This is a genomic window from Bacteroides sp. 224, from assembly GCF_010500995.1.
In the GTDB taxonomy this organism is placed as follows: Bacteria; Bacteroidota; Bacteroidia; order Bacteroidales; family Bacteroidaceae; genus Bacteroides.
Map to the genome: position 1 here is coordinate 1 of NZ_QVMK01000028.1, position 53,467 is coordinate 53,467.

The 53,467-nt window shown below is 39.3% G+C and carries 33 protein-coding genes and 1 pseudogene; 12 read left to right on the top strand and 22 right to left on the bottom strand.

Annotated elements, in window-relative coordinates; all coding sequences use genetic code 11:
* The 3 genes and pseudogenes from D0T60_RS12720 to D0T60_RS12730 form a co-directional block, all read right to left on the bottom strand.
* Window positions 1-228 (bottom strand): annotated as a pseudogene (locus D0T60_RS12720) (hypothetical protein); the annotation flags it as partial.
* Between the two features lie 97 nt (window positions 229-325).
* On the bottom strand, window positions 326-916 hold the full coding sequence (locus D0T60_RS12725) for a DUF3575 domain-containing protein (protein WP_163218489.1): 591 nt from the start codon (window positions 914-916) through the stop codon (window positions 326-328).
* Between the two features lie 575 nt (window positions 917-1,491).
* Window positions 1,492-2,472: a phage integrase SAM-like domain-containing protein gene (locus D0T60_RS12730; RefSeq protein ID WP_163218490.1), complete on the bottom strand. Its 981-nt coding sequence runs from the start codon at window positions 2,470-2,472 to the stop codon at window positions 1,492-1,494.
* Between the two features lie 296 nt (window positions 2,473-2,768).
* On the opposite strand from D0T60_RS12730, the gene purL reads away from it, so the two are divergent.
* The 4 genes from purL (at window position 2,769) to D0T60_RS12750 (ending at window position 11,643) form a co-directional block, all read left to right on the top strand.
* Complete coding sequence (gene purL, locus D0T60_RS12735; protein ID WP_163218491.1) at window positions 2,769-6,470, top strand: phosphoribosylformylglycinamidine synthase; 3,702 nt, start codon at window positions 2,769-2,771, stop codon at window positions 6,468-6,470.
* 87 nt (window positions 6,471-6,557) lie between these two features.
* A complete protein-coding gene (locus D0T60_RS12740) occupies window positions 6,558-10,523 on the top strand; it encodes a two-component regulator propeller domain-containing protein (protein ID WP_163218492.1) in 3,966 nt (1,321 codons plus the stop codon).
* 2 nt (window positions 10,524-10,525) lie between these two features.
* On the top strand, window positions 10,526-11,074 hold the full coding sequence (locus D0T60_RS12745; protein ID WP_163218493.1) for a chromate transporter: 549 nt from the start codon (window positions 10,526-10,528) through the stop codon (window positions 11,072-11,074).
* 20 nt (window positions 11,075-11,094) lie between these two features.
* Entirely contained in the window at window positions 11,095-11,643 is a 549-nt protein-coding gene (locus D0T60_RS12750) for a chromate transporter (protein WP_163218494.1), read from the top strand.
* Window positions 11,644-11,646: 3 nt separating this feature from the next.
* Here the strand turns inward: D0T60_RS12750 and D0T60_RS12755 are convergent, their stop codons facing one another.
* The gene (locus D0T60_RS12755; RefSeq protein ID WP_203558338.1) at window positions 11,647-13,149 is read right to left on the bottom strand and encodes a glycoside hydrolase family 10 protein; all 1,503 of its coding nucleotides are present in this window, start codon (window positions 13,147-13,149) and stop codon (window positions 11,647-11,649) included.
* 422 nt (window positions 13,150-13,571) lie between these two features.
* Between D0T60_RS12755 and uvrA the strand changes: the two genes are divergently transcribed.
* On the top strand, window positions 13,572-16,340 hold the full coding sequence (uvrA, locus tag D0T60_RS12760; RefSeq protein WP_163218496.1) for an excinuclease ABC subunit UvrA: 2,769 nt from the start codon (window positions 13,572-13,574) through the stop codon (window positions 16,338-16,340).
* A gap of 111 nt (window positions 16,341-16,451) precedes the next feature.
* Here uvrA and D0T60_RS12765 read toward each other — a convergent pair whose 3' ends face one another.
* The 3 genes from D0T60_RS12765 to D0T60_RS12775 form a co-directional block, all read right to left on the bottom strand.
* Complete coding sequence (locus D0T60_RS12765) at window positions 16,452-18,272, bottom strand: VWA domain-containing protein (RefSeq protein ID WP_163218497.1); 1,821 nt, start codon at window positions 18,270-18,272, stop codon at window positions 16,452-16,454.
* Between the two features lie 219 nt (window positions 18,273-18,491).
* Window positions 18,492-18,977 (bottom strand): outer membrane beta-barrel protein, encoded by a 486-nt coding sequence (locus D0T60_RS12770; RefSeq protein WP_163218498.1) that lies wholly within the window; start codon window positions 18,975-18,977, stop codon window positions 18,492-18,494.
* Between the two features lies 1 nt (window position 18,978).
* Window positions 18,979-19,212: a hypothetical protein gene (locus D0T60_RS12775; RefSeq protein WP_163218499.1), complete on the bottom strand. Its 234-nt coding sequence runs from the start codon at window positions 19,210-19,212 to the stop codon at window positions 18,979-18,981.
* Window positions 19,213-19,565: 353 nt separating this feature from the next.
* Between D0T60_RS12775 and D0T60_RS12780 the strand changes: the two genes are divergently transcribed.
* Entirely contained in the window at window positions 19,566-21,023 is a 1,458-nt protein-coding gene (locus D0T60_RS12780) for a glycoside hydrolase family 10 protein (RefSeq protein WP_163218500.1), read from the top strand.
* 6 nt (window positions 21,024-21,029) lie between these two features.
* Here D0T60_RS12780 and D0T60_RS12785 read toward each other — a convergent pair whose 3' ends face one another.
* Window positions 21,030-22,205: a hypothetical protein gene (locus tag D0T60_RS12785; protein ID WP_163218501.1), complete on the bottom strand. Its 1,176-nt coding sequence runs from the start codon at window positions 22,203-22,205 to the stop codon at window positions 21,030-21,032.
* A gap of 126 nt (window positions 22,206-22,331) precedes the next feature.
* On the opposite strand from D0T60_RS12785, the gene D0T60_RS12790 reads away from it, so the two are divergent.
* Both D0T60_RS12790 and nifJ read left to right on the top strand, forming a co-directional pair.
* Window positions 22,332-23,513 (top strand): ATP-binding protein, encoded by a 1,182-nt coding sequence (locus tag D0T60_RS12790; RefSeq protein ID WP_163218502.1) that lies wholly within the window; start codon window positions 22,332-22,334, stop codon window positions 23,511-23,513.
* A 101-nt stretch (window positions 23,514-23,614) separates the two neighbouring features.
* Window positions 23,615-27,172: a pyruvate:ferredoxin (flavodoxin) oxidoreductase gene (gene nifJ / locus D0T60_RS12795; RefSeq protein ID WP_163218503.1), complete on the top strand. Its 3,558-nt coding sequence runs from the start codon at window positions 23,615-23,617 to the stop codon at window positions 27,170-27,172.
* A 106-nt stretch (window positions 27,173-27,278) separates the two neighbouring features.
* Here the strand turns inward: nifJ and D0T60_RS12800 are convergent, their stop codons facing one another.
* Window positions 27,279-29,024 (bottom strand): ATP-binding protein, encoded by a 1,746-nt coding sequence (locus D0T60_RS12800; RefSeq protein ID WP_163218504.1) that lies wholly within the window; start codon window positions 29,022-29,024, stop codon window positions 27,279-27,281.
* A gap of 497 nt (window positions 29,025-29,521) precedes the next feature.
* Between D0T60_RS12800 and D0T60_RS12805 the strand changes: the two genes are divergently transcribed.
* The gene (locus D0T60_RS12805) at window positions 29,522-30,040 is read left to right on the top strand and encodes an HU family DNA-binding protein (protein WP_163218505.1); all 519 of its coding nucleotides are present in this window, start codon (window positions 29,522-29,524) and stop codon (window positions 30,038-30,040) included.
* Window positions 30,041-30,231: 191 nt separating this feature from the next.
* On the opposite strand, the gene D0T60_RS12810 is transcribed toward D0T60_RS12805, so the two are convergent.
* Window positions 30,232-30,825 (bottom strand): hypothetical protein, encoded by a 594-nt coding sequence (locus tag D0T60_RS12810; protein WP_163218506.1) that lies wholly within the window; start codon window positions 30,823-30,825, stop codon window positions 30,232-30,234.
* A 490-nt stretch (window positions 30,826-31,315) separates the two neighbouring features.
* Here D0T60_RS12810 and D0T60_RS12815 point away from each other — a divergent pair, with 490 nt between their 5' ends.
* On the top strand, window positions 31,316-32,404 hold the full coding sequence (locus tag D0T60_RS12815) for a DUF6348 family protein (protein ID WP_163218507.1): 1,089 nt from the start codon (window positions 31,316-31,318) through the stop codon (window positions 32,402-32,404).
* Here the strand turns inward: D0T60_RS12815 and D0T60_RS12820 are convergent.
* From D0T60_RS12820 to D0T60_RS12875, 12 genes are all read right to left on the bottom strand, one after another.
* Window positions 32,401-33,360: an NAD(P)-dependent oxidoreductase gene (locus D0T60_RS12820; protein WP_239059561.1), complete on the bottom strand. Its 960-nt coding sequence runs from the start codon at window positions 33,358-33,360 to the stop codon at window positions 32,401-32,403. The genes D0T60_RS12815 and D0T60_RS12820 overlap by 4 nt on opposite strands.
* Window positions 33,361-33,365: 5 nt before the next feature.
* Window positions 33,366-36,053 (bottom strand): DUF6493 family protein, encoded by a 2,688-nt coding sequence (locus tag D0T60_RS12825; protein WP_163218508.1) that lies wholly within the window; start codon window positions 36,051-36,053, stop codon window positions 33,366-33,368.
* Between the two features lie 264 nt (window positions 36,054-36,317).
* Window positions 36,318-39,020, bottom strand: a complete 2,703-nt coding sequence (locus tag D0T60_RS12830) for a DUF6493 family protein (RefSeq protein ID WP_163218509.1) — start codon at window positions 39,018-39,020, stop codon at window positions 36,318-36,320.
* Window positions 39,021-39,028: 8 nt separating this feature from the next.
* On the bottom strand, window positions 39,029-43,417 hold the full coding sequence (locus D0T60_RS12835; RefSeq protein ID WP_163218510.1) for a hybrid sensor histidine kinase/response regulator transcription factor: 4,389 nt from the start codon (window positions 43,415-43,417) through the stop codon (window positions 39,029-39,031).
* 121 nt (window positions 43,418-43,538) lie between these two features.
* A complete protein-coding gene (locus tag D0T60_RS12840; protein ID WP_163218511.1) occupies window positions 43,539-44,975 on the bottom strand; it encodes a Gfo/Idh/MocA family protein in 1,437 nt (478 codons plus the stop codon).
* A gap of 49 nt (window positions 44,976-45,024) precedes the next feature.
* A complete protein-coding gene (queF, locus tag D0T60_RS12845) occupies window positions 45,025-45,486 on the bottom strand; it encodes a preQ(1) synthase (protein ID WP_163218512.1) in 462 nt (153 codons plus the stop codon).
* A gap of 152 nt (window positions 45,487-45,638) precedes the next feature.
* Entirely contained in the window at window positions 45,639-46,295 is a 657-nt protein-coding gene (gene queC / locus D0T60_RS12850) for a 7-cyano-7-deazaguanine synthase QueC (RefSeq protein ID WP_163218521.1), read from the bottom strand.
* A 2-nt stretch (window positions 46,296-46,297) separates the two neighbouring features.
* Window positions 46,298-46,978, bottom strand: a complete 681-nt coding sequence (locus D0T60_RS12855; protein ID WP_163218513.1) for a queuosine precursor transporter — start codon at window positions 46,976-46,978, stop codon at window positions 46,298-46,300.
* Between the two features lie 87 nt (window positions 46,979-47,065).
* Entirely contained in the window at window positions 47,066-47,608 is a 543-nt protein-coding gene (locus tag D0T60_RS12860; protein ID WP_163218514.1) for a TlpA disulfide reductase family protein, read from the bottom strand.
* Window positions 47,605-48,312 (bottom strand): MjaI family restriction endonuclease, encoded by a 708-nt coding sequence (locus tag D0T60_RS12865; RefSeq protein ID WP_163218515.1) that lies wholly within the window; start codon window positions 48,310-48,312, stop codon window positions 47,605-47,607. The genes D0T60_RS12860 and D0T60_RS12865 overlap by 4 nt, the downstream gene beginning before the upstream one ends.
* A complete protein-coding gene (locus D0T60_RS12870) occupies window positions 48,305-49,603 on the bottom strand; it encodes a DNA methyltransferase (protein WP_163218516.1) in 1,299 nt (432 codons plus the stop codon). The genes D0T60_RS12865 and D0T60_RS12870 overlap by 8 nt, the downstream gene beginning before the upstream one ends.
* A 120-nt stretch (window positions 49,604-49,723) precedes the next feature.
* Window positions 49,724-51,040, bottom strand: coding sequence for an OmpP1/FadL family transporter (locus tag D0T60_RS12875; protein WP_163218517.1), 1,317 nt, complete (start codon window positions 51,038-51,040; stop codon window positions 49,724-49,726).
* Between the two features lie 237 nt (window positions 51,041-51,277).
* On the opposite strand from D0T60_RS12875, the gene D0T60_RS12880 reads away from it, so the two are divergent.
* A complete protein-coding gene (locus tag D0T60_RS12880) occupies window positions 51,278-51,985 on the top strand; it encodes a pirin family protein (RefSeq protein ID WP_163218518.1) in 708 nt (235 codons plus the stop codon).
* A 121-nt stretch (window positions 51,986-52,106) separates the two neighbouring features.
* On the top strand, window positions 52,107-53,315 hold the full coding sequence (locus D0T60_RS12885) for a DUF4468 domain-containing protein (RefSeq protein ID WP_163218519.1): 1,209 nt from the start codon (window positions 52,107-52,109) through the stop codon (window positions 53,313-53,315).
* The last annotated feature ends 152 nt before the right edge of the window (window positions 53,316-53,467 follow it).

Sequence of the window (53,467 nt, forward strand, 5' to 3'; positions counted from 1 at the left end):
GATCATGGCGGAACACGAGGGTACTACACGAGCATCGATAGTTATATTAAAGGAGATATGTAAGCTGTCATTCTGTTCGCGAAACTCTTTCTGTACGATGTGGAAAGCGCCGCGGAAGTCTTGGGCAAGAGCCTCTCCCCAGCCCTCTCCCAAGGAGAGGAAGAAAAGAAAGAGAAAGGTAAATAGGAGCCTCACTCCGATTGAAGATATATGATTTATTGTTGCCATAATTAGTACATATTAATATTGAAAAAAAGAAATCTTAATTATTAGTCAAATCTACCTTCCCTTCCCCCTCTCCTTTGGAGAGGGCCGGGGAGAGGCTTTATTTTATAATATATATCAGCGAAATAGCTGCCTTCGTTATCCCCACATAATGTTTGTTGTTTTTATTAAGAAGTTCGCCACACTTACGACAGGGGTATTTATCATAGCTGAGATAAGCGTAACCTACACCAATACCTGCTTCTAAAGACCAGCGATTGGAAAGCATCCAATGATATCCGTAGGAAAAGCCTCCACCGGCCAGCCATCCTTCATAACGATACTCTTTCAAGCCACCGCCAAAAGGCAGATTACCTACATTATACTGACCATAATGACCATGGATACCTAAATGGTGACCATGAAAAGGTTCACAAAGCCAGTAGCGGAGTTCGGGTTGAACTAAAAAGTGTTTCCACTTGCGGTTCTCACTAAAAGTCCAAGCATTGTAGTTGGCAGGAATGTCAATAGTGAATTTACGACCCGTTTTAAATTCAATACCCAGATTTAACGTAGCAGTGGCATCATAAAGCAAATTGCTCTTTATTGCAAAACGAGGTGTAGAGGGAATCATTCTACCAGTAGACTCTTGAGCAAACAAGCACAAGGCAGGCAGGAAGAGGGTTAATAATAGGGTTATTCTTAGTTTCATATTTATTCCAATAATAGGCGTTATAAGCGTTTAATAATTGCTGTTTAAGAGGATATTTTGCACATTAAGAACAATTATGTTTGTTGTTGTTGGTCTGCATGTCATAAAATAGTTTATTGAGTTCTCTGTTTTGTCCGTTACTATAACAGTGACGGACATTTCAGGGTAGCACTACCACTGAGGAAGCGGTAGAAAGCATTATAGAATGGTCAAGGCGTTGATTATTTAACCTGAATCATTCATTCTTTTTATATTAAAACGAAAAAACAAGGAGAGAATCCTCTAAGGATTCTATTTGAACACCCTCCCAATGAAGCGTAGCGACTGGGAGGGAGAGTCTACATTGTCTCAAGAGTAATTTCTTATGAATTCGCTCAAATTAAAGGGTGGTTTACAGGTTAATTGTGTTAAAGAAGTATAATAGCAATCCTGGGATTATATTTCATTTGTAATCATATATAACCCTAAAAAAGAACAAGTACTATATATTATGTATATATAAGTAATCAAATCGTAAAATCCGAAGAATAGATCAATTGCCAAGTGATATTTGCCAAATATTTGCGTAATTCAAACTAAACCTTTATGTTTGCACTCAGAAAATGTCCGTCACTGTTATAGTAACGGACATTTTCTTTTTTACTTCTTCCCCCACCTCCTTTAATGGCCAATAATACAAGTTCATTTGCATCTCTTAATACATCATCATCAAAGTTGGCCAGATAAACGCGGGTAACGGTTTCCGTTTGATGCCCCAACGCCTGACTTATATGAGGGGTAGGCACCCCTTCATGATGTGCAATAGTAGCCCAAGAGTGACGGGAAACGTAGGTAGTAAGATTCTCCTCAATGCCCAATGCTAAAGCTATCCGTTTTAGCCTACGGTTCTGGTTACGCAAAGCTGTTTGATACTGTTCATAATCATCTTTCTCCGTCCTGGTAATAATGGGTAGCAAATAAGGACTATCGACCGACACTAAGGATTCATACTTTTTAAAAAGAAGCCGGGCTTCCTTACAAATAGGAGTGTGAATGTACGACTTAGACTTACGCCGATAATAAGTTATGCTATCTCCTTTCCAGTCGGTTTTACGTAAGTAGGCCATATCTACAAAGGAAATACCATGCAGATAGAAACTAAGCATAAACATATCTCGACTGAACTCTAACCCTTTCTTTCCCGACAGCTCACCCTGACAGATTCGCGAAATAACATCGGCAGATAAAGCACGCTTTTCCGTAGGATCGTATCCAGTAAAAACATGAGCAAACAAACGAGGAATATGCTCTATCAAATTTAGCTCCACAGACTGATGATAAATGCTTTGAAGCATACGCATATAGAAAGACACTGTATTACGGAGACGCCTCCGACTAATAAGCCATTGTTCATAACCAACAAGCCATTCTTTGGTAAGGATGATTTCCAGCTCAACATCTTTACCGGCATACAAAAGGATACTTTGAAGGGTGCTCTTGTAAGCTTTGGCGGTGCCACTACGGCTTTCTCTGCGAAGAGATAAAATCAGTGGTCTTACGAATTTTTGTAGTTTCATGATAAAGTTCTTTTAATTGGATATTTGTAATAACAAACAACCAAAACGCAATGAATGTAATTTTAAGGTTTTTTCCAGTTTAAAAGATAAAGAAAAAAAATGAATCGATTGAACAGACTTAAGAAATCTTCCGTTTCAAACCCCGCAAATAACAGAAACCAATTATAATCATTCTCCCAAATGAAAATTTGATGTATTTACCCTAATTAGAACAAACTTTCTTTTATCGAATTCTTTTTTTAGTTACCTTTGCGCGTAAATATAGAACGTAATTCATTACTAACATCAAATACATCATGATCCTTTTCTTTAAAACTCTTTCCAACAGCGTAATTGCAGTGGAATCCAATCATGAAACTTCCCAAGAAGAGAACAAAAAACTTTGTTGGTTATTTGGAGACGCACAAGTCGAAAAACAAGAAAATCTACAAAGTTATTTCATTGGCCCACGAAAAGAGATGATAACCCCCTGGAGTACCAATGCGGTAGAAATCACTCAAAACATGGGACTTACAGGAATCTCTCGTATTGAAGAGTATTTCCCCGTAAAAGATGAAAATGCAGCTTACGACCCGATGTTGCAACGTATGTACAAGGGGCTCAATCAGGAAGTATTTGTAACCAACCGCCAACCGGAACCTATTCTATATATAGAAGATCTGGAAGCATACAATGAAAAGGAAGGTTTAGCTCTTTCTAACGAAGAGATAGAGTATCTGAGAAAAGTAGAAAAAGATTTAGGACGCCAGTTAACCGACTCGGAAGTTTTCGGTTTCGCCCAAATCAACTCCGAACACTGTCGCCATAAAATATTTGGTGGTACCTTTATTATTGATGGGGTCGAAATGGAGTCATCTCTATTCCAGATGATTAAAAAGACTACTCAGGAAAACCCTAATAAGATAATCTCTGCCTATAAAGACAATGTGGCTTTTGCAGAAGGCCCTGTGGTGGAACAATTCGCTCCGGCCGATCATTCTACCTCCGATTATTTTATTATTAAAGACATTAAAACCGTAATCTCACTGAAAGCGGAAACACATAACTTCCCTACTACCGTAGAACCTTTTAACGGTGCATCTACCGGAACCGGTGGAGAAATACGCGACCGTATGGCTGGTGGTAAAGGTTCATGGCCTATTGCCGGAACAGCAGTATACATGACTTCTTATCCCCGCACGGAAGAAGGTCGTGAATGGGAAGAGCTTCTTCCTGTACGCAAATGGTTATACCAAACACCCGAACAAATACTTATCAAAGCATCTAATGGTGCTTCTGACTTCGGAAATAAATTTGGGCAACCTCTCATTTGTGGTTCTGTATTAACCTTCGAGCATAAGGAGAAAGATACTCTTTATGGTTATGATAAAGTTATCATGCTTGCCGGAGGTGTAGGATATGGTACACAGCGCGATTGTTTGAAAGGACATCCCGAAGCCGGAAATAAAATCGTTGTGATTGGAGGCGATAACTATCGTATTGGCTTAGGTGGTGGTTCTGTTTCTTCGGTAGATACCGGTCGATACAGCAGTGGTATAGAACTAAATGCCGTACAACGTGCCAATGCCGAAATGCAAAAACGCGCCAACAATGTGGTTCGCGCCCTTTGCGAAGAAGAAAACAATCCGGTTGTTTCTATTCACGACCATGGTTCGGCAGGACATGTAAACTGTTTGTCTGAATTGGTAGAGGAATGTGGCGGACTGATTGACATGAGCAAACTCCCCATCGGAGATAAAACCCTTTCTGCAAAAGAAATCATCGCCAACGAATCTCAGGAACGTATGGGATTGTTGATTAAAGAAGACGCCATCGACTATGTACGCAAAATAGCGGAACGCGAACGTGCTCCGATGTATGTGGTAGGCGAAACCACCGGCGATCATCGTTTTGCTTTCCAACAAGCAGATGGTGTACGTCCATTCGATCTATCTGTAGATCAAATGTTTGGTTCATCACCCAAAACATATATGAAAGATAATACAGTGGAACGTCATTACGAAAACCCTGTATACGAAGAATCTAAACTGCATGAATACCTTACGAATGTATTGCAATTAGAAGCCGTAGCTTGTAAAGACTGGTTAACTAATAAGGTAGACCGTTCCGTAACAGGTAAAGTGGCTCGTCAACAATGTCAAGGGGAACTTCAATTGCCATTGAGCGACTGCGGTGTAGTAGCATTGGATTATAGAGGCGAAAAAGGAATTGCCACTTCTATCGGACATGCCCCTCAAGCAGCATTGGCAGATCCTGCCGCCGGTTCTATTCTTGCAGTATCGGAAGCTTTGACCAATATTGTTTGGGCACCATTGACAGAAGGATTAGATAGTCTTTCACTTTCGGCTAACTGGATGTGGCCTTGTCGTTCGCAAGAAGGAGAAGATGCTCGTTTGTACACAGCCGTGAAAGCGTTGAGCGATTTTTGTTGTGCATTGCAAATCAATGTGCCTACCGGTAAAGACTCTCTTTCAATGACTCAAAAGTATCCGGATGGAAGCAAAGTAATCTCTCCGGGAACGGTTATTGTATCGGCTGGTGCAGAAGTATCAGACATTAAAAAAGTGGTATCTCCTGTATTAGTGAATGACACTAAATCTTCTCTATATCATATTGACTTTAGTTTTGATGCATTGAAGCTTGGAGGTTCTGCCTTTGCACAATCTCTAAATAAAATAGGTGATGAAGTACCTTGTGTACAAGATGCCGAATATTTCCGTGATGCCTTCCTTACCGTACAAACGTTAATCAACAAAGGTTTGATTATGGCCGGGCACGATATTTCTGCCGGTGGTTTGATTACCACATTGCTTGAAATGTGTTTTGCCAATGTAGACGGAGGTATGGAGATTAACTTTGATAAGCTTAACGAGCAAGACATTGTTAAAATTCTGTTTGCAGAGAATCCGGGTATTGTGATTCAGGTAAAAGACAAAGATAAGAGCGAAGTAAACAAGATATTGGAAGAAGCAGGCGTAGGTTTTGTAAAAATAGGAACTCCAACCGAAGAACGCCATATCTTAGTATCTAAAGATGGCATCAGCTATCACTTTGGAATTGATCACATGCGCGATGTATGGTATTCTTCTTCTTATTTATTAGATCGTAAGCAATCTATGAATGGTTGTGCCAAAGCTCGCTTCGAGAATTACAAGATGCAACCGGTGGAGTTTGCTTTCTCACCTGAATTTAAAGGTAAGCTCTCTCAATACGGACTCGATCCGGAACGTCGCACCCCAACCGGTATTAAAGCCGCCGTTATTCGCGAAAAAGGAACAAACAGCGAACGAGAAATGGCTTATACTCTTTACCTTGCCGGTTTTGATGTGAAAGATGTAACCATGACCGATTTAACCAGCGGACGCGAAACACTGGAAGACATCAACATGGTAGTATATTGCGGTGGTTTCTCCAACTCCGACGTATTAGGCAGTGCCAAAGGATGGGCCGGCGGAATCCTCTTCAACGAAAAAGCCAAAGCAACACTCGATAAGTTTTATGCACGCGAGGATACGCTATCATTAGGTGTTTGCAACGGTTGTCAGTTGATGATGGAACTTGGATTAATCAACCCCGAACATGAGCAAAAAGCTAAAATGCTACATAACGTATCGCATAAATTCGAGTCTATTTATCTGACACTTACCATTCCAACTAACCGAAGCGTTATGTTTGGCTCATTGAGTGGAAGTAAAATCGGCGTATGGTCGGCACATGGCGAAGGAAACTTCTCATTACCATACAACGAAGATAAATACAATGTAGTAGCTAAATATAATTACGATGGCTATCCGGGTAATCCGAATGGTTCCGATCATTCCATAGCTGCACTTGCCAGTGCCGATGGACGCCACTTAGCTATCATGCCACATCCCGAGCGTTCTATCTTCCCATGGCAGTGCGGACACTATCCAACAGATCGCATTCAAAATGATCAGATCACCCCTTGGATGGAAGCCTTTGTTAACGCTCGGAAATGGATCGAGAATAAGAAATAATAAAAATATGAAGCGGGGGTTGTTTACAAACTCCCGTTTTTTATTACTTTTGTTCTATATAGCAGTTTTCCTCTCAACAGATTAATCATGAAAAGAATATTAATTCTATTATTTATCCTTTGCTCATGCTTGTCGTATGCTCAAACATATAAGCATATTGGCGTAGAGAGTGGATTGAGCAGTAGAAAAGTATACTATATTCAGAAAGATCAACAAGGGTATATGTGGTTCTTAACTCACGAAGGAATCGACAGATACAATGGAAAGGAATTTAAACAATATACACTCTCATACAAAGATAAGACATTAAGTTCCCAACAAGACCTTAGCTGGTTATTTCTTGATAAGGAAAATACATTGTGGGTAATTGGAAAAAAAGGCAGAGTATTTAAATACGAACCTAAACAAGATGAGTTTATATTTGTTTATCAGGTACCAGATGTTTCACCAAATAATTCAACACCTGTCACCGCCAGCTTTATTGATAGCAATCAGAAAATCTGGCTATCCTGCGAGAAGACTATTTACTTGTATGATATAAAGGCGGAAAAAGCCACCGCCTTCAACCGCGCCACGCATGGAGATGTTACCTGCATTACTCAACATGATGACACCCACTATTTCATCGGAACCGATCATGGTTTATACTACATAGAGTTAAAGGATGATCAGCTAACTTTCAAATCTTACGAAAGCCTCTCTAACCTGCTACTACAGGTTAACGACCTTTTTTTTGATAAACAAAGTAATCAGCTATTCATTGGTACTTTTCAAAAAGGAATATACATTTTCAATTTCGAAACCGAAGAATGTATATCACCCAGCACCAATATGGTAGATCTTAGCATCACCCGAATCAAGCCACTAAATAATGATGAAGTATTAATTGCCACAGATGGAGCCGGCATTTATAAAATGGATGCGCGAACCCATGTATCTACCCCCTATATAGTTGCCAACTATAACGAAACAAACAATGTGATTGGTAATAATATAAACGACCTGTATGTAGATGGAGACAAACGAATCTGGATTTCGAATTATCCCATCGGAATAACCATCAGAGATGACAGATACACAGAATACAAATGGATAAAACATGCTATAGGAAACAGGCAATCTTTAATCAACGACCGCGTAAACGCACTATTCGAAGATAATGAAGGCGACTTATGGTTCGCTACCAGTAATGGTGTTTGTTTTTATTCTTCTAAAACGCATCGATGGGAATCTTTTCTAAGTTCTTTCAATGCTTCTTTCCAGGGACATAACGACGTATTCCTATCTCTATGCGAAGTAAGTCCCGGCATTATATACGCAGGTGGATATAGCACATTTGTGTATAAGATAGATAAAAACAAAAAAACAACTGAAATAGTTAACCTGCAAGAGCATTACGAAAAGCTATCCATCCGCCCGGACAAATACATTCGTGCCATCGTCAAAGATTCGCAGGGGCATATTTGGATTGGAGGCTACCATAATTTAATACGGATAGATATAGCCAACAACAAAGCGCAAGTCTACCCCAACATTAATTCTATCACCTCTGTTATAGAAAAGGATGCTAACAATATGTGGGTTGGAACCACTAAGGGATTGTTTCTGATTAATAAAACAAGCGGAAACACTCAGGAACTTAAACTTCTGACAGAATCTAACTACATCTATTCTCTTTGTCAGACAAAAAATAACCGGCTATACATCGGAACAAACGGATCGGGACTTCTTATTTATGATATAAACCATTCTACGTTTATACATCGCCATAAAGACAACAGCCCCCTACTCTCCAATAACATCTATACGATTCTTTCTGATGGAGATGACAACATGGTTTTTAGTTCGGAGAGCGGGTTGACACGCTTCTACCCTAAAGACGATGATTTCCACAACTGGACAAAAGAGCAAGGATTAAGAACCAATCATTTTAATCAGAATGCAGGAATCGTTCGTTCAAAAGGAACATTCGTTTTCGGAAGTAGTGATGGTGCTGTAGAGTTTAAAACCGACATGCAGTTACCGCGCAATTATAAATCCAAGATGATATTCAGCGATTTCAAGTTATTCTACGAGTCTGTTTACCCCGGCCATCCTAAGTCGCCTTTAAAAGAAGATATTGATAAAACTCGAACGCTCTCTTTAAATTACAATCAGAATATCTTTTCGCTAAAGGTTTCATCTATCAATTATGATTATCCTTCCAATGTATTATACTCGTGGAAGCTGGCAGGTTTTTATGATTCCTGGAGCCGTCCGAGTCAGGAAAATGTAATCCGCTTTACCAATCTCGAATCCGGCAAATACAAACTGCACGTACGTGCCATATCCAACGAAGACAAAAAGAAAGTTATTGAAGAACGCGAAATCGACATATTAATCAGACAACCTTTCTGGAAAACCGGGTGGGCTATTTGCATCTACCTTATATTAGGAGCTATCCTTATTAGCATAATTATTCGTCTCTCTTACATGAGAAAACAAAGAAGGATTGCAGACGAAAAATTCCAATTCTTCATTAATACGGCACATGACATCCGTACTCCATTAACATTAATCAAAGCCCCATTAGAGGATATCAATGAAAAAGAAAACCTATCCGAAGATGGCAAACGAAACATGGGTACAGCCATACGCAATGTGAATGTACTACTACGTTTAACTACAAACTTACTGAATTTTGAACGCATTGACATCTACTCCTCCAACCTTTACATAGCTGAGTATGAGCTCAATTCATTCATGGGAGAACTGGTTAAGTCTTTCAATTCATACGCAGAAGTTAAAAAGGTAGACTTTATGTATGATAGCAACTTCCGCTTTATGAATGTATGGTTTGATAAAGAGAAGATGGACTCCATTCTAAAGAATATCATCTCGAATGCATTGAAATATACTCCCGAAAATGGAACAGTACAAGTATATGCTTCCGAGAACGCCAACAGTTGGAGTATAGAAGTAAAAGATACAGGTATTGGTATACCCGCCAATGAACAAAAGAAAATGTTTAAAGTACACTTCCGGGCAAGCAACGCCATAAACTCAAAAATTACAGGAAGTGGTATCGGAATGGTACTTGTAGGTCAGATGGTAAAACATCATAAAGGAAAAATTGTTCTTAACAGTGCCGAGCAAAAGGGAACAACCATTAAGGTAACCTTCCCTAAAGGATATGATCAGTACAATAAAGCTCAAATAGCTTCTTCAACCAGCGAGCAAGCCATAAGTTCAGCCTCTGAGTTTATGGATACTCCTACATACAACAATCAATTAAACAGGAGACAACCGGCAAATGGAGCCAAAATTTTGATTGCGGAAGACAATGACGAACTACGTAATTATATGTACGAAACACTTTCTGAAGATTACACTGTAGTAGTTTGTGATAATGGGAAAAAAGCATTGGATATTGTAAAGGAATACAATCCCGACTTAGTGATGTCTGACGTAATGATGCCCGAAATGAGAGGAGATGAGTTATGCCAAATATTAAAGAACGACATTGAAACATCTCACATACCTGTTATGTTGCTCACGGCATTGAATGATGAGAAAAACATGCTGAAAGGAATACAAACAGGAGCCGACGAATACATCATCAAGCCATTTAATATTGGAATATTAAGAGCTACCATAAAGAATCTGTTAGCTAACCGGGCTGTTTTACGAAGCAAATTTGCCAATCTTGAAATTGATACGGTAGATGAAGATATGTGCAACAACTGCACTACCGACTTAGACTGGATTTTTGTGAGTGACTTAAAGAAACAGGTTGAACTCCACATGGATAAACCAAACTTCAATATAGATTTTCTGGCTTCCATTATGAATATGAGTCGAACCAGTTTATACGGAAAAGTCAAAGCTTTGACAGATCTTGCTCCGATTGATTATGTTCGTCACATCCGCTTAAACAGAGCTGCCGAACTCTTAAAAGAAGGCAAACACAACGTAACGGAAGTGGCTGAACTTACAGGATTTAACGATGCCAAATATTTCCGCGAAGTATTCAAAAAACATTTCAACGTAAGTCCAAGTAAATATAAAGGATAGCTATGAATATTTACTTAAAGCTGTTTGGCATCTTTGCCAAGATAGGAACATTCACCATAGGAGGCGGATACGCAATGGTTCCTCTGATTGAGGACGAGATAGTTAATAAAAAGCAATGGATAGCCAAAGAAGACTTTCTGGATCTGCTTGCTATATCCCAATCAGCTCCGGGGGTATTTGCTGTAAATATCTCTATATTCGTAGGATATAAATTGAGAGGTGTTCGTGGAAGCCTTGTTACAACATTAGGTTCCGTACTCCCCTCTTTTATTATTATTCTAGCAATCGCTTTGTTCTTCCATAACTTTCAAGACAATGAAGTAGTAGAACGTATATTTAAAGGAATACGTCCGGCCGTGGTTGCATTAATTGCTGCTCCTACATTCAGTATGGCTAAATCAGCTAAAATAAATAAATATACTATTTGGATACCTGTGGTTTCTGCATTAGCAATCTGGTTATTAGGCTTCTCTCCTATCTGGATTATTATATTAGCAGGAGTAGGCGGCTTTCTTTGGGGAAAGTACCGAAGTAGATCCGAAAAATCATAATTTACCATTTATTGCATCTCATGATTTATCTTCAATTGTTCTATACATTCTTTAAAATAGGCTTATTCGGTTTCGGTGGCGGATATGCAATGCTTTCTTTGATACAAGGAGAGGTTGTTACACTACATGGCTGGTTATCTGCTCAGGAATTTACGGATATTGTTGCCATCAGCCAAATGACCCCGGGACCTATCGGCATAAACTCTGCTACTTATGTAGGCTTTGCTGCAACGGGTAGTGTATGGGGATCAGTAGTAGCTACTTTTGCAGTTACATTGCCTTCCTTTATACTTATGCTTACCATCAGTAAGTTCTTCCTGAAATATCAAAAACATCCGGTAGTGGAGTCTATCTTTATGGGGCTTCGCCCGGCAATTGTTGGGCTATTGGCAGCAGCAGCTCTGGTGCTGATGAATAAAGACAACTTCGGCTCTCCAACAGAAGATGTTTATAGTTTCATTATAAGCATCTGTTTATTTCTGGCCGCCTTCATTGGCACCCGTCATTTTAAAATCAACCCGATATTGATGATTGTAGTGTGTGGATTGGCAGGGTTTGTTTTGTATTAAGAATTAGAGTTTAATCTTTTTAGACTTATTCTTCGATTCATTATGAATCCTATCCAACGCCGTAACTACATACTGATACTTTGTTTTTCCATCATCATAAGGCAATTTATAGAATGTATTACGAGTAATAGCTACAATATGTGAAGGATCGTCCATATCTACTTTCTCTTTTTTGTTGAAACGGTAAACTACATATTGCACTGCTTTATCCATTTCTTTTTTGGCTTTAGGCGCAGTCCAGAAAAGAATATATCCATCTTCTGTCCACACCGGTTTTAGCTTGCGCACTTTGCCCGGAGCTTTATCATCCATAAATTCAAAAACAGGCATTAGTGCCGGATACTTATGATATTCCTGAATCAAGACATCTCTGTAACGCCCCGGATTATCAATCACAGAACTTGCCGGCCATTGGCAACTTCCCCCAATGGTTCGATAAGAACGTTGTAGTGCCATCTTCCGCGGCAACTGATGTATGGCCGGATTCTTCGGATCTGCATTCTGCACCGTATTCATAACAGAATGACCAATAAACAAAGGTCTGTTTTCGGCATTACGCGCCCACCAATGAATAAGAGTTTCATAGTCGGCAGCCGGGTGACCGATATGCCAATAAATCTGCGGAATATTATAATCTATCCAACCCTCGCGTGCCCAAAGTAAAACATCAGCATAAAGATCATCGTAATTCTGTAACCCGTTTGTTTTGCTTCCCATTGGATCTGTTTTCTCATTGCGATAAATGCCAAACGGACTAATTCCAAATTTCACCCACGGCTTAATCTCTCTTACGGTCTTGTGAATCTGTTTAATCAGCACATTTACATTATTACGACGCCAATCCGCCTTGCTCTGAAACCCACTTCCATAGCGAGAAAAGCTTGCATTATCGGGATAATCAACTCCGGCAACAGGATAAGGGTAGAAATAATCATCTATATGTATAGCATCCACGTCATAACGAGAAACAATATCAGTTACAATCTGACAAATATACTTGCGATTCTCCGAAAGTGCAGGATCGAAAAACAACTTATTATCATACACAATAAATCTTTCCGGATGTTTATTATAAATATGGTTTTGAGCCAATTGAGTTGATAAGTTTGTTTTCGCCCGATAAGGATTTATCCAGGCATGAAACTCCATGTTTCGTTTATGACATTCTTCAATCATAAACTGCATAGGGTCCCAATATGGAATGGGGGCTTTTCCTTGTACCCCGGTTAAGAAGCGGCTCCAAGGCTCATAAGATGATTCGTACAAAGCATCTGCCTCCGGACGCACCTGAAAAATAATAGCATTAATGCCCGCCTGTTGCAAAGAATTCAACTGACTAATCAAAGTTCGTTGCATCTTCTCGGTAGACATTCCCTGAAACTGACCATTTATCACTTGAATCCATGCCCCGCGAAACTCTCGTTTAGGATGTTGTTGAGCGAAAATAATAAGAGAAAAAGCCAAAAATGTTAATGTGGTAAATAATCTGAGTTTCATGATTTGCATTCTTTCTGATTGGACAACAAAGATAACATCAACTAACCGTTTTTACCCCATCTTCGTTGAACAAATTTCCTCTGTGGTATCTTTTTGATTACTTAAGCAAGGTTTTGCCACGGCCGTAACGAGGTTTTGCCACGGCCGTAACGAGATTTTAACGCGGCCGCAACAAGAATTAGCCACGGCCGTAACAAAACTTTGCCGCGGCCGTGGCAAAACCTGGCATAAGAAGCATCATGTATGTGCTAAAACCATGCGGCGAATGAATTTTGTTCATTAGAAAACAATTATAGATTATTCCATAAAATTTGGGAACGCTTTCTAAACTTTTATTTGCCATTGAGAAATCCTTAATTGATTTATTAATAGTAACTTTGCATTCCGAAAATAAGTTTTGACTTAGAACTTAAAGAAGCCACATAAAGAATATGTCAGAAAGCAAATATATAAGCATCAAAGGAGCCCGGGTAAATAACCTGAAGAATATTGACGTAAACATACCAAGAAACAAATTAGTAGTCATCACCGGGCTTTCCGGTTCAGGAAAGTCGTCGTTAGCTTTCGATACGCTTTATGCAGAAGGCCAACGCCGATATGTGGAAAGCCTTTCTTCATACGCCCGTCAGTTTTTGGGACGTATGAGCAAGCCGGAAGCTGATTTCATCAAAGGAATTCCTCCCGCCATTGCGATAGAACAAAAAGTAAACAGCCGCAACCCGCGTTCTACGGTAGGAACCAGCACCGAAATTTATGAATACCTTCGTTTACTATATGCCCGTATAGGAAAGACTTTCAGTCCCGTTAGCGGACAAGAAGTTAAAAAGCACAGTACGGAAGATATTGTAAACTGTATGCTTTCCTATCCGGAAGGAACCCGATATACCATTCTCACCCCTTTTCGTTTGAGAGATGACCGAACCTTGCAACAACAATTGGACATTGACTTAAAGCAAGGGTTCAACCGTATTGAAGTAAACGGAACCATTGTTCGTATTGAAGACTACACTCCTAAGAAAAAAGATACTATCCATTTGTTAATAGACCGTATGTCTGTTAATAATAGCAAAGATGCTATCAGCCGTCTTGTAGACTCTGCCGAGACTGCCATGTACGAAGGAGATGGTACATGTATGCTCCGTTTCTATCTGCCCGATGGTACAGATAAATTGCACTCTTTCAGTACTAAGTTCGAAGCAGATGGTATTACTTTCGAAGAACCGAACGACCAAATGTTCTCTTTCAACTCTCCTATCGGAGCCTGTCCGGAGTGCGAAGGATTCGGTAAAGTGATTGGCATCGACGAACATTTAGTAATTCCCAACCGTGCACTTTCGGTATACGATGGAGCCATTGTATGCTGGCGTGGAGAAGTAATGGGCGAGTGGAAAGAAGAGCTTATTCATAATGCCTACAAATTTGATTTCCCCATATTTACTCCTTATTTCGAACTGACTTCGGAGCAACGCAGAATACTATGGGAAGGCAATAAACATTTCCATGGCATCAACGACTTCTTTAAGATGCTACAGGAAAACCAATACAAAATACAGTATCGTGTGATGTTGGCACGTTATCGTGGAAAAACGATTTGCCCCACATGTCATGGCACACGTTTAAAACCGGAAGCAGGCTATGTACATGTAGGAGGAAAAAGTATCAGCGAACTGGTTGATCTGCCAATCACAGAATTGCAAGCATTCTTTCAGGCATTGGATTTGAACAAACACGATGCATCCGTTGCGAAACGAATACTAACCGAAATCAATAGTCGTATTCGTTTTCTGGTAGATGTTGGTTTAGGTTATCTTACTCTCAATCGTCTCAGTAACTCGCTCTCGGGAGGGGAAAGCCAACGAATTAACCTGGCAACATCCTTAGGAAGTAGCCTGGTAGGAAGCTTGTATATACTCGACGAGCCAAGTATAGGATTACATAGCCGCGATACTGATAAATTAATCCGCGTATTACGTCAACTACAAGAACTCGGAAATACTGTGGTAGTGGTAGAACACGATGAGGAAATTATCCGAGCCGCCGACTATATCATCGACATAGGCCCCGATGCCGGACGCTTAGGAGGGCAAGTTGTATACGAGGGAGATATGAATGATCTTCAAAAAGGAAGCAGCAGTCATACTGTACATTATTTACTCGGAGAAGAAGAAATCCCCGTTCCTGCCCATCGACGTCCATGGAATAATTACATTGAAGTAAAAGGCGCGCGCGAAAACAATCTGAAAGGTGTTGATGTGCGTTTTCCTCTGAATGTAATGACAGTAGTTACCGGCGTTTCCGGATCGGGAAAAAGTACCTTGGTTCGGGATATCTTTTATCGTTCTTTGAAACGGGAACTCGATGAATGCAGCGACCGCCCCGGAGAACATCTAAGTATTACAGGAGATATCAAGAGCCTGAAGAACGTAGAATTTGTTGATCAAAACCCCATAGGAAAGTCCAGTCGCAGTAACCCGGTGACCTATATCAAGGCGTATGATGAAATCAGAAAGTTATGGGCTGAACAGCCTCTGGCTAAACAAATGAATTATACGCCCGGACATTTCAGTTTCAATAGTGAAGGTGGGCGATGCGAAGAGTGTAAAGGAGAAGGTACCGTTACTGTAGAAATGCAATTTATGGCCGACCTTGTATTGGAATGCGAATCATGTCATGGAAAGCGATTCAAAAGCGATACGCTGGAAGTACAATTCCATGGCATAAGCATTTACGATGTATTGGAAATGACCATCAACCAAGCCATTGAATTCTTTACTGAACATAAGCAGAAAAAGATCATCAAGAAACTCACTCCATTGCAGGAGGTAGGATTGGGATATATTAAACTCGGACAATCTTCTTCTACACTTTCAGGAGGCGAAAATCAACGTGTTAAATTGGCCTATTATTTAAGTCAGGAGAAAGCCGACCCTACTTTATTTATATTCGACGAGCCAACTACGGGATTGCATTTCCACGATATCCGCAAATTACTGGAAGCCTTTGACGCGCTGATACGTCGCGGACACTCTATCCTTATTATCGAGCACAATATGGATGTTATTAAATGTGCAGATTATGTGATAGACCTTGGCCCTGAGGGAGGAGACAAAGGAGGAAACCTGGTTGCCGCAGGTACGCCGGAGGAAGTGGCGAAATGTGAGGGAAGCTATACGGGAGAGTTTTTGAAAGAAAAGTTATAGGGAGATAATAAACACAGAGGCACAAAGACACAAAGAAATATATAACTTCAAATTAAAATCTTTGTGTCTCTGTGTTCTGAATGTTAACACAAATATGAATACTATTTATTATCATTTACCCAATCCCTCCAAAATCAGATCAGCCTTCTCTTTACTCAACTTACCTCCCTCATATACAAACTCTTCCGACATATTCTCCCGGATATGTGCATATATATGGAGAAGTACCTCATTTAGTTCTTCATTATTCATGACCCGGTAATACATTCCCCCTGTATTTTCCGCAAGTTCTGTATATAAGTTATCATCTATTTCTGTTGGAATGGTAATAAGTCGTTTCCCCATCGGCGTAGATACCTGTGCAGAAGCCTCTTTGGGTTGGGAAACCCCTACAATGTATAAACGGATATGATGTTTTCCTGCTATTTCGGCAGCCGTTCGAGGAGAAATAGCTCCCGAATTATTATTCCCATCTGTAAACAGAATGATGTATTTACGAGTATTCTCACCTTTTAAAAGATTGTAGGTAGCAACCAGCATACTACTCCCGACAGCAGTTCCATCAGACAAGTTAAGACTATCAACCCGAGAAATACCAGTAGAGAATTCCTCCGGATTATCAGTAAGTTGACAAGAGACAGCTGCCTCCTGAGCAAAAGACACAACTCCCCTTCGAGAACCTCCCTGATTAATACTATCTGATTTAAGCAACGTTTTAACTCCTTCCAGACGAGTGGGCTTAATATCTTCTGCAAGCATTGTTACAGAAACATCCACTACATACATCAAATCTGCTTTTAGGGTTTCAGAGAGTAAAGACGTTGTATCATTTTTTTTCAAACCCTCCAATAGAGGAAAAGTAAATACTGCACCTACCAGCAACAAAGCCATTCCCACCAGATAAGGGAAATGCGAAATTTGCTTTCGCCTCAACTTACTGACATAAAGTATCAAAAGACATGTAAATAGTAGCAGAAAAGAATAAAACAGAATATTCTTATAGTTAATGGGGGTCTTATCTATTTTTTCTGCTATTTCGGAATGTTCAACGTGAGCAACTGTGCTTACTGACTGGACAACAAGATCACTTACAGTCAGAGAAAAATCTGTATCCGCTTCACACTGATAAGTTTCCAACTTGGAATCAAAATAAACAAATCCGGGCAATCGAAGTTCCAATGGACCAACCTGTTTGGGAATCACTGTATAAATAATAGTTCGACTACCGGACATTCCCTTGTCATCAACTTTTAGATCCTTTTCTCCAAAGGAGGTTAGAATCTCTACTTCTTTGGAAGCTTTGATTTCAGGCAGACGAATTAATTCGAGATTACCTGTACCAGAAACCTCCACTGCAATTTTCACAGAGTCTCCCACCTGAATGGTAGTACTATCCACATCCATCACAACCGAGGTCTTAAAACTACCCACTGCCCCAGTAAATAATGCAGGCGCTCCTTCTGGTAAGGGCTTAACAGGTATATAACACAACTGACTACTGCTTTTCACCTCTTTATCAATCATTACCGGATAATTATAGGGCCCATGAACTTGCCCACTTTTTATGCGAGCATTCAACGTAAACTCTGTTTTCTCAATAGTCAATGTATCAGCATAAAGTGGAAAGAGTTGGTATTGTGCAGCTACTAATGTTTTATAATTCCGATTATTATACCTTTCCGATTGTGCCTGCCGATAATGAGGTAAGGCTATCTGTTTTTTCATGAAATCATCAAAATCCGGAAATCGAAAATCAACATCACTCATATCGCAATCGGCATACAATTTATAGGTAACTAACAAAGGTTCATTCTCATAAACTGTTGGTTTGGAAAGAAACACTTTCATAAATATGGATGGAGAGGTAGTTTCCTGAGTATATAGATTTAAAGTCAATATAAGAAATAATAATAGAAAAGAGTTTTTTTTCATTGTGTGTGTTTGAGAATGTGTTATTTCAAGGTATAAATACCTCATATAAAAATTGTTGCTGTCACTAAAAAAAACGGTTACCACTTTTGCTTTTAGTGGTAACTATCGACAATCTAAATGGTAACCATTTTTTAATTTTATGTTCGCTACAAGCTTTGTAGAGGTATATTTTCTAAATAAAACCAGCACAGGCTTTTGATAAGTCTATAAATAGTTTTTTTAGAAATAAATTCCAAATCCCACCTTCAGTCCAAAACGTGTATAATCACTGTCTTTCAGACTCAAATCGCAATATACGGCAGGCTCAACGGTTACAGTTTTGGTGATAAAGAAAGCATAACCCACTTCTCCGCTGACAGCAAAGTCGGTTACTTTCTTGCTATAATCCGGATCAAAACGATTCATTTTAAGCCCGGCTCCAGTGTATAGACCTATCTTATCAAAATAATAACGACCGCCCACACCCAGACTGTAAACATCTTCATTTTTTGCCCACTCAGCACCTAAGTTCACTAAAAGAGCCACATTATCTACTAAAAATGCACCAGCTAAGGCATTAAAACCAAAAGTGGTTTTAGTGTTCTTGTTGTACGATAAATCCAATCCGGTTAATGAAGGATTTACGACCCACTTTCCATGCTCAAATTGTGCCTGCGCGCTAATAGAAGCTACTAACAAGCAAGCAATAAACATTAATTTTTTCATTTTAATCTGTTTTTAGTTTGTCTTTATTATCTTCCTTACGCTTTTGTTTGAATTGCTCTTTTTTTCTCAGCACTAACCATAATACCAATACAATAACATAAGAGGCACCGAGTGTAACGTATTTCTCCGTACTTCCGATCTCTGTGTTACGCGGTAAAAAGTAAACAGCCATTGCTGTGACATAAATCAACAATGCCAAAGCGACCCAGGTAGATTTTCTTATTTTTTTTCTCATAAATATTTCGAGTTATATTTCTTTTTCCAAACAATATACCAGAAGTTCAGGACCCTCTTTATATACAGGCAAATGTAGCATAAACGAGCGAATAACACAAAAAGAGGGTTAACTTATTTCGTTTAAAAATATAAAAGGGATATATTCACCACAGAGGACACAGAGGCCACAGAGTTTCAATATAATATTTATAATTAAGAATTTATATTATTCTCTCTGGGTCCTCTGCACCCTCTATGCTGAATATTATTTATAAATCAACTATTTTTATGTACATTTGTCCTCATTATTGGCTCCAATCATCATAATCAATTCTAAAAGAACCAATAGCAGAACTTATTTGTTTATAAAGGATGCGTAACTATATATTTCTTTTTCTCGTTTTATCAGTTCTTTCGCTCCATGCTCAACCTAAGCATGAGGTGCGCGCAGCATGGGTTACCACTGCTTATGCCCTCGATTGGCCAAAAACCAAAGCTACCTCCCCTTCGGGAATACAAAAGCAAAAGGCTGAATTAATTGACATCCTAAACAAGTTATACGAGGCTAACTTTAATACCGTTTTGTTTCAGACACGTACGCGAGGAGATGTATTCTATCAGTCTTCCATTGAGCCTTACAGCGCTATGCTTACCGGGCAAACAGGGAAAAATCCGGGATACGATCCGTTAGCTTTTGTTATTGAAGAATGCCACAAAAGAGGGATGGAATGCCATGCCTGGATAGTTGCCATACCATTGGGAGATCAGAACCATGTAAAATCATTAGGTAAACAAGCAATTACGCAGAAGCAACCTGCTATATGCTCCTCTTACAAAAAAAGCTGGTATTTGAATCCCGGGCACAAAGAAACTAAAGAATATTTATTCAGAATAGCTAACGAGATAATCACTCATTATGATATTGATGGCATTCATCTTGACTACCTGCGTTATCCGGAAAATGCTCCCAACTTTCCCGATACGAAAGAATTTCGCAAATATGGTGCCGGGAAAAACATCAAGCAATGGAGACGAGATAATATAACAGAAATTCTACGCCATATATATAAAGGTGTAAAACAGAAGAAACCGTGGGTAAAAGTCAGTACTTCTCCGGTTGGCAAATATCGCGATACCGGTCGTTATCTCTCGGGAGGTTGGAATGCCTATCATGCTGTTTATCAAGATGCACAGGGTTGGCTGGCAGAAGGCATTCAAGATCAGATCTACCCTATGATGTATTTCCGTCAAAATCATTTCTACCCTTTTGCTTTAGACTGGCAGGAAAACTGCAACGGACGTCACATCATTCCCGGATTAGGCATATATTTCCTTGACCCCAAAGAAGGTAACTGGAAACTGGAAGACGTAGAACGTCAGATCAATTTTACCCGTAAAAATGGATTGGCCGGACAAGCTTATTACCGCGTACAGCACCTGATGAATAATACGCAGGGTCTATACGATGAACTTAACGAAGTATATTATGATACCCCCGCCTTGCAACCTCCCATGACCTGGTTAGACAATACTCCCCCAACCTCCCCCACTCACATCCGTGTTGTGAATAAAAAGGGGTATATAACACTTCATTGGACAGCCTCAACCGACAATGACTCCCACAATGCTCCACGTTATGTGATTTATGGTTCCAATGAATATCCGGTAGATATTTCAAAACCATCTAATATCCTTGCTACTGCTGTTCGGGAAACTGAATATACGTATGCCCCTGTCTTCCCCTGGGAAAGAAAAACATGTTATGCAATTACTGCTATTGATCGATATGGCAATGAGAGTGATCCTGTACAGATAATGATTCAGGATTAACCGAAATCAATAAATCAAGGCATAAGCATTATATTTCGATTGAGGGGTGATAGGAGTCAAAGGCAAATATCCCTTTTCTATTCTGCCATTCGATACTATTAATGGATGCTCTTGCTGCAAGGCTTTATGTTCCGTTTGTAACTCTTCATTGCTACCATGAAAGACGATACGGTAAATACCATTTTCCCCTTCGCACACGTATCTATCATAAAACAAGCGGGCAACCATCCCCATATTCATACGGAGATTTATTTCTACACAGGGGTGAATACAATACCTGCCATCTACCTCGCAGATCATCATATCTACCCCCAAATACCCTGTATATGTATTGTTTAGGCGAATAGACAACTCTTTTTCGAGCTTACTTTTTAATGTATTTAATGAAGACTCGCAAACATAAGTACTTAGTTGTGATTCAATGTCTTTGTTGGTACCCAGAAAGTTGCCATCATAAGCACCTCCGGGATGCGTATAAAAAAGAGAGTAACCTTGAAAAGAAACTGTCCCCGAAATATCCGGTTTAAATTGCATAGCAAAATCTACTACCTTATTATACAAAGGCTCTCCTACTACCCCACCCTGCTGCTTCAGCACATTTACACACCAATTGCATATATGAGATGTAAATACTCCTTTGCACCAGTTTAGTCCTTTTCCACTGCCGGATAAAGGGGCCTTCAATAAACAATTGGAGCGGGATTCAACAAAATCTCTAATCGTCTCAATATCCGTCAGATAGAATGACTTACCGCAAAAATCATTATTTGAAAGCAAAGAGGGCAATAAGTCTACTGCTACCGATCGGTGAGAACAGGAACGAATATGCTCCATTTGCTTACTATCGGGCAAGAAAGATTCTGAGATACCGGATAGATACAATTGTTTGCGAATAGCCGGGTCCCATCCCCAGGGAATGGGCATTAATTCCATCTCCGCTACTTCCGGTTCTGTTAATAAAGAAGGTAATTGCGGAAAATAATTTCTCATTTCATCCAGATATGCCTGATTGTAGTTCGATACGGCCAATACAAAATCTTGAGGTTTTGCATACCATATTGGCAACAAAGCTACATCCAAAGCCAACCTGCGAGCCGCTGCCGGTGCCATATAATTAGGGTCGCTGTTGGCCAAAGCCATATCATGATCCGGATTGAAGATATATAAAGAGGTATCTACCATAGAGCCTTATTCATAAAGCACGCAAAAGTAGTGATAAAAATCAATAAGAAACAGAGATTTTGCTATCTCTACTTTGCAAATTACAAAATATAAGCTTATATTTGCGAGCCAAATAAGTACATTTCTATGGAAGCATTTTACCGTACACACACTTATCTTGTAGAACATACCAATGCTCCAGTTCGTCGTGACTTGATGGACGAAATCGACTGGAACGACCGTCTAATAGGTATCAAAGGTACACGAGGTGTGGGTAAGACTACGTTTCTGCTACAATACGCTAAGGAGAAATTCGGAACAGATCGTTCCTGTCTTTTCATTAACATGAACAATTTCTATTTCTCCAACTACTCCATTGTTGATTTTGCCAACGAATTCCAAAAAAGGGGCGGCAAAGTACTTCTGATTGATCAGGTATTCAAATCTCCCGAATGGAGCAAAGAGCTGAGGATGTGTTATGACCGTTTTCCTAATCTGAAAATAGTATTCACGGGTTCTTCGGTAATGCGTTTGAAAGAAGAAAATCTGGAACTAAGAGATATTGCCAAGAGCTACAATCTTCGTGGATTCTCGTTCAGAGAGTTTCTGAATCTGCAAACGGGAATGAAGTTTCGCGCCTACACGCTGGATGAAATACTCAATAACCACGAACAAATTGCACGTGGGGTGCTCTCGAAGGTTCGTCCGCTGAATTATTTTCAGGATTATCTTCATCATGGTTTCTACCCATTCTTTTTGGAGAAACGTAACTTCTCCGAAAATCTGCTGAAAACCATGAATATGATGATTGAAGTAGATATTTTGCTACTCAAACAAATAGAGTTGAAATATCTTTCTAAAATAAAAAAATTATTCTATCTGCTGGCAGTAGCCGGTCCGAAAGCGCCGAATGTAAGTCAACTGGCAACAGAGATACAGACATCACGGGCCACGGTGATGAATTACATCAAGTATCTGGCAGACGCGCGACTTATCAATATGATTTATACAGATGAGGAAGAAGAGTTTCCAAAGAAACCGGCCAAGATAATGATGCACAATTCTAATTTGATGTATTCTATCTATCCCGTAAATGTGGAAGATCAGGATGTGCTCGATACCTTCTTTCTGAACACCATGTATAAAGATCATAAATTATACAAGGGAGATAAAAACACCACTTTCCTGGTAGACGGTAAATTGCCGTTTAAGATTTGCGGTGAAGGATATAAAATAAAGAACAATCCGGATACATATTATGCCATGCACAGATCGGAAATAGGACGAGGAAATCAAATCCCCCTCTGGTTGTTTGGATTTGTGTATTAAATATTTTTTCGAATATGGAAATAACAACCGTGGAAATATCCGCTCACTATACAATTTCTAAAATAATTTATTTACTTAAATATTAATAGTTTAATTTAGTTATGACTAATCAGAAGAAATTCATCACATGTGATGGTAATCAGGCAGCAGCACATATCTCGTATATGTTCTCGGAAGTAGCTGCTATTTACCCCATCACTCCTTCTTCGACTATGGCAGAGTACGTAGACGAATGGGCAGCTAAAGGTCGTAAAAACATCTTCGGCGAAACAGTATTGGTAGAAGAAATGCAATCGGAAGCAGGCGCAGCAGGTGCTTTGCACGGTTCGCTTCAGGCAGGTGCGTTAACTACTACTTATACGGCTTCACAGGGTCTTCTTTTGATGATCCCGAACATGTACAAAATTGCAGGTGAATTGTTGCCTTGCGTATTCCATGTTTCTGCTCGTGCGTTGGCTTCTCATGCTCTTTCTATCTTTGGCGACCACCAAGACGTAATGGCTACTCGCCAAACAGGTTTTGCTATGTTGGCCGAAGGTTCTGTACAAGAAGTTATGGACTTGGCTGCGGTAGCTCACCTATCTACAATCAAAGCTCGTGTTCCTTTTGTTAATTTCTTCGACGGTTTCCGTACTTCACACGAAATCCAAAAGATCGAAGCTTTGGAAAACGAAGACTTGGCTCACCTGATTGACCAAAAAGCGTTGGCTGAATTCCGTGCCCGTGCACTGAACCCCAATGCACCGGTTGCTCGCGGTATGGCTGAAAACCCGGATGTTTACTTCCAACACAGAGAATCAAGCAATTCTTATTATGATGCAGTTCCTGCCATTGTAGAAGAATATATGAACGAACTGTCTAAAATTACAGGACGTAAATATGGTTTGTTCGATTACTACGGAGCTGATGATGCTGAACGCGTAATCATCGCTATGGGTTCTGTAACCGAAGCGGCTCGCGAAGCGATTGACCACTTGGTAGCTCAAGGCGAAAAAGTAGGTATGGTTGCTGTACACTTGTACCGTCCATTCTCTGCAAAACACTTCTTAGCTGCTGTTCCTAAAACTGCGAAACGTATTGCTGTTTTAGATAGAACAAAAGAACCGGGAGCTAACGGAGAACCATTGTACTTAGACGTAAAAGACTGTTTCTACGGTGCTGCTAATGCTCCTGTTATCGTAGGCGGACGTTATGGTCTTTCTTCTAAAGATACGACTCCTGCACAGGTTATTTCTGTATTCGAAAACCTTGCATTACCGGAACCAAAGAATCACTTTACTATGGGTATTGTGGACGACGTTACTTTCACTTCTCTTCCTCAAAAAGAAGAAATCGCTTTAGGCGGCGAAGGTATGTACGAAGCTAAATTCTACGGTTTGGGTGCCGACGGTACGGTAGGTGCTAACAAAAACTCAATCAAAATTATTGGTGACAACACCAACAAATATTGCCAGGCTTACTTCTCTTACGACTCTAAGAAGTCGGGAGGTTTCACCTGTTCTCACCTTCGTTTCGGCGATCATCCTATTCGTTCTACTTATTTGGTAAATACACCTAACTTTGTGGCTTGCCACGTACAGGCTTACCTGAGAATGTACGACGTAACTCGTGGTCTTCGCGAAAACGGAACATTCCTGTTGAACACTATCTGGAATGAAGAAGAATTGGCTAAACATTTGCCTAACAAGGTAAAACGTTACCTGGCTAAGAAAAACATATCTGTTTATTATATCAACGCTACTGAAATTGCTATGGAAATTGGTTTGGGTAACCGTACCAACACCATCCTTCAGTCTGCTTTCTTCCAAATCACCAAAGTAATTCCTGTAGACCAAGCTATCGAACAAATGAAGAAATTCATCGTGAAGTCTTACGGAAGCAAGGGAGAAGATATCGTAAACAAAAACTATGCTGCAGTTGACCGCGGTGGCGAATACAAACAACTAACCGTAGATCCTTCATGGGCTAACCTACCTGATGATGAAGCAGAAACTAACAATGATCCGGCATTCATCAACGAAGTAGTTCGTCCGATCAATGGACAAGATGGTGACTTGCTTCCTGTATCTGCATTCAAAGGTCGCGAAGACGGAACCTGGGATCAAGGTACTTCACAATACGAAAAACGTGGTGTGGCTGCCTTCGTTCCTGAATGGAATCCTGAAACTTGTATCCAATGTAACAAGTGTGCGTATGTTTGTCCTCACGCTTCTATCCGTCCATTCGTATTGGATGCTGAAGAGCAAAAAGGAGCTAACTTCCCTATGCTGAAAGCTGTAGGAAAACAATTCGAAGGTATGACTTTCCGCATTCAAGTAGACGTTCTCGACTGTTTGGGTTGTGGTAACTGTGCCGACATCTGTCCGGGTAATCCGAAGAAAGGTGGCAAAGCATTGACCATGAAGAGCTTGGAATCTCAATTAGCCGAAGCTGACAACTGGGAATACAATGTGAAGAATGTAACCAGCAAACAACACTTGGTAGACGTGAAGAGCAATGTGAAGAACTCTCAGTTCGCTACTCCATTGTTTGAATTCTCTGGAGCTTGTTCAGGTTGTGGTGAAACTCCATACGTGAAGTTAATCACTCAATTGTTTGGCGATCGTCAGATGGTTGCTAATGCTACCGGATGTTCTTCTATCTATTCAGGTTCAGTGCCTTCAACTCCTTATACAACCAATGAAAGAGGTCAAGGTCCTGCTTGGGCAAACTCTTTATTCGAAGACTTCTGCGAATTTGGTTTGGGTATGGAATTAGCAAACGAAAAAATGCGTTTACGCATCGTTAAGCTGATGAACGAAGCTATTGCTTCTGAAGGTTGTCCTGCTGAGAACAAAGCACTTTATCAAGAATGGATCGACAATATGTTCGATGCTGATAAGACTAAAGAACTGGCAGAAAAGATTATCCCTGTATTGGAAGCGGTGAAAGATAATTGCGAAACTTGCAAAGGCATCTACGACCTGAAACAATATTTAGTAAAACGTTCACAATGGATTATCGGTGGCGACGGTGCTTCTTACGATATCGGTTACGGTGGTTTGGATCACGTAATTGCTTCCGGTAAAGACGTAAACATCTTAGTTCTTGATACAGAGGTTTACTCTAACACTGGTGGACAATCATCTAAAGCTACTCCGGTTGGTGCAATCGCTAAGTTTGCTGCATCCGGTAAGAGAATCCGCAAGAAAGACCTTGGTTTGATGGCTACTACTTACGGTTATGTATATGTAGCTCAAATTGCAATGGGTGCTGACCAAGCTCAAACCCTGAAAGCAATCCGCGAAGCAGAAGCTTATCCGGGACCATCTTTGATCATTGCTTATGCACCATGTATCAACCACGGATTGAGAGCCGGTATGGGTAAATCTCAGGAAGAGGAAGAAAAAGCAGTTGCATCCGGATACTGGCACTTGTGGCGTTACAACCCTGCTTTGGAAGCAGAAGGAAAGAATCCATTCACACTTGATTCTAAAGAACCGAAGTGGGAAGAATTCCAAAACTTCCTGAAAGGTGAAGTACGTTACACTTCATTGATGAAACAATATCCTGCCGAAGCAGACGAATTGTTTGCAGCAGCCGAAGAAAATGCAAAATGGAGATATAACAACTACAAACGTCTGGCTAACCAGGCTTGGGGTAGCGAAGCTGCTGAGTAATTGTTTGATATCTGTATATAAAAAGGAGAGGAAGTCTGAAAAGGCTTCCTCTTTTTTGTTTGCAAATAAATTGATTTAGATCTGTATTATCTATGCGATCTCACGTTTACTGTATCTCCTCCTCTATCATCTCCGCTACTTCCCATCCACGAAAGACCACGGTTATCAACTTCAGCTTTGCTCCACCGATAGTGCTTGTCACAATCTTGTCTGAGGCATACTTTAGTAATTGTTCGCGTGCATCTGCTTTTAGGGTAGCAATACGGCTTTCGGGTTCATCACGTTTCAGGTACTTCACCTCCAGCAGGTAGGCGTATTCCATATCTGTCAGCCTTGGGTTAGGACGGAAGTAGAAATCGGCATATCCTTTACCCAATTCGTATTCGGGCATTAATTGATAGTAATTTGTTAAACCCAAATAAGCCAGCAAGAAAGCTTTTACATGGGCTTCGCCATCCATAAACTGACGGATACGGCTTTGCTTCTCCAATTCGGCACCGATGTAGGAGAATACAGACTGCCACTCGCCACGATAAGCCATACCTTTCATTAGTTGAGCGAGTTCATAAAAGTCGAGCTGGAACGCATTGGCATCCCCAAGTCCTTCTACCAAGTAAGTATACATTTGCTCGCGAACCGTATGGTTGGGAATACCTAATAGAGTGTCACCTTGTTTAGTACCTTGTATTGTTACCAAACCGAAATAGTAAAGTAGTGACTTAAAGTTATCCGGTTTCACCATCTCATCTACCGAAAAGCCGTCTTTAAGTGTAGCGGTGGTATGTCCTGTTTCAACAATTTCCCGAATAACGGAGAGGTTGGAGCCGGCATCCAGTTCATGATCTGTCTTTATCAGGTAGCGCAGTTTGTTATAATCGGTACGGATGTTTTTGTCGATCATCTCACGAGGTGGTTTTCCTGTCTGCATCAACCAATTAAGGTAATAAAGTACCATGTCCGAGTTATACATTGAATTATCCAACATATCTTCGGCAAAACAATAATTATCATACCAAGGCTTTATTTCGGCTACTACCTCATCAACAGTCATAGGAAGCGCACCTTGGGTGTGATAATATTCGAGCATCGTACGCAACTCTTCTTCAGAAAACCCTACCAGATTATTAAATTGTGGTGCAGTAGTATAATTGGTACCAATATTGAATCCTGATGTAACATCATCAAGCGTTACAGGACTTACACCTGTGATAAACATACGCTCCAACGCCATGCCATTGCCGGTGGTAATCAATTTTAGCACATTAAAGAAATAGCGATAAAAGCCTTCGCCATGTGTGGCATCTTTATAGGCTTTTTTACTGATATTAGCAAGAATAGAGTTGGTGAAGTTATCGTACTCATCAATAATCAGATAGATGCGGAGGCCCAATTCAACACTTTTTCTATTTATATATTGCAAGCGGTCAGCAGCCGTTTCGCGTTCCATCAATTCTTCTTCAAAATTGGGAGAGAAAAAACGCTTATAACGATCTACAAATTCTAAAAATCGTTCACGACAATGACTTTCGAATGTACGATGCATATTCTCCGGTTGCGGATCGACTCCCGAGAAGTTGAAACGAAGTATCAGAAACTTGGCACGAAGCTTCGTAGGATTTTTATATATCCACCGCTCTCCAAACAGTTCTTCAAAACGATCTTCATTATTAATATCATAGTAAGCATCGAGCACATTAAGCAGCAAGCTCTTACCAAACCGACGGGGACGAATCAGGAAGAAGTAAGATACCGATTGCTCTATTATAGGAATAAAGCGAGTTTTATCTACATAATAATAATCTTGCAAAGAGATTCTCTCGTAATCGCTAATGCCGTAAGGAATCATTTTCATGTTGCTTCTACAATTACAGGGTTCGTTTCAGTAACAAAGATAGAAATTATATTGGGGTTAAATAGGATTAGTTAGGGTTTTTAGTTAGGTTAAAGAGATGTTGATAGGATGATAGCTATCTTACGTCGGCATGATAAGTGACTTATGTCGGCATGATAGAAGTGCTACGTTCCTATGGTATAAAATTATAGTCTGATGAAAATAGATTATCCTAAGATCATAGGGGTCGTATGTCGGCATCGTAGATGATTATAGTCTGATGAAAGTTAATTATCCTAAGATCATAAGAGGAAAAGTCTAAAGATATTCGCCACCTCTATTTTCTTTAAAAACGTTAAAAAAGCCTCTTCTTCTCCATTTCTTACCGTTTCTTACCATTTCTTACTGTTTCTGACCACTGCCATTTTCTGTTGTCCTACTTTCGCCAATGTAACAAGGTTGCAAACTTGTTCAAAAGATAAATATGTTATTTTTTAATCAATTAAATCATTTTTATTATGGCTATTCCATTTAAAAAAACATTAAGAGTAAATCCGGCTAAACCCACTGAACCGGGCAAGTATTACCCCAATTTATTGACTTTGGGAAAGAATGTGGATGAAGATTTGATTATTCATCAGATCAAAGAACTCAGCTCGCTCTCCAAAGGAGACATTAAGAGCGTAGTAACTAACCTTTTAGATGTAGTGCGTACCAACCTGTATAGTGGTCACTCGGTGACTCTTCGAAACTTTGGCACATTCAGTTTGTCTGCTCGAAGTGAAGGAAGTGATACTGAAAAAGATTGTACAGCCAAAAACATCAAGACCGTACGCATTAATTTCAGACCCTCCAAAACGATTCGTCCGGATGTGAATGCTACCCGTGCAGAAGATAAATTGACTTTTATCGACTTCGATACGTATATAAAAAATATGTTCGGTGATCATCTATCAACTGGAAATGGAAACAATGAAGGAAACGGAGATGGTGGCAACAATGGTGGTGGAGATGAATTTATAGATCCGTCAGCATAAAAAAGAAAACTTGTAAAGTTGCAGATTTTATAAAGCAGAATCTATAGTAATATGCCCCGAATTGTAGTGTACGATTCGGGGCTATTTGTATTCAGAGTCATTATATCTGTAACATAACCTTCAAGAGAAATATCTGGCTACATTATTGTTGGGTATTTGCAGGGGTGAGGAGAGCGCAAAGAGCCACTCCCCTACCTCGGAAATAATTCAAAATACTTATTCCAGATTAGTTCTTCATATTTATATGCATACTTTTCTGCATACGCTTCACCTTTTGCACATCTTCGTCGTGATTTCGTATGTATACGATCGTGGTGATGACCTATCTCGTGCAGAAGAATATGCAGTAACAAATATGCCTTAATCTGATTCTCTGTAAAGTCACATATAACATAATCCTTCTTGATTTGATAAGACACTTCCAATCGCTCGAATATCTTCTGATGACTTCTAAAATACGGCAATGAAAATACTTTTGTCTTTTCTTTCTCCCAAGCACAAATGCCAATTACTCCCCGATTATACCACCCATCAGTATATCCATCTCCTTTATCAAGGATAATTGCATCAAGCTCCTGATCAATAACTTCACGATTAGGCAGTATTTCGAGAAAGAGTTTTATATCTCTTGTTTTTAGAAAATGTTTATACCCTTTTCCGGGTGGCATCACATCAAGTTGTATTTCTTTCTGAAAGGTATTCCAATAGTTTGGTGTACGCTTATGTCTATTTTTGGGCTGCACGCGACCATTCTTCACCTTAGTCGCAGTTCTTCTTGCTATCATAGATAAATATAAAATAGTATGCCAAATCAGATCGACATTCAATTAATAAATAGAAATGGGGAATTTTCAAGGGACTTATAATACACATAACAACCCATTTATAGAATGTGAGCTATAAAGATTGATTTGCCTTTCTATATGATAGGCAAGTTTCTAGTCCCGAAATTTGATTTTATAACATATCTAACATAGCGATACCCTTTCAGTGATTAGGGTTAATAATCATGATGTGTTTTTTTAATACAGATACAAATATAGAAATTATTTTTTATTTCACTATATTTGAAAACAAAGAATACTGTATAATGAAAACTGAGAAAATCTGCTATACTAAAGGAGTATCATTCGAAAAAGAGATAGGATACCTCACATGTAAAACCTTACATCCCTCCTTCCACAGAAAAACAAACAAAGAGATTTAATTTATGGAGATTTCTTCTTAAACAATAAAGAAAACATCCACATTCATACACCCAATATTCAATAAAACATGAACAACCAAGCTTTTTATCTTGAATTATTAGAAAAAACATTTAAGAACCATCACATCAATTGCTACATAGAGGAAAGTGCTCTTATTTTCCCACAGCAATACATAGAAGCCCAAGTATCTTTCTTCGATCGTACTTCTTCCATGCCTATGGTACAGATGGATGTAACTTTCTCCATCGGCCTTGCCAAACATATCATAGAATCAGTTGCGGGATTTGGAGACACTATGGAAAATGCAATGAAAAACGCCTGGAGTAACTTCCTGAATAATTGCTTTCACCCTATTCTTGGTACCTTCTTCACGAACGAATACGATGATCAAATCATACGGGAAGAAAAAATAATTGGGGGAGAAAAGTACGAAGTTGTACGCAGCCATCTGGGCATTCGAGGAAAATTGCCCGAAGACTTCTACGATGAATGGCTCAAACAATTCGAGAAAGATTTGGCAGTATGTCAACTACCTACAGGCATTCACTGGATTCGATTCTATTATGGACAACATCAGCGGCAAACAAGCGCCTGCGAAATTTTATACGATAATAATCCGTGGGAAGAGATGCAAAAAAAGGCACAGCAGTATAGCTATTGCCCATCAGACGATTTCTATTCAACACGTACATTGTATATTCTACATAGAAAACCCGATGTTAACCGACTGGCTCGCATCATAGCACTTGCTTCAGAAGAGGAAGTGAACGATGCACTGATTGAATACGGTTTATCACCTATGGATGCCTCCAAAGCATATCTATTTATACAGCATGCTTTCGGACAGGTGTTGATTAGAAAAATATTGAATAATTGCTCTTTCTCTGATCGGGCCGTCATTACAGATGGAGATAAAAAATATTCGATTCTATGGGCACATGAATTCTTCTATACGGAAGCAATCAAACTGGGCGAACTCATTATGGGAGAAGGTAATCTGAAGGATAGAAAGTTGCTTCAGTCAATAGCCACTTGCAGTGCAGAGTTTAATGCGCTGAACAACGCGTTGCATAACGGGTCGACAATAGAAAGTCTCGAAGGAGCATCATTCGGAGAGGCAATGATGGAAATCCAAGGATATGTGGCCGGAAACTAAAACGTTTCCAGCCCTTCCTCGAATGTTTTATACGTAAGCTCTGGTAGTAACTCCTCCCTCATACGTGAGGTATCACCATAGTAAGAAACGCGTCCTATTTTTATAAAATCGCGCGTAAGAGGGCTTTGTGTATTGAACAACAAAGAGTACTTTTCGAAAGTCCATGCTGCTGTCATTATCATCCACAAGGGCATACGCCAAGGTTTGCGATATTTTTTATAGATAGCAACCCGGTCCAGAAATTGCTGTAAGGTTTGTATGCCCTCATCTCCAAGGTGATAGATTCCTTGTATGCTTTCTTTTTCAATGGCAGCAGTAGTAGCCTTTAAAAAGTCTTCTGTAGAAATCAAATGAATCCAGGTAGGTTGCTTCCAAACTCCCAACAGGTAATGACGGTTAAACCAATCGGCTGCATCAATCATTAGAATACCTTTGCCATACACCATTCCTACGCGAAGTGAAACCGCTTCTATGCCTGCTTCCTTGCAGCATCGGAAGAGTTCCCTTTCTTCTTCAAGGCGTGTGGTAGCATGTGCCGAAATTGGATGTCCGTCGAGAGTACCTTTTGCCGGATTCTCAGGGGTGGTTTCTCCTTCTACATGCGGAAAGCTGATAAGGATTATTCGTTTTACTTTCTTTTCAACAGCTACCTCCAGCAGATTACGAAAATAATGGGTATTGGTTATAGGCAGAAATTTTTCAGGATTCGCTTTAAATAAAACTCCGGCAAAGTGCACTACCACATCTACGCCATCGAGTGCAGCACTGAGAGTTTCTTTCTTTGCCAAGTCTGCCTTAAAAATCTGAATATTAGGAAGATTTCTGAGTTCGGTATTTACCTCTTTTCGATGTGTTAGTAAGTGCAGATTCCTGTTTTTCAGGTGGTGGGCCAACAGACCGCCCAAATTACCTGCGGCACCGGTGATTAATATTTTAGGATAGGTATCATTCATCATATATTCTATTTTTTAGGTAGTTCTTTATAAACCTCCGATAACTTTTTCAGATTCCTGACAGGTTTATCTTTTAATTCAGCCAACAATACATCCAGTAATTCTTTCAACGCTTGGTCGTGCAAAGTACTTATATGCAGCAGATTTATTTCAATTACATCTATAAACCGCTTTAGGGGTAGCCACTGTACTTGCAATAGTTTTGTTATTTTATGTCCTAAGTGTACATGATCCAAGTATCCGGCTTGCACTTGTTCCGTCCAGAGAGAAGCTGCATAATCCTTTATTTCTTTAGCAGGGGCAAACAAGCAGAAAGCAAGTTGCAGATAACCCATTTCCGATAAAGGCAAATGCAAATCAATCAAAGTATGAAGTCCATTTATCAGACTTGCTTTATCTCCCGAATCCATCACATTATATGCCAGAATGCGATTAAGATAATAAGCCAGAATTGTATCCGAATAATAGGGAGCGGATGCAAGCAAACGAGTAACATCTCCTGCCCACAAAAAGCGACTGTGCAACATACTGTAGTAGTATTCGGGAAGGAATTTCGTTTCTGGATTGTTTTCTACCTGATGGGTAGGCAGTTGCAATTTGAGTTTCATGGCTCCATAGTTGTTATCAGCTATTGTCCATTCAAAATTTCCGGTGAGGTATACCTGAGGAATAGCCCCAAATCCCCACTGCTCGGTCTGCGCAGGTACAGTATGCGGATGTTTTACCAATGCGGCACACATCCACCAGGCAGAATGTTCTACAGTAGCCGGTGGTTGAGCATCCGGCGCAAACAGATAAACCATCAGGTCGCGTAGCTCTCCGGTCAGCACCTCTTTGGCTAATTGCAGGGCCTCACCGGTAGACTGAAGGGCACAACGGAGAATAGCTTGTTGCATATCAAATCCGTTAGGTGTTTGCCCTTGTTGCTGAGCAACTTGCAGACGCTGCACCAACACCACCGGATCTATCCACAACGGTGCGTGTGTAGGAGTAGAAAGCAAATGATATGGAGTACCCGTACGTATGGAATCGAGCACCTTTAACAGTATGAAATAAAAAGGACGCAACTCCGCGTTCTGTATCCGATTGCGCCAACTGCTCATATTTAAGACTTTTTCTTGAGAAAGTTTCTGCAAGTATTCCGAAGCACCGGGAAACTGATTATTTAATAGATTTCCATAACTCAACCAAAAAGCAGCAAAGGTACGGTCAATCAATCCAATACGGGCATTCCAATTCTCAATACACTTAACGGCTTGCTTAAATACAGGTTCGAGTTGAAGCACTTTTTCCGGAGTTAATTCGGCATGAAACTGCTGCACATACACCGGAAGCATAAAAATATGCCAAGGTTCGTTGTTCTCAAAGATCTGTCCGGCGAAGAACAGAAAATCATCAAAGGTAGTTAAGTGTGGAATGGCATTTGCAGCACTAAGCAGTAAAACAGGAGACTGCACTTCTATTTCGGGTATCGTCTGCTCTTCCTGAGGTGCTTCGGACAAAACCGACGCATCAAGAAAATCGCTCAATAAAGGCTTAACCGCAGAAAGAATCTGACCGACATATCCAACCAGTATAGGTGCTATAGCAGATTGATCGCCATATTTCACTATCAGTTTAGCTAATTTCTTCTGAATGCCCTCATCGGTATTAATAAAACCACCCGCCAATATCGAACAAAGAGTGTTTCGGAGTGTAGCTTGTTCTTTCAGCAATAATTCGCAAATGGCAATGGTATTGTTCACTATCGCTTTAGTGCTCGATCCTAACAAAACAGGCACTTGCGAAAGAAAATCATCAAGCAGTAACGCAGGTTCCCCACTTATCTTCTTTATGTACCCCAATGCATTACTCACCGGTTTAGTTTGAGGAGAAGTAAGCGAGCGAAGAAGCTCGGCTTGTATATTTAGCAGTTCTTCCGTAGTAGGTTGCAGATCATTAAACAAATCGACAAACCAATTTATCTGTAACTTATTAAAGCTCTGATTAATAACAGCCGACAAACACTCTTTGAGTACCCGCGCACGGTCTAAACGACCTTCGACCACCAACTGACGAAAGATTTTGTTCCAGTTATCATCTTCATTCTCCAATCCGTAGAACATATTAAAGTTGATATTACTTGGATAAGCAAAAAACAACCAGATATGTTCGGAAAGCGTTTCAGGATACTCCAACAGCTTTTCAGGACGCATTGTATAATACATAGGTGTTTTATACATCTCGAACACAAACGGATGCCCATAAAGAGTGGCTACTATCAGTTCGGGCGAAAGAGTGATATATCCTTTTTGATGCCAGCGCATTACTTCATCATAAGTAAAGTCTTTCAGCTCGCGGTTGGTACGGCTGTCGTTGATAAACTCGCTCATCCAATCGGGTTGATACCATTCCAGAATATCATTTATGGAAATACGCTCCATTAAGTCTTTTTGCGAATATTCATGAAACTTAATAAAGCCGTTGCTCAGGTAACTTATTTCTATGCGATGACGCTTGTAGTCATTGAGATTAAAGCAAACAAACTGTGCAATAGAGAGTACTATATATCCTTTATTGGAAATAGAATGGCTCTTTGGGTACTCCTTTAGTATAGGAACCAGTTTGTTTCGTTCTTCGGGAGTAAGGGATTTCAAAAAAGGGATGATATCATCTACCTTTTCTTCTTGTATGAGTTGGGTGAATGTTTTTTTCATTATTTATGTATTATCAATAACAAATATATATTCTAAAAACGATTTATATAAAAATGGATTAATCCATTTTTTCGACCCGAAGGGTCAGTTTAAAACAGCCCGGGATAAAGCGAAGCGACATCCCGGGTATAAGTTGCAAAACGTCGTCAACCAGCGTCCCAAAGGGACAGCTTAATAAAACAATAGGCAAATAAGGTTATTAAGCTGTCCCCTTGGGACGCTCTGTAAAATGGTTATCTATACCCGGGGTGCCGTTCGCTACACTCACTGTACCCCGGGCTGTTTTAAATTGTCCCTTTGGGACGATATGTTTAATAATTGTTTCGCCACCTTTTTCAATGTATTTTCTTTTCCCCATACTTCCAATTTTGGGAGAAGGGCCGCAGCACATTCCGAACGATTCAGTGCCAACAGCTCATTGTAAATCTCCAACAGTTTTTTCAGATTGGTTACAGGCTGCTCTATTTGTAATAATATAGCAACAAAAAGTTCTTCCAATGCAGAACTATACAATGTTCCCGCTGTCAAGAAAGTGCCCGTCACCATATCGGTAAAACGTTTCACCGGAGCCCATTCTGCACTCATCAAAAAGCCAAGGGTTTGACCTAACTGTGCTTGCTGTATCAGTTGGTGGGTAGTGCGTTCCATCCATATTTCGGCGGCATAGTTACGAATTGTCTTTTCGGAACAGAGCATACAACATGACAAGAACAAAGTGGTTACAGGATCAAGTGCTGTTTTCAATTCATATAAAGCAGCGATAGAGGCAGTCAACATGTCTCGCGTTTGCGCATTTTCCATCTGGGCAAAATGAAAGCGATCTCTGATTAATAAGCCGTAAGGAATAGCCGGCAAAGATGGATACATCATGCCCAGATAAGGGCTATCTTGCGGTGCTACATAATAGCGTATATTGTCGCCTATACCTGCATAAAGGTTATGCTCCGCCTGCCATGGTGAGTCAGGTATTTGCATTTCAAGTACCGGCTTTTGAGAGTAAGTAGAATCCGCTTTCTTCTCCTCTCCTATTTTCCAGGAGTAAGTTTGGATATGTTTTTGCAATGCTTCATACACAGGCTCTTTCTCCATGATAGATGGGCAGCGAGAAACAGCCAGTTGCCAATCCATTAAATCAGGTTTGATGTTTGCCTTACGATACGCCTCCAATCGTTTGTTTAAAATCTGCGGATCAATCCATGCGGGAGCATGTGTAGGAGTAGAAAGTAAGGGTAATGTGATCCCCTTTTCTATAAAAGACAAAGCTTGGGAAAATACCTGCAAATAAGGTTGAAGCAGTTTGAAGTCTCTGCCAAACCATTGCTCCATGCGAGATATTTTATATGTCAGCGAAAACCATTTTTTGTATGTTTGTTTATTAACTTCCTGAAGTGCCAGTTCATGCAGTTCTTCAATGAATTGTCCTTCCTTAGGATACTTCTTTTGAAGGTATTGCCCATAATTGATAAAGAATAATGCCAACATTCTTAAATACAGACCACTCATACCCCAAAAGTCGGTTCCTGTAAATTCGTTGGTATCCCGATCGTAACTATGCCAGAATGGATCACCAATATTCAATGAATAGGCTTTTTGAAGCGCTATTTCTAATTGGTTAAGATGGGCAGCGGTTATCTGTGAGTTTAGTCGAATCAACGCTTCCGGCAATAGATCAAGATGAACCGGGACTTCCTGATCGAAAACTCCCGAAAGGAAGAATATCAAATCCTCCACCGTTTCAATACGTTGCATCTTGTTTTCTTCGGCATACAAATTAATTGGAAGGACTGCCTCGATGGGGTCCATAGCTCTTTGCTCTGCTGTGGCTTCCTTATCCAGATAATTTTTCAGCAGGGTTTGTGTAGACATCAGCAGTACATCCTGATAAGAACCAACTGCCGTGCGAACAACTTCCGAATTCGGATCTCCAAATTCAATAATAATCTTGGCTGCTCGGGTTTGTATAGCCTCATCCTTATTCAAAAAGGCTAATGGCACTTCGCTGCAAATAGTTTCGCGAAAAGAAGCATGCTTTTTTGCCACCTTTTGAAGTATCATTAAAGCAGACTGTACAATAGACTTCACCTCGGATGAGAGCAATACAGTTAAATGATTCAGGAAATTCTCTACATGAAAGTTTGAATCATCTGCTATTTGCTTGAGAGCATCCAATGATTTATTTATTGGTTTGGTGTTTTCCTTATTGAGAGTATTAACCAACTCTTCTTGTAAAGCAAGCAATTCTTCTTTTGTCGGTTTCAATTCGACAAAAAGATCGAAGCACCAACCCATATTTATTTTATCAATGTTGTGATTCACTGTCAGCAGGCATGCACGCAACACACGCATACGATCCAGGTGTCCGGAGGCAATATTGCTTTTGAATATTTTAGTCCAGGGACCTTCTTGTTGGGGCTTTGCATAATCATGATAATGTATACTTGAGGTTTCTTCAAAAAGGGCCCAGATATGATCTTCAAGTACAAGAGGATCTGCATACAAAAAGTCTGTTGGATATTCGTATTCACTTATTTCTTTATTGTACCTTCTGGCCTCCTGAGAAATGCTTCGGGCAATTAGGCTCCGGCTTGGTTTCAAGAATCCTTTCAATTGCCAGCGTAACAGATCAGAATATGCCATCGTTCCCCACATAGTATCGTCATTGTAATGTTCGGGGAACCAGTCGGGACAATACCAGGCTAATATTTCATCGGCTTGTTCAGCAACGACACCGGATATAAAATACCATTCCGTATAGGAACGAAACTGACTTTGTGTACAACAAGCTATAGCGGTTGCAAAATAAATGCCCTTATTCCCCTTTTGATGAGCCACCTCTTTGTAGGGGCGTAACTCTTTTACAAGTTCTTTACGTTCCTTAGCTGTTAGTTTCTGCAAATAGGGTAATAGTTTCTGTGTTTGATTGTTTTGATAGATGGTCCTAAACTCATCTATGAGTAGTTGATTCATAAATTGCTTTATTTTTTTAATACTTTATCCCGGTATTCCGTAGGAGTTATTCCCATGGTTTGCTTAAAACATTTACTAAAATATCGGGGATCATTAATACCAACCATATAAGAGATTTGAGTCATATTAAATTCTCCAGTCTCTATTAATTGCACTGCTCTTTTAATACGCATTTCCCGAATAAATTCGATAGGAGCAAAACCCGTCAAAGTTTTAAGTTTCTTAAAGAAGACAGAACGACTGACAGCTAATTCTTGTACCAAATCGTCTACCATCAAATCGCCGTTATCCATATTTTTCTCCATGAGCTCCATCAGTTTATCCATAAACTTACGGTCGATGGAAGTCATTTCCGGTTGAGTAGCTTCCTCGGTTTTCTGTACTTCTTCTACCTCATCACTCATTAAACCGGAACGGTATACCTCCTGTAACTTCTGACGTTGCAGTAGAATATTATCTATTCGAGCTTGCAAGTAAGTGGCACTGAACGGCTTTGTTATATAATCATCTGCTCCATATTCGAGCCCTTGTATTCTGTCTTCAACCGATGTTTTGGCTGTCAACAAAATAATGGGTATATGGCTGGTAGTCATATCCGCCCGCAATTCTTTCATCATCTCAATTCCGTCTTTCTCGGGCATCATCACATCACTTATAACTATATCGGGCAAATACTTCAGCGCTTTGCTCCATCCTTCCATGCCATCAACAGCTTCGATGATTCTGAATTTAGCAGCAAAGATTCCACGCAAGAATGTTCTTAATTCCTGATTGTCTTCTACCAGCAGCATCACTTTTTTCGATAAATTAGCTCCTTCGCTACTTTCCACCGGAATTTCGGTAATTACTGCCGTATCTCCGGTGGTATCTACCTTTTCAAAAACAGTAACGCGGGTACTATCTTCCAAAATAAACTCTGTACTCTCATCGTAGTGTTCTTTTCCTTTCAGGAAGTCTACTTTAAAGCTGCTACCTTCTCCAAGCTTACTATTTACCGTAATAGTTGCTTTATGCATTTCTACCAGTTCTTTTACCAGAGAAAGACCTATTCCCGTACTGGCAGAATGATTGAAAACATTTTTATCGACAATATTCTCAAAACGAACAAAGATAGAACTTCGTTTATTTTCCGGTATACCTACTCCCTGGTCACGAATTTCAATTGAAATAGTTGAATGATCCTCACGTACATACACCTTTATCATTTTTCCGTTCGGGGTATATTTAAATGCATTGGAGAGCAGGTTAAACAGAATTTTCTCCAGTTTATCTTCATCAACCCACAAATACAGATCGTCTTTTTCTGCTTCCAGAATATAATCAATATGATGTTCCACTGCCAACGAGTCGAAATTATCCATTACTTTCCGTACAAAAGGAATCACATCTACCTTTTGCACCTGTATCTTCATTTTGTTGTTTTGTATCTTACGGAAGTCCAGTATCTGGTTAACTAAACGCAACATCCGGTTGGTATTCCGTTCTACCACCACCAACTGTTCTCGCGCATCGGCCGGAAGTTTATCATTCTTCAATACATGCTCCACCGGACCGGAAATCAGTGTCAGCGGAGTTCGCAACTCATGAGATATGTTGGTAAAAAAGCGTAGTTTTATATCAGAAATTTGTTGTTCAACAGAAACTTCGTGTTTTAAACGGTAAATGGTAAAGAGAATATAAACCGCTATCCAGATAATAAGTATGAAAATTACTGCATAAAGCAGGTAGGCCCAAACTGTTTCCCAAAAAGAAGGCAACACTTCTACTCTCAGGCTACGTGTATTATCTACCCACACTCCATCACTATTGGTCGATTTAATTTTAAAAACATATTCTCCTTTCGGAATATTCATATAATTGGCAGTTCGCACTTTATCTACATAATTCCATTCTTTCTCAAATCCTTCGAGCATATAAGCATACTGAACATTCAACGGATTTGTATAATCGAGTGCTGCATAACGTACCGTTAAGCTATTTTCATCGTATTTTAATACTAATTCATCTTTATCATCCAACGTTCTTCCTAATAATATACGAGGCATATAAGTACTCTTATAAATAGAATCCGGATGAAAACGGAATATACCGGTACTTGCTCCATACATAATTTCTCCTGCAGAAGTTTCAGTAGAAGCTGCCTCATTAAAACGAACACGAAACATGATGCTTCTATCGTCATAGTTTTCAAAGCGTTCGTCGGCAGGAACAAACTTGCTTATTCCATGCTCTGTACTCATCCAGAGATTTTCCTTACTATCTTCTACTATTGATAAGATTACATCCGATGGCAATCCATCCTGAACAGTGTAGGACTTAAATTGAGCATTTCCGTTTTCATCAATAGACATCAATTTATTCAAACCTCCACCAAAGGCAGCCAGATATAGTTCATTCTTTTTCGTATTAATAATCCAGTGAATATCATTGTTACTAAGGCTATGAGGATCGCTGGGTACACGGGCATAATGATGGAAAACGATGTCTTCGGGCCGGGCAAAATTTCCATTGAAAGAGATGGCACCGGTAGTAGTACCTACCCATATACGCCCATCACTATCTGATGTAATAAAACGCACCTTGTAACAGTTATCAATAGGATACCCTTTCAGGTGGTTCCGATGATTAATAAACAAAATCTTACCGGAAGCGTCTTTATCAATATAGTTTATTCCTCCGGCAAATGTGGCTACCCAAATGCGTTTATTAGCATCTTCATACGTACAATACACATTGTCATTACTTAAACTATAAGTATCCTCGGCATGATAAATAAATCGTTGAAGTTGATAAGATTTTCCCGATTCTTTTTTCTCAGCTCGTATTAATCCGTTTCCTTTAGTGGATATCCATAAAACACCTTGGCTATCTTGCATCAATCCGTATGTAACCCCTTTCAAACGCTGCCCGGTATAAGAAACAATACCACTTTCGGTTAGATAACCCTTATAGTTCATATTAACATCATACACACGGAGTTCGCCATTCTTCAGTCCTACCCAAATGTTATTATCATTATCGGCCAGGAGAGCACGTACTTCATTGCTTAACGATTCCAAATGTTCCGGATATGGTGTATTAAGATGGAACTGAATAGGTCGGAAACTTACTTTCTCCAATCCCTTGGAATGTGTTCCCATCCAGAGATTTCCTTGCCTGTCGGAAAAAGCCGAGTGTACCTTATTGGAGAATTTCCATTCTTTGGACCCCGGCTCATTATAGAAGGGTATGAGTTTGTTTTCTACCCGATCATAATATGACATACCACCGGCAAACGGATGCACCCATACCCGCCCGCGAATGTCTTCATGTATATGAAAAGACGGGCGCGCCCTGTCGGCACCGGCTGGTTCAACCTTTAGCCGTTCTTGTTTTAAAATACGTGTAGAAGGCTGAAAGTGTGTGACACATCCGGCCACTTCCTGCTCAAACCAAATTTCTCCTCCTTTATCTATATAAACAGATAGAATAGGATCGCAAGGTAACTCTTTATACGTTGTTGGAGAATAATGTGTATGTTGATTTGTTCGGGGATTATAAACAAAAAAACCATCTGTAGAAGTCACAAATAAGATATGTTCATCAGATAAGCACCGTATAGCTACCACGAATGATTTCGCGGGTAATTCTAATAGTTGAAATCTTTCCTCTTTCTTAAAGAATCGCCAAACATGCCCCTGTTCTGCTCCTAAAAATATCTCTTGCTCATTCTCTGCAAAAGAATAGAATTTATGGTCATCTTCTCTTGTACATGTTCTACTTTCAGCGAAATATGATATTGCCTCTTGCTTTCCGGGGAGAATTATTCCCAGCCCATTGTCTGTCAATAGCCATTCGCTTCCGGAACTGTCCAAACAAATATCAAAAAAATGATTCGCCGGAAAGCCTCCTGTTTTAATCGAAAAGATAGTTGATGTTAATGAATGATCTTCCGGATTGACTTGTACTCGAATAGCTCCTTCTTTTTCGGTAAGTAGCCATACAGTACCATTATCGAGTGCTTTGATGGAAGTTATATTCATCAAAGCACCGTCTCCCGAAGCAGGCACCTGTTCGAATATTTCCGTAGAAGGATTGAATCGATGAATTCGGTTATCATAGGTTTGAAGCCAAAAGTAACCGAATTTATCTTCCAGCATGTGGTCTACCCGATTATTAGTCAGACTTATTTCGCTTCCCTGACTTGCTTTATAAGTAGTAAAGGTGTATCCGTCGAATTTATTCAGTCCGTCCCATGTAGCAAACCACATAGCTCCTTTGTGATCTTGCAAAATGCTCATAACCGTATTCTGTGACAAACCATCTTCTGAAGAATAATGCGTGAAGAAACTATTATCCTGTGCATTCAGAAAGGTTGTTGAATATAAAAAGATAAGGCCTACAATTAGTCTATACATATTTTTCACCGAAAATAGAATGAATGATTGGTGTAAAGATACAAAGAATAGACTATTTTTGTATGTATTAGAGATCCTTTTTAACAAGTTGTCAGTGTATGAGCAGTCAGATCAATCACATTTACTGAGCAAACTGAAGCCCTTTCAATTTATTCCATGCACCACGGGTAAAATCAGGTACTTCAACAGGCGCTCCATTATTTTGCACAGACAATTCGGTCAAAGGAATCAAGCACGACCACTCTGCTGCATCATATACATCCTGATCTAATGGTAATCCATTGCGTAAACAATATACAAGGCGATAGTCCATAATGTAATCCATTCCGCCATGAGCGATAGCCCCTAATTCGGCAGCGCGCTTTCCTGCTTCTTTATAAAATGGATGTTCATAAACATTCAATACAGAATCCATTTCGGCACGGGGTAAGGCACTATGACTATTAAGTGCAATCTGTCTGGCCGGATATTTTTGTGCAAAGCCTTGCGTACCACTTACCATGTGAATACGGCTGTAAGGGCGAGGACTGGTTACATCATGCTGAATCATCATTGTCTTTCCCTTTTCGGTCTTAATCAATGTGGTATTCATATCGCCTAATTCATAGCTTTGTTTAGCTTCCGGAGAATCTTTTCCATATCTTTTTTCTGCATATTCAGTCATCCCAAACTGATTGGAAGAAACAGATACCAGATAATTCATTTTATCGCCGCGATGAATATTCAGGATTTGACATACGGGGCCTAAACCATGAGTAGGATAAGGATTTCCGGTATGTTCTATATTATAGTTCTTACGCCAATGATTCCAATAGCCAATAACTCCCGGTGTTTTTTTGGTTTCGGTGCCGGTGCCCGGTTCATAAGCTTCGGTTTGCGAAAGGCGATCATTAAAATTCAAAGAACGAAGATCGTGAATATAGGCTCCTTCTACATGTACAATTTCACCAAATACTCCTTGTTGAGCCATATTCAATGTTGCCAGCTCAAACTTATCATAGCAACAATTTTCAAGCATCATACAGTGAAGTCTTGTTCTCTCGGCTGTATTTACCAACTGCCAACATTCATCTAAAGTAAGTGCTGCGGGTACCTCAATGGCTACATGTTTGCCGTGTTCCATAGCATAAACAGCCATCGGAGTATGTGTTAACCAATCCGTACAAATATAAATAAGGTCGATGTCGTCTCTTTCGCAAACTTCTTTCCATGCTTCATCGCCGATGTATTCTTGGGCAGCCGGACGCTCTTGTTTGGCAATAGATGTTTGTACTTTATCCAGGTTATATTGTTCGAGGTCGCAAAGAGCCTTGACCTCTACACCTTCAATAGCCATAAAACGATCGACAGCTCCTTTACCGCGCATTCCTAATCCAATAAAGCCAACACGAACCGTAGGGATAGGATCACAACGTAAGCCCAAAACATCTGATTGACCGGAAGGTCGAAGAGGAATATCTGTCTTAATCATCTTAACGGATGATACATTAGTTTGACAGCTACTGATACTTATGATCAGACAAAGTAGAAGAAAAGAATAGATAAATTTGTTTTTCATGATTCAAAAGGTTTTTATTCACCTACAAAGGTATATTTTCTGCATAAAATTACAAACTTCTATTCATTAATCTATAGTGTGCCATTTCTTCATATTTTGTTCCCGGACGACCATAGTTGGTATATGGATAAATAGAAATCCCTCCGCGGGGAGTAAAAATGCCGGTTACTTCAATATATTTAGGATTCATCAATTTAATAAGATCTTTCATGATGATATTTACACAGTCTTCATGAAAGGCTCCGTGATTGCGAAAGCTGAAGAGATATAGCTTCAGACTTTTGCTTTCTACCATTTTTATATCGGGTAGATAATCAATGCGTATTTCTGCAAAATCGGGCTGACCGGTAATGGGGCAAAGACTCGTAAATTCCGGACAGTTAAAACGTACCCAGTAATCGTTCTCGGGATGCTTGTTATCAAAGGCTTCTAATACCTCGGGAGCATAATCTTGTTTATATACAGTTTTATTTCCGAGTAGGGATAGTTGCTCTGTTAATTCTTTACTCATAATTGTTATATATTAAAACGATACGCGGAAAAAGCGGAAGGAACGGATGAACGCGGAATTATATTTTAATATCACTTCAAACTTATAGTTCTACTTTATTATTTTTCCGCGTTCATCCGCTCCTTCCGCTTTTTCCGCGTATCCATAAGATTTCATTTTTTAGAAGCCGAATATTTCGTCAATCCTTCTTTTCTTAGTTTACATGCAGGGCAGTTACCACACCCGTCACCCACAATCCCATTATAGCAAGTCAAAGTTTGATTCTTCACAAGTTCGAAAACCCCCAGTTTATCAGCTAAAGCCCATGTTTGCGCTTTATCAATCCACATTAACGGAGTATGTATAACGAACTGTTCCTCCATTGCCAGATTTAGTGTTACATTCATAGACTTTATAAACGAATCGCGACAATCGGGATAACCGCTGAAATCTGTTTGAGAAACGCCTGTCACCAAATGATTGACTCCCCTCTCCCGAGCAAAAACAGCCGCCACGGCCAGAAAAAATAAATTCCGTCCCGGTACAAAAGTGTTAGGGAGTGCATCTGTCGGTTTTTCTTTATCAACTTCCAAATCAGGATTCGTCAGAGAGTTATTAGTTAGCCCTGCCAGAAATGGCAAGTCTATGCAATGAAACTCGACATTGGCTTTTTCGGCTATCTCGCGTGCCACTCTTACTTCATCAACATGCTTTTGTTCATAACGAAAACTAACTGCATATACTTTCTTAAATCTCTCTTTGGCCCAATAAAGACAGGTAGTTGAATCCTGTCCGCCACTAAAGAGTACTACGGCAGAGTCATTATTCATCATTACAAATCTTTTATTTTAAGAATGTTGTAAGAGATATCTTCGTCGTACACATCGTCATCTTCTACTTTCTTTATGTACTTCACCACATGTATGGTGACAGGAAGAATGATTACTTCGTACATCGACTTCAACACTATTTGAATACCAATCATCATCATCAATTCTTCCATAGGAATGACTCCCCCAAAAGCTAAGGGAAAGAATATAAATGAATCGGCAGTTTCGCCCACTACTGTAGAGCCTATAGCTCTTGCCGAGAAATTCTTTCCTTTACTTGCTATCTTCATTTTACTCATGACATAAGCATTCAGGAAAGATCCTACCAGAAAGGCGGCCAGACTAGCAAAAACAATTCGGGGAGCCATACCGAACACAAAGTTAAAGCCTTCTTCACCATCCCAAAAAGGAGCAGCAGGAAGCGCCACAGCTATCTGTGCTACGGCTACTAGAAAAAAGTTCATGGCAAATCCTGTCCAGATAATCAGACGTGCTTTTTTAAATCCCCAGACCTCTGCTATACAATCGTTAATAATATAAGAGATGGGAAACACAATTAAGCCGGCTGTTATTGTGAGGCCGAACACTTGAATTACTTTTGTTTCTAAAAGATTAGCTGCAATAAGGCATACATTAAACAGAATGCCCAACAGCATGAAGGGTACTGATACTTTATTTTTCATATTTCTTGTTTTTTACGTGGTTTACCAAGCACACGTGGTCTATAACGACCAAAGGGTTTTTAAAATCGGGGCAAAGGTAGGAATTTATTATGGAATAGCTTTCACTAAAGCTACAATTTTATTGGCTTTGGTTGCTGGCGTGTCACCTAACTCTTTAAAATCCTCAATATAGACAGCTCTTACTTTTTTGTCTTTATCTATTATATAGAGGGTTGGAACACGAGTACCTCCAAATGCGAAAAAGATTTTTTTATTGGAGTCGTGATACTTAGTCATTGTATATCCATTAGTAGTCCAATATTCGTCTGTTGCTTTTTGATCTTCACTGCGAGCAATGGCAGCCATCTTAAAATCAGAATCTTCTTGTAACTCTTTATACGCCAGTTCTAATCCCGGCAATTCTCTCTTGCAGTCGCCACACCATGTGTTAAAAAACACAAATAGAGAACGTTTACCGGCAAAATCATCTGATGATAAAACGGTACCATCTTGCTCTTCTATTTTGAAGTCAGGAATTATATCTCCAGCGACAATGGGATCTACTGGATTGTCCGGAATTTCTTTATCATCAGTAATACAGGATATTAACAAACAGGAAACCAGAAAAGACAGAATAAGGATTTGTTTCATTTTTTATTAATCAAATGTTGAATTTCTAATTCTATAACTTCAAAAATATTCTCATTGGCTATTTCACCGTCAAGGCTATACACTATAAAAACGTTCCCCCCAAATTCATTTTTAAACGCTTCAAAACTATCTTTCATCCTTTCAGAAGCAGAATAGTTCCCAAAATTAGCTTTAGAGGTAACAGGTTTAATTTGTATCCCGAATGCTATATCGTCCGATACATATCCCAAATAATCTATATCACCTGCATGATCTAATTCTGAAGGACTCTCTTCAAATCGAATATCCGGAAAGCGTTTTGCCAAACCATCATTTACTACTGATTTCTCTCTTAGATAACCATCAAAAGTTCTGTTTATTGTTAAATTATAAATATAGTTTACACAATCTTCTTTCGTTAATTTGCTAAAAGCTTCCTTCCACTCTGGAATAACTACTTCGGTAATCTTTGTATAAAGTCTTTCTCCCAACTCAAATAAGCTTTCCTTGGTTATCTTAAAAGGCTGTTTTCCTGTAGTAGAAGCATTATCAAAATACCATTTCTCCCACTGTTCGATTGTCTGGGGTTGACACTCTCTAATTAAGGCCATTACTGCTCCTACTTTATTTGGTCTGGAGAGTTGGTAGGTTTGACAAGCGTAATTTAATACCTTCTCTTTTTTTCCGAATTCTAAGGAGTATCGCTTTATTTCCTTTTTACTCATTGTTCTTATCTTTAAGATTCAGGAATTTACTTTTATATTTAAAATCAATGGAACAATCCACCAATGCCAATTTCTGCTTCAACAAATGAGCATTTATAAAAGTCTTATTTTCTAAATATAAATAGACCATCATGTTATTTTCAACATCATACTTAATTTCATCATATTTTAGAAAGACTTTTTTTCCTTTCAGTTTCTTATATAAAAAGGCTGTCGCCTCTCCATTAACAGCAGGATCTTGCTTTATTCCAATCAAGCGAATTACTAAATCATTATTCAGTTTTAGCAATTCTGGAGATATAATTTCTTTCACAGAGAAATATTCCTCTCTTCTTCCTGAACTATTAGTATCAATTTTAGAACCATATTGGATTTTCTTCACATCAATCTTTTTATCTAATTTATGAGTATCAATAAATTGATAGGGCAATTGAGCGATCCTTTTCACAAAGTCAGTTGTGACAGTTTGTTGCTTCACAATTTCTATTTCTGTTGCAGCAAACATGTCTCCTTTTCCTATTCTTTCCTCAATAATGGAAATAAATTCAGGATTAATCTCATAACCCACAGAATTACGATTCAATTTCTTTGCAACACAAGCAGTTGTTCCACTACCCATAAAAGGATCAAGAACAATTTCACCAGGAAATGAAAACATACGAATCAATCTATATGGCAATTCTTCCGGAAACATCGCTAAGTGCTTATCCTGTTTTGCGCCTGGGAAGTACCAGTGTCCATTAAAGAATGTATTCCATTCCTCATTAGACATCACTGAATTTTCCTTTTGTTCTTTCGTTGGTTGTGGAGATTTTCCTTGTTTTTTGAAGAGCAGAATATATTCAAAATCCAACTTAACAATACCATTGCGAGGATAAGGAAAACTTCCCATAATACTAGCTCCACCAGAGGTATTCATTGTTGTAGTTTTCTGCCAAATGATTTGTCCCATAAAATCAAGCCCTATAGTTTCACAAAATCTAATTATTTCACTATGAATGGGGATGATTTTATAGCGTCCATAATAAGTAGAACGAGCAAACTGATCTCCGATATTTATACACAGCCTACAACCATCATGTAACACTCTATAACACTCTTTCCATGTCAGGTTCAAATGATTGATATAAGTTTCATAGTCATCATTAAATCCAATTTGATCATCAGTTCCATAATCTTTCAATTGCCAATAAGGAGGAGAAGTAACAATCAAATGAACACTTTTATCCGGAAGTTCAATCATCTGCCTGCTATCTCCATTAATGACTTTATGTTTTGTATTAATTTTCATCTTAATAAGTCTATTTAAATACAAAGGTAGTTTTTATTTTGCTACAAGAGATGATAGAATATAAAAAAAGAGACTACCTCTTCAAGAAGTAGTCTCTCTGCACATTTATGTTATTAACCATCAGAATTTATAGTCGATACCTAAACCAAATACTTTGTTGGTACGGCTATATACATCTTTACCTGGCATTGGCAATCCATTATAGTTTGTACTTTCTTTGGTGTAATCGCGATAATCAGTCCAGAAATAGGCAACATTTAATTTCAATTTCGAAGATAGTTTAATGGCAGCACCAAGACCTACTGAGTAAGAATCGCAAGAGAAACTTGTATCACTTTGGAAGTTATCAGATAAGCCATAATCTGTTTTTTGATAACCAGCGCTTACTGTTACTCTTTTATGTGCATCCCATTCAGCTCCAATCAGGTATTCATGTGTATTTCCGTTTAATGCTTTTTGTTTATCATTAGCCATCCCTGCATCTTTATCGAAAAATTGATGGTATTCAATGGTAGCACGTAAAGTAGGAAGAATTTCATAACCAAGAGCAGCAGTTAATAATGCCGGAATATCATTAGGAGTATTTACACCATGCTCATAAGGTTTCAGTGCTTCTTGAAGATTTGGGTTACTAGGAGAGTAAGACATCTTTGTTTTATTCTCAATATTAACATTCGTCATGAATTCATATTTTAAACCCAAATTCCATTTGCCAAGTTTCACATCTGCCCCGATTATAGGAGTAACTCCCCAACCAGTCTGATCACAATCAAGTTCAATAACCGGTAAGTATGCAGAAGGAATAGCATTTTCATAACCTGTATTTGCTGTAGTTCTCAGATAACCTTCATAACCACTCTTCACATAGTTCATCCTACCACCGGCAAAAACAGATAAATAGTCATTAACCCTATAAGTAGCTCCTAACTGAAGGCCATAAATATATTGTTTGCCATCCATTGCACTATTTATAGTATACATACTAGAATTAAGCCCTCCTTGAGCTAATAATCCCATAATCTTCGAATCAAACATAGGAAGACCTGTATCAAATGAAGCTTTACCACCACCACCTGTTACGGCAAAACTACCGGAGAAAGTCCAATCTCCGTTTTTATAAGCAGCCTGTACACTTGGAATAAATGGTGCTGATGCTGTACCTTTATATTTGCGAGGCTCCGTTCCAAAAAGCGGAAAGGTAGCATTAATTGTTCTGGTTTGATAGGCACTCTGTCCATTCAAAGACAAATAGAATCCTTCCTCCAAAAACCCTAAACCTGCTGGATTAGAATATACCCCATCAATATCAATAGAAGCACCACGTGCTATCATTCTAAGAAATGAAACATGTTGATTGGTATTCGTTAATATACCTCCTGCGAAAGTTGAAATTGAAACAATCAACATCACCGCACTTATCAGAATTTGTTTTCTCATTTTAAATCGTTTTAATTAAAATTCGGCGCTAAAGGTACAACAAAATTGCACATTAAAAACAATCTTGTGCATTTATCTTCAAAAAAAACACATCCTTTATTATTGAACACAACTGTTTCAACAGAAACTAACTTGAATTATTTATACTCAGTTTCATAAAGTGGGTTGAGTCAGAATAGAACTTTCCGAACTTTTAGTTGTTTTATAAATAATCATCACCAAAATATAAAGATCATCATGAAAACGATTTTACACAAAGCAAATACAAGAGGACATTCTCTGTATAACTGGCTTAATAGCCACCACACTTTCAGTTTCGACCAATATTACGACCCTGAAAGAGTAAACTTCGGCGCCCTTCGTGTATTGAATGACGATTGGGTGGCTCCCGGCGAAGGATTTGGTACGCATCCGCATAAAAACATGGAAATCATATCCATCCCCCTAAAAGGAGCTTTGCAACATGGCGATAGTCATAACAACAGCAAGGTTGTGACTCCCGGAGATATTCAGACCATGAGTGCGGGTACCGGTATTTATCATAGCGAGATGAATCATAGCCAAACAGAAGCTGTGGAATTTCTGCAAATCTGGGTATTGCCCAGAACTAAGAACACCCACCCCATTTATAAAGATTATGATATAAGGCCATTACTAAAGAAAAATGAATTAGCTCTAATCGTAGCACCAGATGGTAGCGCACCTGCATCCATGCTGCAAGACACTTGGTTCTCCATTGGAGAGTTTGAAGTCGGAAAAACCATTGACTACAAAATGCATGGAAAAGTAATGGGTGTATATATCTTCCTGATTGAAGGAGAAATCAAAGTGGATGGCACCGTTCTTTCACGCCGCGACGGATTAGGCATATATGATACAGATCATTTCAGCATAGAAACAATGAAAGACTCCCATATATTGTTAATGGAAGTGCCAATGTTATAATATCTGCAAATTATGTCCCTTTTTTAACCTCTTTCGGAAATTTTCCGGAAGGGGTTTATTTGTTTATCCTCCATTTTTCGTATTATTGCATTTAAAATTTAGTTAGTAACAGTATAGAACCATGAAAAAATTAACTCACATTTTTCTTATTCTTCTGGCATCTATTCCAACCTTATTATATGGACAGAATGAAAGCCAATACCTTGCAGGCGCTGTGCCTATGGTAAACGATAAAGTTGTATTTTCCAGAGAAATCGATTTACCCGGCGCCAGTAAAGATGCTATTTACGATCGCATACACTCCTGGATGGAGAAAAGTATGAAAAAGAATCAGAATGACAGCCGGATTGTATATGCTGAAAAGCCAGAAGGTATTGTTGCCGGATTGGGCACAGAGTATTTAGTTTTCACAGCAAAAGCCCTTTCTTTAGATCGCGCACTTATTAATTATCAGATCACTGCAACTTGTACTCCTGGTAAATGTGCTTTGGAAATAGAAAAAATACGCTATGTATATCAAGAAAAAGATAAGTTTACAGCAGAAGAATATATCAGTGATGAAATAGCTCTGAATAAGGATAAAACGAAGATTTACCGTGGATATAAAAAATTCCGTGTTAAAACAGTTGATTTCGCCAATGAATTATTCGATGAAGCACAAGCAGCATTGGGAGTTCAGAAAGCTGTAGTGACTACACCAAGCAATGTTCAACCTCCATTAGTAACTTCTGCTCCTGTGACAACTACGCCTGTTGTTACTACATCGGCAGCGACTGCTCCTGTGGTAGCGCCTGTTACAGTAAGCAATGTATCATCTACCGAACTACAAGGGTACAAACAAATAGCACCAGACAAAATTCCGGGCAATATCATCAAAATGCTAAATGAAAACTGGATGCTTATCACTGCCGGTAACGATAGCCAATTCAATATGATGACTGCCAGTTGGGGAGGTTTGGGTGTTTTATATGGCAAGCCTATCGCAACTTGTTTTATCAATCCTACAAGATTCACTTACCAGCTAATGGAGAAGAATGACACTTATACATTCACTTTCTATACAGAAGCCTACCGAGATGCATTAAAGTATTGCGGAAGTAACAGCGGGAAAAATGCGGATAAAGTAAAAGGATCAGGACTTACTCCTATCACCACTCCGCAAGGAAGCAAAGCTTTTTCCGAAGCTTGGTTAATTATTGAATGTAAGAAGCTTGTTTCTCAATCTCTAATGCCCGAAGCAATCTCTGATCCGGCTATCAAAGAAGAATGGACCGGCAAACAACTACATAAGATGTTTATTGGAGAGATAATAAATGTGTGGGTGAAATAAGTGAAAAGTAAATAGTGAAAAGTGAATAGTAAAAGACAGGAAAACGTAAGAAACTTCGAGACTGTAATTTAAACTGTGTCAGTAAAGAATAAATTATTAACTTTACTAACACAGTTTTTTTTATGAAAGAAGAATTTGATTTTGAAAGCATT

Coding starts and splice junctions, on each gene's coding strand:
- D0T60_RS12765 (WP_163218497.1), bottom strand. CDS start 18,272: ATGAAAAAAAACTCTTTTCTATTATTATTTCTTATATTGACTTTAAAT.
- D0T60_RS12885 (WP_163218519.1), top strand. CDS start 52,107: ATGAAAAAATTAACTCACATTTTTCTTATTCTTCTGGCATCTATTCCA.
- D0T60_RS12880 (WP_163218518.1), top strand. CDS start 51,278: ATGAAAACGATTTTACACAAAGCAAATACAAGAGGACATTCTCTGTAT.
- D0T60_RS12875 (WP_163218517.1), bottom strand. CDS start 51,040: ATGAGAAAACAAATTCTGATAAGTGCGGTGATGTTGATTGTTTCAATT.
- queC (WP_163218521.1), bottom strand. CDS start 46,295: ATGAATAATGACTCTGCCGTAGTACTCTTTAGTGGCGGACAGGATTCA.
- D0T60_RS12860 (WP_163218514.1), bottom strand. CDS start 47,608: ATGAAACAAATCCTTATTCTGTCTTTTCTGGTTTCCTGTTTGTTAATA.
- D0T60_RS12785 (WP_163218501.1), bottom strand. CDS start 22,205: ATGGTAGATACCTCTTTATATATCTTCAATCCGGATCATGATATGGCT.
- D0T60_RS12775 (WP_163218499.1), bottom strand. CDS start 19,212: ATGAGAAAAAAAATAAGAAAATCTACCTGGGTCGCTTTGGCATTGTTG.
- D0T60_RS12835 (WP_163218510.1), bottom strand. CDS start 43,417: ATGTATAGACTAATTGTAGGCCTTATCTTTTTATATTCAACAACCTTT.
- D0T60_RS12815 (WP_163218507.1), top strand. CDS start 31,316: ATGAACAACCAAGCTTTTTATCTTGAATTATTAGAAAAAACATTTAAG.
- D0T60_RS12810 (WP_163218506.1), bottom strand. CDS start 30,825: ATGATAGCAAGAAGAACTGCGACTAAGGTGAAGAATGGTCGCGTGCAG.
- D0T60_RS12725 (WP_163218489.1), bottom strand. CDS start 916: ATGAAACTAAGAATAACCCTATTATTAACCCTCTTCCTGCCTGCCTTG.
- queF (WP_163218512.1), bottom strand. CDS start 45,486: ATGAGTAAAGAATTAACAGAGCAACTATCCCTACTCGGAAATAAAACT.
- D0T60_RS12770 (WP_163218498.1), bottom strand. CDS start 18,977: ATGAAAAAATTAATGTTTATTGCTTGCTTGTTAGTAGCTTCTATTAGC.
- D0T60_RS12745 (WP_163218493.1), top strand. CDS start 10,526: ATGAATATTTACTTAAAGCTGTTTGGCATCTTTGCCAAGATAGGAACA.
- D0T60_RS12840 (WP_163218511.1), bottom strand. CDS start 44,975: ATGAAAAACAAATTTATCTATTCTTTTCTTCTACTTTGTCTGATCATA.
- D0T60_RS12855 (WP_163218513.1), bottom strand. CDS start 46,978: ATGAAAAATAAAGTATCAGTACCCTTCATGCTGTTGGGCATTCTGTTT.
- D0T60_RS12800 (WP_163218504.1), bottom strand. CDS start 29,024: ATGAAAATGATTCCTTACGGCATTAGCGATTACGAGAGAATCTCTTTG.
- purL (WP_163218491.1), top strand. CDS start 2,769: ATGATCCTTTTCTTTAAAACTCTTTCCAACAGCGTAATTGCAGTGGAA.
- D0T60_RS12740 (WP_163218492.1), top strand. CDS start 6,558: ATGAAAAGAATATTAATTCTATTATTTATCCTTTGCTCATGCTTGTCG.
- D0T60_RS12825 (WP_163218508.1), bottom strand. CDS start 36,053: ATGAAAAAAACATTCACCCAACTCATACAAGAAGAAAAGGTAGATGAT.
- D0T60_RS12830 (WP_163218509.1), bottom strand. CDS start 39,020: ATGAATCAACTACTCATAGATGAGTTTAGGACCATCTATCAAAACAAT.
- uvrA (WP_163218496.1), top strand. CDS start 13,572: ATGTCAGAAAGCAAATATATAAGCATCAAAGGAGCCCGGGTAAATAAC.
- D0T60_RS12870 (WP_163218516.1), bottom strand. CDS start 49,603: ATGAAAATTAATACAAAACATAAAGTCATTAATGGAGATAGCAGGCAG.
- D0T60_RS12755 (WP_203558338.1), bottom strand. CDS start 13,149: ATGCAAATCATGAAACTCAGATTATTTACCACATTAACATTTTTGGCT.
- nifJ (WP_163218503.1), top strand. CDS start 23,615: ATGACTAATCAGAAGAAATTCATCACATGTGATGGTAATCAGGCAGCA.
- D0T60_RS12750 (WP_163218494.1), top strand. CDS start 11,095: ATGATTTATCTTCAATTGTTCTATACATTCTTTAAAATAGGCTTATTC.
- D0T60_RS12790 (WP_163218502.1), top strand. CDS start 22,332: ATGGAAGCATTTTACCGTACACACACTTATCTTGTAGAACATACCAAT.
- D0T60_RS12780 (WP_163218500.1), top strand. CDS start 19,566: ATGCGTAACTATATATTTCTTTTTCTCGTTTTATCAGTTCTTTCGCTC.
- D0T60_RS12805 (WP_163218505.1), top strand. CDS start 29,522: ATGGCTATTCCATTTAAAAAAACATTAAGAGTAAATCCGGCTAAACCC.
- D0T60_RS12820 (WP_239059561.1), bottom strand. CDS start 33,360: ATGATGAATGATACCTATCCTAAAATATTAATCACCGGTGCCGCAGGT.
- D0T60_RS12865 (WP_163218515.1), bottom strand. CDS start 48,312: ATGAGTAAAAAGGAAATAAAGCGATACTCCTTAGAATTCGGAAAAAAA.
- D0T60_RS12730 (WP_163218490.1), bottom strand. CDS start 2,472: ATGAAACTACAAAAATTCGTAAGACCACTGATTTTATCTCTTCGCAGA.